The organism is Streptomyces sp. SID13031 (assembly GCF_010548305.1).
GTDB lineage: Bacteria > Actinomycetota > Actinomycetes > Propionibacteriales > Kribbellaceae > Kribbella.
This window is the reverse complement of record NZ_JAAGLV010000015.1, coordinates 172,132-223,992: the sequence shown is the minus strand read 5'-3', so window position 1 is coordinate 223,992 and position 51,861 is coordinate 172,132. Positions and strand designations below refer to the sequence as shown.

Below are 51,861 nucleotides of genomic sequence, written 5' to 3'. Positions count from 1 at the left end.
AGCGGAGCCTCTTCTGGTAGCTGGTTGTCTCGCGAGGACAAACCTGTCTACCTAAGGAGCTCCGCTGCTCCACGTTCAACACGCCCTTGACACCACACCAACTCCCCTAACTAACCGGCCTTGGGGTTAACCCCTCAGAGTGTGGGTTGCACCGCCGGATTCTCGGGGGGCAACCCACCGACTCAGGGGTCCACCCCTCACGCGGCACGCCGGGCGAAGGCACGCCGGATGCGGGCGGCGACTTCGGCCGGCCGGTTGAGATCAGCCCAGACGATCCGGACGACCTCGAGCCCGAGTGCCCGGAGACGGTCCTCGCGACGCTTCTCGCGGACGAGGATCTCCGCAGATCCCCCCGCGTACTTCACCAGACCGTCGAATTCGACGATGGTGCCCTGCTCCGGGAAAAAGAAGTCAACACGGCCGATGAAACCCTCGGCGTCATCGAATTCCACCTGAAGCAGGGGCGCCGGAAGCCCTTGATTGTGCAGCAGAACCCGCAATCTCGACTCCCCGACGGACTCTGACGACTTGTCGGCGAACGCGAGAGCCGCCTTGGCCGTGGTGCTTCCCGGCCAGAACTCGATCCTGGCCGGCGTCAGCAGTGCCTCAGGCTCGATCGGATGATCCCGTAGGACGGCATCCGCGCTCACCACGGCGGCCTCGAATGACGTCGTACAGGCTGTTTCGACGAGCGCCCGCGACACTGTTGTCACTGTCAGACCGTCGACCTGCGTCAGGTCCGTGATCTCGTACCGGCCCCGGTGATGACGCACCCCAGCGACTGGCCCACCACGACGTCCGTCCAGGCGACTGACCTGTACTTCGGCCAAATCGACTCCCCACAGCGGTACCCGGTGAAGGACGAGAGCTGTTTGGTGGCTGAGGGCTATTGCTCCCGGAGCGTTCGAGTTCGCTACTGCGAAGGCCAGCCGGCGATGCAGCCACGTCTCCCGATCCCAGGGGGCCAGGTGACTCAGTTCAGCCCGTTCGGCGTACTGCCCGTAGCGGACCTTCTCCCAACGGCCGGCGGCAAGACGTTCGCGCAACTGCTGATGGGTATAGCCGCAACTGAAAGCCTGACTGCGACTGAACACGCCGCCCTGCTTGACCGCAACCAACTTCAGCAAGGGATTCACCACTCCAGGATCGCCGCTCCCCACCCCCGCCGCAGCCCGTCCTCCGCGCCCTGTGGATAACCTTCCGAGGGGTTAACCCCGCAGAGTGTGGGTTGCCCCCCGAGATTCTCGACAGGCAACCCACACTCTGAGGGGTTAACCCCCGAGAGGACGCGAGACAGGCGGGGTGGGCTAGGTGTTGAGGTAGGCGAGTTGGGCTTGGACTGAGCGTTTGGCGGCTGGCCAGAGGGTGGGGTTTACGTCGGCGTAGACGTGTTCGACGATTGCCTGGGGAGTGGTGTGGCCGTCGGCTAGCGCGGTACGGACCTGGTCTAGGCGGTCCTTGCGGTGTTTGAGGTAGTAGGTGAGTGCGGCGCCGGGGTTGTCGATGACTGGGCCGTGGCCGGGTAGGAGGCGCTGGACGCCGGCTGGGGAGTTGGCGAAGGCTCGGAGGCTTTCGAGTGAGTCCAGGTAGGGGCCGAGGGCGCCGTCGGGGTGGGCGACTACCGAGGTGCCGCGGCCGAGGACGGTGTCGCCGGTCAGGAGTGAGCCGTCCTGTGGGAGCCAGAAGCAGACCGAGTCCATCGTGTGGCCGGGGGTCGGCAGTACTTCGATCCGCAGCTCGCCCGAGGTGATCACGTCCCCCTCGGAGAGCCCGTGGGCGTGGTCGGTCGGGATCCGGAAGGCCGGGTCGACCGAACGCACCGGGCAGTTGGCCTGCGAGGCGAACCACGCAGCACCCTCCGAGTGGTCGAAGTGCCCGTGTGTCAGCAGCACTGTCGAGACACGGCACCCGTACTCCGCGACTGCGTCGAGCACTGCGCGCAGGTGTGGCTCCAGCATCGGTCCTGGGTCGACCACGACGGCAGTGTCGGCGTCAGGCGCGCGGAGGATCCACGTATTGGTGCCCTCGAGCGTCATCGGGCCGGGGTTCGCCGCGAGCACCCGCGACGCGTAGTCGGTGACCTGCTCGGCTGTCATGTCATCTCCAGGTAGGCCTGGTCGTTCTCCACCCGCACGGTCGGCTGGATCGGGCGGATCTCGCGGTCGGCCGCCGCGGCCAGTGCGTCGGCGACAGTGTCGTACGGGATCATGTCCCGGCAGCACAGGTAAGTGGGCGGCAGCATGAGGGTGTCGCCGGCCTCCACCGCGCGGACCGCATCGGCAGGGGACATCCACGCGACCTGGTCGGATTCGCTGGTCACATCGCGGGTGACCTGGCCGACCGGGAGCGCTGCCACGAAGAAGCGGGTGTCGTAGCGACGGGGCTCGAACTCGGGGGTGATCCAGTGCGCCCACGCGCCGAGCAGGTCAGCGCGTAGTACCAGGCCTCGGCCGTGCAGAAACGAAGCGAACCCGAGCTCCCGCGACTCCAGCGCGACCCGGTCGGCCTCCCAGTCGTCACCGCTGGTGTCGCTGACCACCGACTCGGCATCAGGCCCAGCCAGCAGAACCCCGGACTCCTCGAAGGTCTCCCGTACTGCGGCCGCCACGTACGCCGCAGCCGTCTCGGCCGAGCACCCGAGCCGCTCTCCGAACCACTCCGGCGACGGCCCGGACCACGAGTCGGCAATGGACGAGTCGGTCGCATCAACTCGTCCACCGGGGAAGACAGTCATCCCAGCCGCGAACGCCATCGACTGCTGCCGCCGGAGCAGGTAGACCTCGGGCCCGGCCGCGGTGTCGCGCAGCAGGATCACGGTCGACGCTGGGCGCGACTCGACCGGCGTACGGCGCTCTCGTAGGAACGAGAGCGCCTCAGCCGCCATCCGGCCGGACATGAGCTGCGACTTCAGATCCCGGACCATCGGAGACCGACCGTCAGCCGACCTCGACGATGAGCTCTACCTCTACCGGGGCGTCCAGCGGGAGAACCGGTACGCCGACGGCGGAGCGGGCGTGCTGGCCGATCTCGCCGAAGACCTGGCCGAAGAGCTCGGAGGCCCCGTTGGCGACCTGCGGTTGGCCGGTGAAGTCGGGGGTGGAGGCGATGAACGCGACGGCCTTGACGATCCGCTTGATGTTCGCCAGGTCGCCGATCTCCGCCTTGACCGCGGCCAGCGCGTTCAGCGCGCACTGCTGGGCGCACTCGGCGGCCACCTCGGCGCTGACGTCGCCGCCAACCTTGCCGGTGGCGATCAGGGCGCCCTCGCGCAGCGGCAGCTGGCCGGACGTGTAGACGAGGTTGCCGGTCCGCACGGCCGGTACGTAGGCAGCGACCGGCTTGGCGACCTCGGGCAGCTTCAGACCGAGCTCGGCCAGCTTCTCCTCCGGGTGGCTCATGACTGGGTGATCTCCCGCTTCAGGTAGGCGACCAGGTTCTCCGGGTTCAGGCCCGGGACGACCTGGACCAGCTCCCAGCCGTCCTGGCCCCAGCTGTCGAGGATCTCCTTTGTCGCGTGGACAAGGAGCGGCACGGTGGAGTACTCGAACTTCTTCATGAGGTGGACTCTAACGGGCCTGCTCCCCGGAGTGCTGTGGCCCACGACCTAGTCTGGGGATCATGGCGAGGCTGCATGTGGTCACCGGCAAGGGCGGGACCGGTAAGACGACGGTGGCTGCCGCCATGGCGCTCGCGCTCGCCGAGCAGGGCAAGCGGATCCTGCTCGTCGAGGTCGAGGGCCGCCAGGGGCTCGCCCAGCTCTTCGACGTACCGCCGCTCCCGTACGTCGAACGCCGGATCGCCGTCGGACCGGCCGGGGGCGAGGTCTACGCGCTCGCGGTGGACGCCGAGGCGGCCCTGCTGGAGTACCTCGACATGTACTACCACCTCGGCCGCGCCGGGAAGGCGCTGGACAAGATCGGCGCCGTCGACTTCGTCACCACGATCGCGCCGGGCCTGCGGGACGTCCTGCTCACCGGCAAGGTCTACGAGGCGACCAGGCGCAAGGCCCACGGGCGACTCGCGTACGACGCCGTAGTACTGGATGCGCCGCCGACCGGACGGGTCGGCCGGTTCCTCAACGTGAACCACGAGGTCGCCGGGCTCGCCAAGGTCGGCCCGATCCGCAACCAGGCGGACGCGATCATGGGCATGCTGCGCTCGGACGTCACCCGGATCCACCTCGTCACGCTGCTGGAGGAGATGCCCGTCCAGGAGACGCTGGACGCGGTCGAGCAGCTCGAGGCGCTCGACCTCAAGATCGGTTCGATCGTGGTGAACATGGTCCGGCACAGCCCCCTCGACGACGACGCGCTGGCCCTTGCGGTGAAGGAGAAACTCCCCGCCGCCGAGCTGACTCGCGGGCTCAAGGCGGCCGGTATCACCGCCACCAAGGAATTGACCGCCGCCCTCGCGCACGAGGCGCACGACCACGCCGTTCGAGTCGGGCTCGAGCGGGAGAACCGCGACCGAATCGATGCCCTGGGCAAGAAAGTGACGGAGCTGGCGTTGCTGCCCGACGGGATCGATCAAGGAGCCCTGTTCGACCTGGCCGAGGAGTTGCGGGCATGACGGCACTCGACCTCGATGCCCTGATCGATGATCCGGGCACCCGGATCATCGTGACGTGCGGATCCGGTGGCGTCGGCAAGACGACGACGGCGGCCGCGTTGGGCCTCAGGGCCGCCGAGCGCGGGCGGCAGGTCGTCGTTCTGACGATCGATCCGGCGCGCAGGCTGGCCCAGGCACTCGGCCTGACCGAGCTGGACAACACGCCGCGGGCGGTGGCGGAGGTCGACGACGCGAACGGCGGCCGGCTGGACGCGATGATGCTGGACATGAAGCGCACCTTCGACGAGGTGGTGCTCTCGCACGCCACCCCCGAGAAGGCCGAGCAGATCCTCGCGAACCCCTTCTACGTAGCGCTTTCCTCGTCCTTCGCCGGGACGCAGGAGTACATGGCGATGGAGAAGCTCGGCCAGCTGTACAAGCAGTCCGAGCGGACCGGCGAGTGGGATCTGATCATCGTGGACACGCCTCCTTCGCGCTCGGCGCTGGACTTCCTGGATGCCCCCGAGCGGCTGGCCTCGCTCCTCGAAGGGCGGTTCCTGCGACTCCTGCTGGCGCCCGCGCGCGGTCCGCTCCGGCTCATGTCGGCCGGGGTGAACCTGGCCATGTCGGTGATGAACAAGGTTCTCGGCGCGCAGGTGCTGACCGACGTACAGACCTTCGCGGCCGCCTTCGACACGCTCTTCGGTGGGTTCCGCGAGCGGGCCGAGAAGACGGTGGCGCTGCTGCGCGAGCCGCACACGGCGTTCCTGGTGGTGGCCGCTCCGCAGAACGACGCACTGCGCGAGGCGTCGTACTTCACCGAGCGACTGCGCGAGGAGAACATGCCGCTCGCCGGCGTCGTCCTCAACCGGGTGACGACCACCCACGTGCCCGAGGTGTCCGCCGGGCAGGCGCTGGCAGCAGCCGAGCGGCTGGAGTCCGACGAGAAATCACCGCTGACAGCCGCGGTACTACGCCTGCACGCCGACCGGATGCAGCAGGTGGTCAGCGACCGTAAACGTGCCGAGCGATTCCGCCGCGGCCACCGCTCGATCGCCACCGTCGACGTGCCCGCGCTGCCCGACGACGTCCACGACCTGGCCGGCCTGCGCACGATCGGCGATCTGCTGACCGCCTGAAGTCACCTTTTTCACCCTCAGCGAACGCCGCGAGGCCCCGGGAATGAGCAGGTGGGGGCGATGGTTGAGCCTGTCAGACTCAATCTTCAACAGAGGGTGTGACAGCGTGACTGAGACGTTGAATCTTCCTGTACTGCCGCTCGACGACGTCGTGGTCCTGCCGGGAATGGTCGTGCCGGTCCGGCTGGCCGACGCCGAGGCGCGCGCCGCCATCGATGCCGCACAGGCCTCCGGCGAGGACCAGGTACTCCTGGTGCCGCGCCTGGACGGAAAATATGCCAAGGCCGGGACGCTCGGCGAGATCGAGCAGATCGGCAGGTTGCCGGGCGGAGCCCAGGCAGCCGTCATCCGGGGTGTCGCCCGGGTCCAGATCGGCGCGGGGACCACTGGTCCCGGTGCGGCCCTTTGGGTCGGCGCGACGGTGCTGGACGAAACCACCGACGACAAGTCGGGCGAGCTCGCCCGCGACTACAAGGCCCTGGTCACCACCGTTCTGCAGCGTCGCGGAGCGTGGCAGGTGATCGACTCCGTCAAGCAGGTCGACGAGCCGGGCGAACTGTCCGACCTGGCCGGCTACGCGTCGTACCTGACCAACGAGCAGAAGAGCTGGCTGCTGGAGACGGCTGACGTCTCCGAGCGGCTGACGAAGCTGATCGGCTGGGTGAAGGACCACCTCGCCGAGCTCGAGGTCTCCGAGACGATCCAGAAGGACGTCCAGGAGGGGATGGAGAAGCAGCAGCGGGAGTTCCTGCTGCGCCAGCAGTTGGCCGCGGTCCGCAAGGAACTGGCCGAGCTGGACGGCAAGGCCGAGTCCGAGGAAGAGGACTACCGCGCCCGCGTTGAGGCCGCTGACCTGCCCGAGCACGTCCGCAAGGCCGCGCTCGCCGAAGTCGACAAGCTGGAACGTACGGCGGAGCAGTCCCCCGAGGTCGGCTGGATCCGGACCTGGCTGGACACGGTTCTCGAGCTTCCGTGGAACGAGCGGACCGAGGACGGCTACGACCTCCGCGAGGCCAGGGCGATCCTGGACGCGGACCACGCGGGCCTGGACGACGTCAAGGAGCGCATCACCGAGTACCTGGCCGTACGCCGCCGCAGGGCGGACCGCGGACTGGGTGTGGTCGGAGGACGCCGCAGCGGCGCAGTGCTGGCTCTAGTGGGTCCTCCTGGCGTGGGTAAGACCTCGCTGGGCGAGTCCGTGGCGCGTGCGATGGGCCGCAAGTTCGTCCGGGTAGCCCTAGGCGGCGTGCGGGACGAGGCCGAGATCCGCGGTCACCGCCGGACGTACGTCGGGGCACTGCCCGGGCGGATCGTCAGGGCGATCACCGAGGCGGGTTCGATGAACCCCGTCGTACTGCTGGACGAGATCGACAAGGTGGGTGCGGACTACCGGGGCGACCCGACAGCTGCCCTGCTGGAGGTCCTCGACCCGGCGCAGAACCACACCTTCCGGGACCACTACCTGGAGGTCGAGCTGGACCTGTCCGACGTGGTCTTCCTGGCCACGGCGAACGTGCTCGACTCGATCCCGGCACCGCTGCTCGACCGGATGGAGCTCGTCCAGCTGGACGGCTACACCGAGGACGAGAAGGTCACCATCGCCCGCGACCACCTGCTCCCGCGTCAGCTGGACCGGGCCGGTCTGTCGGTCGAAGAGGTCGCCATCGACGACTCAGCGCTGCGGTTGCTGGCCGGCGAGTACACCCGGGAGGCCGGCGTACGGCAGCTCGAGCGTTCTATCGCGCGGGTACTGCGGAAGGTGACGGCCAAGCTCGCCTTGGGCGAGGAGCTGGGGTCGCTGGCAATCGGCGCCGGGGAGCTGAAGGGCTACCTGGGGTCGCCGAAGTTCACGCCGGACTCGGCGGAGCGCACTGCGCTGCCGGGTGTGGCCACTGGACTGGCTGTCACGGGTGCCGGTGGTGACGTGCTCTTCATCGAGGCGTCGCTGGCGGACAAGGAGACCGGCCCGACCGGTCTCACGTTGACGGGGCAACTCGGCGACGTGATGAAGGAGTCGGCGCAGATCGCGTTGTCCTACCTGCGGTCGCACGGTGCGGAACTGGGGCTGCCGGTCGGCGATCTCGCGGAGCGGAACACCCACATCCACGTACCGGCGGGTGCGGTCCCGAAGGATGGACCGTCCGCAGGCGTCACGATGACGACGGCGCTCGCGTCGCTGCTGTCGGGACGGCCGGTACGGTCCGAGGTCGCGATGACCGGTGAGGTGTCGCTGACCGGGCGGGTACTGCCCATCGGTGGCGTGAAGCAGAAGCTGCTCGCCGCCCACCGGGCCGGACTGACCACGATCCTGATCCCGAAGCGCAACGAGCCGGATCTGGAAGATGTACCCGAATCGGTGCTGTCGGAGCTGACGGTTCACCCCGTGAGCGACGTCCGTGAGGTGCTGGAACTGGCACTGGAACCGGCTCAGGTGGACGCGCGGCAGTTCGCAGCCTGAGAACAGAACAGCCGGCGGGACCCGCCTTCACGGGGTCTCGCCGGCTGTTGCACGTCCAGCTATAGACGCCCTGAATCACGCTCAGGTTGACGTGACATAAAACACATTCGAGGAATTGGCGTGGCGCTGTGATCCCGTAGGCTCTAGTCCATGCGCGTAAGGGATAAGGACGATCGGGGCGTCGTCCAGTCAGTGGTTCTGTTCCTGGGAGTGAGCGTCCTCTCAGGCGCTTTGGCGGCCGGTCTGGCGATCCCGTTCGCGGGTCTGGCGGGCTTCGGCACCGAGAAAACAGCCGAAACCCTGCAAGACCTGCCACAGGAGCTGACAACCGTCCCGGAGACCCGGATCAGCCGGATCGTCGCCGCGGACGGCAAGACGGAGATCGCGAAGCTCTTCGAGCAGAACCGCACCCCGGTCAAGCTCGCCCAGATCGCCCCGATCATGCAGAAGGCGATCGTCTCGATCGAGGACGACCGCTTCTTCGAGCACGGCGCCCTGGACGCGAAGGGCACGCTCCGTGCGCTGATCCGCAACCAGAGCAGCGGTGGTGTGCAGCAGGGTGGTTCGAGCATCACCCAGCAGTTCGTGAAGCTGACCCTGGTCGAGAAGGCGAACGCGAGCGGCGACGAGCAGGCGATCAAGGACGCGACCGCCGACACCTACGAGCGCAAGATCGCCGAGCTGCGCTACGCGATCGCGATCGAGAAGCAGTTCTCCAAGAACGAGATCCTGGAGAAGTACCTGAACCTGGCCAACTTCGGCGACGGCTCCTACGGTGTCGAGGCCGCGGCCATGCACTACTTCCAGGTGCACGCCTCGAAGCTGAACGTGCAGCAGGCGGCGATGCTGGCCGGTCTGGTGAAGAACCCCACCGGCTACGACCCGACGAACAACGCCAAGGCCGCCAAGGACCGTCGCGACGTCGTGCTGAACCGGATGGCCGAGCTGAACGTCATCTCCGCCAAGCAGGCCAGGAACGCGGTCAAGACCCCGGTGCTCAGCGTCAAGCCCGTCAAGCCGCCGAACGGCTGCGCCAACTCGGCGTACCCGTTCTACTGCGAGTACGTGGTCTCGAAGCTGCTCGAGAACCCGGCCTTCGGCAAGACCGAGAAGGACCGCGAGCACTACATCAAGACGGCCGGGCTCACGATCCAGACCTCGCTGGACCCGAAGACCCAGGCGGCCGCGCAGAAGTCGGTCGACGAGCACTCGAAGCCGACCGACGACGCGATCGGCGCGATCACGATGGTCGAGCCGGGCACCGGCGCGGTGAAGGCGATGGTGCAGAGCCGGAAGTACGGCGGCGACCCGAAGAAGCATGAGACGTCGTACAACTACAACGTCGAGAAGTCCTACGACGGTGGTTACGGCGGCTTCCAGAACGGCTCGACGATGAAGGCCTTCACCATCGCCGCCGCGATCCAGAAGGGCGTCCCGCTCAACTGGAAGATCGAGTCCCCGCCTGTGCTCGACCTGAGTGGCGCCAAGTTCTCCACCTGCAGCGGCACCACCACAGCCGGGAAGGACTACCACCCGAAGAACTCGACGCCGGCCGGCGGCAACCTGACGATGGTCCAGGCCGCTCGCGCCTCTACCAACACCTACTTCCTGCAGCTGTCGGGACAGGTCGGCCTGTGCCCGATCGCCAAGGTCGCCGCCAGCGTGGGCCTGTACGACGCGCAGGACGGCAGCCCGCTCGACCAGGTGGTGTCGATGACGCTGGGCGTCGGGTATGTGACCCCGTTGATGATGGCCAACGCCTACGCGACCTTCGCTGCCCGCGGCAAGTACTGCACCCCGCTGCTGATCACCTCGGTGGTGAGCTACAACGGGAAGTCGCTCAGCACTCCCGGTCCGAGCTGCAAGCAGGTGCTGACGCCGGAGGTCGCGGACGGCGTCAACTACGTGCTGCACCAGGTGATGGAACCAGGCGGCACCGGTGGCACGCTGAAATTCGGCTCCACCGATCTGGCCGGCAAGACGGGAACCATCAACGAGGCAAAGGCTGTCTGGTTCGCGGGCTACTCGAACAAGATGGCCGCCGCCGCCGTGGTCGCCGACGCCGACCCGAAGTACGAAGGCCTGATCGGTCAGACCTTCGACGGAAGGACGATGGGCGACGCCTCGGGATCCGGCACCGCCGGACCGCTGTGGAAGACGGCGATGCAGGGCGCGTTGAAGGGTCTTCCGACCACCCGCTTCACCGCACCGACCAAGGAGACCCAGCGGGGCAACGTCGAGGACCTGCCGTACGTGAACGGCATGAACCCCGACGAGGCAGCCAACAAGCTGCGCTCGATGGGTTTCCAGGCCGAAATCGCCCCTGGCCAGGTCAACTCCGAAGAGACCCAGGGCACCGTCGCCTACCTCAACCCGCGTACCGAGGACGGCGCCCCCGAGGGGGCCAAGGTGACGATCTACGTCTCCAACGGCAGCAAGAACCAGCCCCCGAGCACCCCAGTGACTCCGGGCATCCCGACTCCCCCGGTCCCGCCGAACACCGGCAAACCGCGCGGGGGCGGCGGCATACCTTGCCCACCGTGGAACCCGAAGTACCCGAACTGCGGTACTCGTTAGCTCGACCCGAGGGGGCGCACCGAAAGGTGCGCCCCTAGGCGCCGAGTTGGCGTTTGACCTCGGCGGAGACGGTGCCGCCGTCGGCCTTGCCCTTGACCTTGGGCTGGAGGGCGCCCATCACCTTGCCGATACCGCGCGGGCCGAGGTCGGCGGCGCCGGTGGTGGCGATCGCCTCGGTGACCAGGGCGGTGATCTCCTCGAGGGTGAGCTGCTCGGGCAGGTACTCGGCCAGGATGTCCGCCTCGGCCTGCTCCTTGACCGCCAGCTCCTCGCGACCGGCGTCCCGGTACGCCGTGACCGACTCGCGGCGCTTCTTCGCCTCGGCGGTGAGCACCTCGAGGACCTCCGGGTCGGACAGCTCGCGGGCCTCCTTGCCGGCCACCTCCTGCTTGGTCACGGCCGTGAGCGCCATCCGCAGTACCGACTTGCGGAGCTCGTCGCGCGCTTTGAGGGCGGCGGTCATGTCGTCATGCAGGCGCTGCTTCATCTCGGAGTTGGACATGCTGACGATTGTGGCAGGCTGGACTAATGAGTTTCCGGGGGCTTGCCACAACGACGCTGAAGTCTGCTGCTGTCGTCACCGGCGTGGGTGCTGCCTGCGTTGCGTACGCGGCGGCTATCGAGGTGCGCTGGTTCACGCTGCGCAGGGTGACCGTGCCGGTGCTGCCGGTGGGCGCGGCGCCGATCAAGGTGCTGCACCTGTCCGACCTGCATCTGATGCCGGCCCAGGAGAAGAAGATCCGCTGGGTCAACGACCTGGCCCGGCTCGGACCGGACCTGATCGTGAACACCGGCGACAACATCTCCCACCCCGAGTCGGTACTACCGCTGCTGCGCGCGTACGGCGCGCTGCTCGACGTACCGGGCGTCTTCGTCTTCGGCTCGAACGACTACTGGAAGCCGCACTTCAAGAACCCGGCGAAGTACTTGCTGCCGGCCAACAAACAGCGCCACAAGCCGCACGGCCCGGACCTGCCCTACGAGGAGATGCGGTCGTCCTTCACCGCGGCCGGCTGGGCCGACCTCAACAACGCGCGCACCAGCCTCAAGGTGAACGGCCTGCGCCTCGACTTCGCCGGTACCGACGACCCGCACATCAGACGCGACCGGTACGCCGAGGTCGCGGGCGAGGTGGATCCGGCGGCCGACCTGTCGATCGGCGTGACGCACGCGCCGTACCAGCGGGTGCTGAACGGGTTCGTGGGCGACGGGTATCCGCTGGTGCTGGCCGGGCACACGCACGGCGGTCAGCTGGCGGTGCCCTTCTACGGCGCCCTGGTGACCAACTGCGACCTCGACGCGTCCCGGGTGAAGGGTTTGACCACCTGGGGCTACGAAGGCCGTCAGGCGGCGCTGCACGTCTCGGCCGGGTTAGGCACCTCGCCATACGCTCCAGTGCGCTTCGCCTGCCGCCCGGAAGCGACCTTGATCACGCTCGTCCCGAAGGCTCTTCAGAGTGCTCCCGCGGCTGCCGGATAACCCGATTTCGTCTTGGCCGTAGGCGCATGTAAGCTAACGCCGACTTCGGGCTGTGGCGCAGCTTGGTAGCGCGCGTCGTTCGGGACGACGAGGTCGCAGGTTCAAATCCTGTCAGCCCGACAGAAGAAGGCGGTGGCTCCCCGGAGCCACCGCCTTCAGTCATTTCAAACCACCTGCGGTCGCTGCCGCGCTGGATGGCGGTTGAGCGGATAGCCTGCGGCAATGAGTGACGACGAGCCGGAGGCCGGCGGGGGGCGGTTCGATGCGCCGCCGTTGCCGGCGGTGCTGATTCTTGCTGTGATCGGGTTGCTGGCCGGGTTCGTCACTGTCGCGCTGGTGTGGTTGAGCGAGCAGGGCTGTGATCGCGTGCGGGACTCACCCAACTGCGGCGCGGCCGGGTTCCCGTTGCTGGTGCTCGCCGTGGTGATCACGACCGTGCTCGGCGCGCTGGCGCTGAGCCGGCTCGCGATGCCACATCCGAAGCTGGTCGCGTTCCTCGGGGTCGGCTTCATGCTGCTGATCGTGCTCGCGTTCTTGTCGAGCGACCTGTTCTCCACCTGGACGCTGGTGATCGTCCCGGTACTCACCGCCATCACCTTCCTCATCGCAAACCTGATCGCCGGACGGTTGGAGCGAGCCGATGCCTGAACTCCCCCGCTACCCCTGCCACCGCACCACCCCACTCCCCCTCGACGGCACGCTGACCCACCCCGCCTGGGAGCAGGCGCCGTGGACCGGCGACTTCGTCGACATCAGCGGCCCCGGCGCCACCACACCGAGGCTCCGGACCAGGGCCAAGCTGCTGTACGACGACCAGTACCTGTACGTCGGCGGCCAGCTGGAAGAGCCGCACGTCTGGTCGACCATGACCGAGCCGAACACCTGGCTGTACGAGGAGAACAACTTCGAGATCTTCCTCGACCCGGACGGCGACGGCGAGAACTACTACGAGTTCGAGATCAACCCGCTCGGCACCATCTGGGAGCTCTCCCTCCCCAAGCCGTACTCCGAGGGCGGCGTCCCCGTCGACCCGGACAACCTGCCCGGCCTGCGCACCGCTCTGCACATCGACGGCACGCTGAACGACCCGGCCGACACCGACACCGGGTGGACGGTCGAGATCGCCTTGCCCTGGGCGGATCTGGCGAAGTACAACACCAACCAGACCCCGCCCGCCCCCGGCGACGAGTGGCGGATGAACCTGATGCGGGTCGAGTGGGACCACGAGGTGGCCGGCGGCGAGTACCGCACGGGCAAGGAGCAGGACTTCTGGGTCTGGTCACCGCAGTACGAGGTGGACATGCACAAGCCCAGCCAGTGGGGCGTACTTCGGTTCGAATGAACTCTGGTCGCGGCGCCGGGCCGGTGCCAAACTGCCAGTGACGGCTGTTGCCGGCTGGGGGCGGATTGGTGACGGCCCACGCTGCGACAACAGGGGGAGTCATGAGTGTTACCGATCCAGTGGACACGTCCGAGCTGACGGAGGTGCTGGACGAGTCGACGCTGCCGCCGTTGGCCGATTCGCCCGGCTTGCAGGCCGACAATCCGGACCTGGACGATCCGGCCAGCGCGGCGCCGTTCCCGGACCCGATCGAGGACAACGAACCGCTCGGGCCCGACGAAGAGCCCGGAACGGTGGGTGAGTGAGATGGCCGTCCGGATGGGCAAGGCCGCGGTGGACTTCGCCGCCGCACAGGCCGCCCACGCGACCAGGGACTGGACCGGGATCTGCTTGATCTTCGTCCGGACGTGTTTCAACGTCGGGCCGGCCGCCCTGACCGCGGCCCTCGGGTACAAGGCGGCGCAGTTCAAGCACGGCACGGCCGGTACGCCGCCGCTCGGGGTGCCGTTGTGGTGGACCGGCGGGGACGCCGGGCACGTCGCGATCAGCACCGGCGACGGGAGTTGCTTCAGCAGCGACATCCTGCGGCCGGGCAAGGTCGACAAGGTGCCGATCTCGAAGATCGCCCGGCAGTGGGGCAAGGTCTACAAGGGCTGGAGCGAGGACGTCAACGGGGTCCGGATCTGGCGTCCGGGCGCTGTTGCCACGCTGCCCGCGGTCGACCTGAGCAACATCCGCGAAGCGGCCGTCCAGGACCAGTTCCGGCCGGCCGGTTCGGGGCTGCACGAGCACGACATCATCATCGTCGAACGCGCGCTGCTCAAGCAGGGCCTGAAGGATCCGATGAACGTCGACGGCTTCGCCGGAAAGGACTTCCGCAAGGCCTACGCGCTGTGGCAGAAGGCGACCGTACCGCCGCCATTCGACGGGATCCCCGGGATGAAGAGCCTGCAACTACTCGGCAAGCGGCGCGGCTTCCGGGTGATCAACTGATCACCCAAGACTGGTAGGCCGACCCCGCCCCGGGTATGTGCCCGGGGCGAGGTGACAATGAGTCATATGGAGTTGCCGTGCGACGACGAGCGGCATGGCAGGCTGCGGAAGGTGATCGCCTGGAGCTGGAACCAGCTGCCGCCGGTCGAGCGCGTCATCGCCGCCCGGCTCGCCGGTTTCTCCGGCGGCGCGACCGCGGAGTCGGTGGCAGCCGTCCTCGACCTGCCGCGTCCGATCGCGGCCCGGCTGCTCGACGCGCTGACCGAGCGCTCCCTCCTCACGTTGAGCAGCGGCCGGTACCGGATGCCTGAGACGATTCGCGCGTACGCCGGTGAGCAACTCACCTCGGCGGAGGCGGACGACTTGCGCGCCCGGCACGCGGCGTACCTGCTGAAGCTGGTGCAGCAGGCCGACCAGCATCTGCGCGGGCCCGATCAGTTGCACTGGGCAACATTGCTGCGCAGGGAGAGCGACAACCTCCACGCAGCGATCAGCTGGGCGACAGACCACGACCAACGACTCGCCCTCAACCTGGTCGCCGGCCTCTCGACGTACTGGTGGATGCACGGCCTCCGGGGCGAGGCGGCGAGTGCGGCACGCGGCCTGCTCGCAGTGCTCGGGCCAGTGGTGCCCGACGGGCTCGCCGAGGAGTACCTGCTCGCTGTACTTCACACGGCCAGCTCTGGTCGAGCAGAGGGCATCGCGGAGGCCCGTGTCATCGTCGAGGAGCTGGACGAGACGTTCCGCCACCCCGTGACGGTGCTGCTCTGGTCGGTCGTCCTCGGGCCGTTCGTGCCACCGGAGCTCGTCTCCGAAGTACTGGACCGCAATGAGCTCAGTACTGACCCTTGGACGCTGGCTGCGCTCCAGCTCTGTGCTACCTACCCCGGCTTGACGGAGGCCCAGGCCGCCGGCTCCGACGCGAACCTTCAGTCCGCACTCGCGCAGTTCCAGCTGGTCGGCGACCGCTGGGGCAGCTCGCTGGCGCTGAATGCGCTGGCCGAGGCGGCCGCCTCGTCGGGCCGGCTCGAGCGCTCCGCCGAGCTGATCGGTCAAGCCTTGTCCATCGCCGACGAGCTGGGCTCCGACGAGGAGGCAGCACTGCTGCTGTGCCGCCGCGGCGACCTCCGCCTGAGACTGCGTAAGGTCCACCCGGCCAGCGAGGACTACCGCCAAGCACTGGTCCGCGCGAAACGCGCCGGCGTCCCCTACGCCTCCGCAGCCGCCCGGATCGGTCTGGCCAAGTCCGCGCGGTACGGCGGAGACCTGGCGAAGGCACAGGAGCTGGCACTGCTGGCGCTGGCGCACTGCCCAGAGGACTGGGACGAGGCTGAGCTGGCGATGACGGAGGCGCTGGCCGAGCTGGCTGCGATCGCAGCCGCCGCGGGACGGCCGGACGAAGCACACGCCTGGCGCCTCAAAGCCGGCCTGGCGCCCGAGCAGTACCGCCCAGCAGGCCGGTAGCCGGTCGCCCATGTGGCTCTAGCCACAGGGTGTGAGCCTCGCCGGATGGCTGGCTGCTGGTTAGAGTCGAGCGACACCGACCTGCAATGGAGCAGCCTGATGGACAAGACGTACGACTCGCCGCAGGCCGCGGTCGACGACATCGGCGACGGCGCGAGCCTCGCGGTCGGCGGCTTCGGACTGTGCGGCAATCCGATGCAGCTGATCAGCGCGATCCACGCGAGCGGCGTGAGCGGGCTCAGCGTCGTCTCGAACAACTGTGGCGTCGACGACTGGGGGCTGGGAATCCTGCTCGCCGACAAGCGGATCGCCAAGATGACCTCGTCGTACGTCGGGGAGAACAAGGAGTTCGCCCGGCAGTTCCTGTCCGGCGAGCTGGAGGTCGAGCTGACCCCGCAGGGCACGCTGGCCGAGAAGCTCCGGGCCGGTGGTTGCGGGATCGCCGCGTTCTTCACCCTGGCCGGCGTCGGGACTCAGGTGGCCGACGGCGGGCTTCCGCAGAAATACAACACCGACGGTTCGGTGGCGAAGGCTTCGGAGCCGAAGGAGACGCGCGAGATCGGCGGTACGACGTACGTGCTGGAGGAGTCGATCACGACGGACTTCGGGCTCGTGCACGCGCTGAAGGGCGACACCCACGGCAACCTGGTCTTCGACCGGAGCGCGCGCAACTTCAACCCGCTCGCCGCGATGGCCGGGAAGATCACCATCGCGACGGTCGAGGAACTGGTCCAGCCTGGTGAGCTGGACCCCGACGAGATCCACCTGCCCGGCGTCTACGTCCAGCGAGTGGTTGCTGTCGGCAAGGACATCGAGAAGCGCATCGAAAAGCGGACCGTACAGCCCAAGGAGGCCTGAGCATGGCACTCACCCGTGAGCAGATGGCCGCCCGCGCCGCGTCGGAGCTGGAGGACGGCTCATACGTGAACCTCGGCATCGGGCTGCCGACGCTGGTACCGAACTACATCCCCGAGGGCGTCACCGTCGTCCTGCAGAGCGAGAACGGCATCCTCGGCGTCGGCCCGTACCCGGTCGAGGGCGACGAGGACCCGGACCTGATCAACGCCGGCAAGGAGACCGTCACGACGTTGCCGGGGGCATCCTTCTTCGACTCGTCGCTGTCCTTCGGGATGATCCGCGGCGGCGCGATCGACGCGGCCATCCTCGGCGCGATGCAGGTCTCGGCCACCGGCGACCTGGCCAACTGGATGATCCCGGGCAAGATGGTCAAGGGCATGGGCGGCGCGATGGACCTCGTGCACGGCGCGAAGAAGGTGATCGTGCTGATGGAGCACGTCGCCAAGGACGGTTCGCACAAGATCCTCCAGGAGTGCGACCTGCCGTACACCGGCCGGGGCGTGGTCAACCGGATCATCACCGACCTCGCGGTCCTCGATATCACCGACGACGGGTTGCAACTGGTCGAGCTGGCCGAGGACGTCACCTTCGACGAGCTCCAGGACAAGACCGGCGCGCCCATCAAGCAGTGAGTCCCCGGCCACGGAATGGATTCCCCCGTACGGCGGTTGGTGCTGGTTAACCGCAGTACGGGGCCATTTTCTGGAGGAACGACTTGAGCAACGCCGACACAGTCATCGCCGCGCTACGTACCAGCTATGACGGGCTCGCGGACCTGGTGAAGAAGTTCGACGACGATGCTCTGGCGGGGCCGTCGGCCGCGACCGAGTGGGACATCGCGCAGGTGCTGAGCCACCTGGGCAGCGGCGCCGAGATCATGTATGCCACCGTTCAGGCGGCGCTCGACGGCAAGCCAGGCCCCGACGGCGACTTCAACCAGTCCGTCTGGGGCCGCTGGAACGCGGCCTCCCGGCGGGAGCAGGCCGACGGCTTCCTCGAGCAGAACGAGAAGCTCACCGCGCTCTTCGAGTCATTGGACGCCGGCCAGCGCGAGAACCTCCGCCTCGACCTGAGCTACGTCCCCGAACCGGTCGACGTGGCGACTATCAGCCGGGGCCGCCTCAGCGAGTTCAGCCTGCACTCGTGGGACGTGCGGAGCGCCATCGACCCTCAGGCCACTCTCGACCCCCAAGCTGTCCCTGAGCTGCTCCAGAGCTCCGGCGACCTGCTGGCCTGGATCACGAAGCCGGCTGCCCTGAACGGCCAGTCCACCGATCTGGCGGTCACCACGACGGAGCCGGCCACCGAGCTCACCCTGCACCTGACTGAGCCGGTCAGCATCGACCTCGCCCCCGCCGACAAGCCCGACGGCACGCTGAGCCTCCCCAGCGAAACCTGGCTCCGCCTGGTCTCTGGCCGTCTCGACCCGGCCGGCGACAGCGCGGTCGAACTGACCGGTCCGGTCACTCTGGAGACCCTGCGCCAGGTCTTCCCCGGCTACTGATCCGGGACCGTGGGCCGCACGGGGCGGCGGCGAAGAGTGGTCGTTCGATGACCATGCGTCGACCGCCCCGCCTGAGCACTGTCGCCGACAGTCCCAGATGGCTACCCTTCACGCCTGCCGCTTGAGCGGCTCGGTGAGGATGGAACGTATGGACTTGGACGTGTTCGTGATCGGCGGCGTGGGGATCGACACCATCGTGCGCGTACCCGCGCTGCCGCTACCCGGCCAGGAGACCATTCCCGTCCAGCCCATCGAGCAGTACGTCGGCCACACCGGTCACGGAGTGGTGATCGGCTGTCACCGGTTGGGGCTGCATCCCGGCCTCGCGGATGTGATCGGCGACGACCCCGAGGGCCGGCGGATCCGCGCGACATACAAGGAGCTCGGCCTGCCGCTCGCAGTCGCTCTCCACCCCAGCGGCACGCGTCGCAGCGTCAATCTCGTATCACCGGACGGCACCCGCGTCTCCCTGTACGACGGGCGCCACCCGCCCGGTATGCGCGTCGATCCCAACCTCTGGCGCGGGCGGGTCGAGCGCGCCAGGCACGTGCACATGTCGATCATGGATTTCGCCCGTCGTGCGCTTCCCGACGTACTGGCCGCTGACTGCACGTTGTCGACGGACCTGCACGACTGGGACGGCGAGAACGAGTACCACCGGGACTTCGCGCAGTGCGCAGACGTCGTGTTCGTGTCGACCACTGCGCTGGGCGAGAAGGCCGTCGACTGGATCTTCGCGAGCGGCCGGGCGCGGGTCGTGATCGCGATGGCCGGCGCCGACGGGAGCTACCTGCACGTCCGTGGCGAGAAGCCTGTGCACCTCCCGGCCGCCAAGATCCCGGACCGCCCGGTGGTCGACACGAACGGAGCCGGCGACGCCTACGTGGCCGCCTTCCTGACCACGTGGCTGGACGGCCGCTCGTACTACGAAGCCGCCGAAGCGGGCACCATCGCGGGAGCCTGGGCGTGCGGCTCGCCTGGCACGCATACCGACCTGATCACCGCTGAACAGTTGATGCTGCTCAGCCGGTAGCTCTTGGTCAGCCGCGGGTCAGTGGCGGGTGAAGCGTCGCCGCCGGGCCGCGGTGGAAGAGTTGGGCCGGGCGGCCGCCGTCGCGGGTGGTGGTGGCGCCGAGCGGGATGACGAAACCGTCGGTCTTGGTGGCCTTGCGGTGGAAGTTGCGAGGATCGAGCTGGACACCCCAGACGGCCTCGTAGATCCCGCGCAGCTCCGAGATCGTGAACTCGTCCGGGCAGAACGCAGCGGCGAGCGGTGAGTACTCCAGCTTCGCCCGGGCGCGCTCGACCGCGTCCGCGAGGATCCGGTGGTGGTCGAACGCGAGCCGGTCCTCATCGTCGAGCACCTCGGTGACCCCGACCCATGACGCCGAAGCCGCGTCCGTACCGGCGACCGGGGTCGGGAGGTCAGGTACGAGGGCTAGGTAGGCGACGCTGATCACTCGGCCCCGAGGGTCGCGGCCGGGCTCGCCGTAGGTCGCGATCTGCTCGAGGTGGATCCGGTCGGACACCAGCCCGGTCTCCTCGGTCAGCTCGCGGCGCGCGGTCTCCTCCAGGTCTTCCCTGGGTCGTACGAAACCGCCCGGCAACGCCCAGCGACCCTGGTACGGCGCTATGCCGCGGCGGATCAGCAGCACCTGCAGGGACCCGTCCCGGACGGTCAGGATGACCAGGTCGGCGGCTACCCCCAGCGGCTCGTAGTCCATGGCGGATCACTCTAATCGTCATCTTGACGAAAAGCCATCTCGGGTCTTATCGTCAGAGTGACGACAAGAACTCGGGCCCAGCCGGGCTACGACAGGAGAACGACTCATGGCAGACATCACCCGGTTCCGGTTCATCAGCCACCTGCGGGCGAACCCGACCACCCACGTCCGGCACCTGCGCAACGGCAAGGTCGCGCACGACGGCGCCGGGCAGGCGTTCTGGTTCCGGGCCCTCAACTCCTCGCTCAGCGAGGTACCGATCGACGACCGCGAGCAGCCGCTGCTGTTCCACGGCCGCACGCTCGACTTCCAGGACGTCGTCGTCCAGGCGACCGTCACCTACCGGGTGACCGACCCGGCGCTCGCGTCCACCCGGCTCGACTTCGGTATCGACCCCGGCACGGGCGCGTGGCGGGCGACTCCGCTGGAGCAGCTCGGCGGGTTGCTGACCGAGCTCGCTCAGCAGACGGCGCTCGATCTGCTGGCCCGGCTGAACCTGACGCAGGCGTTGTCCGAGGGGATGGCTTCACTGCGGCTCGCGATGAGCAGTGGGTTGCGGGACGACCAGCGGCTCACGGGGTTGGGGATCGGCGTCGAGGATGTCCGCGTGGTCGCGGTACGGGCTGAGAGTGATGTCGAGCGTGCGTTGCAGACGCCTACGCGGGAGATGGTGCAGCAGGCGGCCGACAAGGCGACGTACGAGCGGCGGGCGATGGCCGTCGAGCGGGAGCGGTCGATCGCGGAGAACGAGCTGCAGAACCAGATCGAGCTGGCTCGGCGCGAAGAGCAACTGGTCACGCAGAAGGGTCAGAACGAGCGCCAGCGCGCGACCGAGGCGGCCGCGGCCGGCCGGATCGAAGGTGAGGCTTTGGCTGGGCGCCGGCGGTTGCTGGCGGCGGCTGACGCTGACGCCAAGCGAGTGCTGGGCGAGGCGGAGGCGGCTGCCGAGAAGGCCATGCTCGATGCCTATGCCGAACTGGACCAGGGCACGATCCTGGCGATGGCGGTCAAGCAGGGCGCACTGCCGGAGATCGGCACGCTGAACCTGACGCCGGACCTGCTCACTCCACTGCTGTCGAAGTTGACCTCCTCCGGAGTTTCCGAATGAGCCTGCCGCCCCGGGCGGTGGTGGTCCACCGGGCGACGGAGCTCACCGAGCTCGTCGCCCGGCACGGCACCCGCCAGCAAGCCGGCTTCTTCCTGACCAGCCGCGGGCGCTCGCTGGAGTCCCTCGAAGCGCGGCACAAGACTCAGCAGAAGGCTTTGGCCACGGTGTCCGCCGCGATCCCCTTGGACTGGCGGCGAGCTGTTGCTGAGCGCAACGATCTCGACCGGTTCGTGTTCGGCCCTGAGGATGTGGTGATCGCCGTCGGGCAGGACGGGTTGGTGGCCAACGTGGCGAAGTACCTGGACGGCCAGCCGGTGATCGGGGTCAACCCGGAGCCCGGCTGGAACCCGGGCGTACTGGTGCCACACGAGCCGGCGGCCGTACCGGACCTCTTGGTACGACCTACCGTCGAGGAACGCACGATGGTTGCCGCCAGCACCGATGATGGCCAGAAACTCGTTGCTCTGAACGAGATCTATGTCGGCAACCGAACGCATCAGTCGGCGCGCTACCGCCTGGCTTCACCTGAGGGTTTGGAAGAACGACAGTCCTCATCAGGCTTGCTGATCGGCACCGGAACAGGATCCACGGGGTGGTGCCGCTCAGCCTGGCAAGAACGCGGAAGCTTGCTCCGCCTGCCAGCTCCTTCCGAACCCGCCCTGTGCTGGTTCGTCCGAGAAGCCTGGCCGTCACCGGCCACCGGCACCAGTTGCACGGAGGGGTTGCTCACTGCTGCCGACCACCTGACGATCACCGCGGAAGCAGACCTGGTCATCTTCGGCGACGGCATCGAATCAGACACCCTCACCATCAGCTGGGGCCAACGCCTGGAGGTCCGCGTAGCCGACATCCACCTACATCTCGTCCGCTAGCCCGCCTTCCGCAACTGGCGGACGGCTGCGTCGACGATGTCGGCCAGGGTGCGATTGAATGCGATCGCCGCAGTCGGTGCGTGCTGCCGCGCCAAGTTGATGATCAGCTCGAAGAGTTCGAGTTGCTCTTCGTCCTTCCGGATTCCGCCGCCGATCAAGATGCACTCCCACGGACGCTCACCCAGCGCCGCGGTGACGACCGCCTCGATATCGTCCGACCCGTCGAGCCCGATCAGACAGTTCCGCGCGTCAATGCCGGCCTCCGCGAACCGCGTCACCGACTCCTCGATCGCAGCAGCCACCGGCGTCGGATCCCACGGACCAGGAACCCGGTAGGGATCGAGCCCGATCACAAGCACAGCCGGCGACGTCACCTTCCGACCATACTGGCCCCGACCACCCCAGGCGACGGACGCCGTACCTGGTTGGTGGGGTCTGCCTGAAGGTGAAGTATTTCCCGTGCTTTCGACGGAAAGTGACCGGGTGGGTGAGATGTGTGGAGACAACGGTGTCAGGTTCTGCTTAAGGTGCGTTCACCACAACGGCCCTGTCGAGGGAGGGCTGGGGTGCCGTTGCCCACCGCCCACAGGGGAGAGACACGCATGCGCCCATCTCGAAACCGCTCGAGAACCGCATTCCGGACGGGGGTCGGCCTGCTGGCCGCCACCGTGCTGGTGCCGATGGCTTCGCTGACCGCGAACGCCCGGCCCGACGCCACGCCCGACGCCGCCACAGCCGCCACCGCCGCTGCGCCCGGTACTGCCGCCAAGCCGGCACCGGCCAAACCGTTCGTTCAGGGGACCCAGACCGTCGCCGCGTACGACTACGACAACGCGATCCACGAGCGGGTCCAGGTCGACGTGCCGGGGGTCGACACCGACGCGAACGGGATCACCGACCAGATCACCGTCGACATCGTCCGGCCGGGCGAGGCGGCCCAGGCCGGGATCGACGTACCGGTCATCATCCAGGCCTCGCCGTACTACGCGAGCGACCCGAAGACCTACTTCGACGCCAACGGCACCCGGCAGATCTTCCAGAGCTGGCTGGACAACTACTTCGTCCCGCGCGGCTACGCGTTCGCCTACGTCGACATGCCGGGCACGTTCCGCTCGACCGGCTGCAGCGACGTCGGCGCCGACTTCGAGGTCCGCGGTACGAAGGCCGTCATCGACTGGCTGAACAACCGGGTCCCCGCCCACACCCCGGCCGGTGCGCCGGTGAAGGCCGATTGGTCGACCGGCAAGGCCGGCATGATCGGTACTTCGTGGAACGGCACAATCGCCAACTCGGTCGCCAGTACCGGCGTGAAGGGGCTCGAGACGATCGTACCGATCGCCGCGATCTCGAGCTGGTACGACTACACCCGGAGCAACGGGGTGCCGTACTACGACGAGTACATGGGCTTCCTGCACGACTACGTCAGCAACGACCTGAGCCCCCGCTGTGTCGCCCTGACCGGTGAGATCGAGCAGGACTCCGACACCCGCACCGGCAGCTACAGCCGTTGGTGGGACCCGCGGAACTACCGCCTGGATGCCAAGAAGGTGAAGGCGTCGGTCTTCGTCGTGCACGGCCTCGACGACGAGAACGTGAAGACGCGGCAGTTCGGCGAGTGGTGGGACGAGCTGGAGAAGCGTGGCGTCCCGCGGAAGATCTTCCTGCACCAGGGCGTGCACCTGGACGGGTTCAGCTTCCGTGACGCGTACGTCGACCAGCTGCACCCGTGGTTCGACCACTGGCTGCAGGGCCTGCAGAACAACGTGATGAAGGCCCCGCAGGCGACGATCCAGCGCGAGGACGGCAGCTTCACCACCGAGGCCCGGTGGCCCGCCGAGGGAGCGAAGAACACCAAGCTCGCGCTCAGCAAGCCGGCTGGCGGCGGCACTGGTGGCCTGTCGATCGCCGCGCCGACCAGCGACCCGATCAGCTTCACCGGTACGGACAAGGAGTCGGTCGACAGCGTCGTACTCGACCCGACTGCTCCGCGGACCGATCGCGCGGTGTTCGTCAGCAACGACCTCGCACAGCCGGTCCGGTTGTCCGGTACCGGCAAGGTGGAGGTCCGGGTCAAGGTCAACAAGGTTGCCGCAGGCATCAAGGCTCGCCTGGTCGACTACGGTACGGCGACCCGCTACACGAGCGTGTCGAACATCGCGAACACCAGCAAGTGCTGGGGTGACGGCAACGCGCTCGACACCGGCTGCTTCCCCGAGACCAAGATCAACACGGCGGTCTCGAACACAGCGGTCGTGGTCCGCACGCTTGCCGACATCGGCCACTACAAGTCGCCGGACGAGAAGGTCTCGCTGCAGTCCGGCAAGTGGTACGACCTGACCTTCGAGCTCAACGCGGACGACGTCGTGTTCGCCGCCGGCCACCGGCTCGGTCTCGTGCTGACCGTCGAGCCCGACAACCCGTCGGTCCCGTTCACCGGCGCCACCATCACCCTCGACCCGGTCAAGTCCTCGCTGACCCTGCCCCTCACCGGCGCAACGGCCAGCCTGGCCTCACCGGAATCCCCGCAAGCCCGCATCCCAGCCACCCAGCTGTCCCAGCCCGAGCCGGAGAAGGACCCCATCAAACTGATGGAACAGTTCGTCGAAGCCTCCCGCTGACCAAGTAAAGAAGGGCCCCGGCAGTTTCAAGCTGCCGGGGCCCTTCTTACTTGGCTGCGTTCGCTGGTTTGGCCAAGGTCGAGTAGGCCGAGACCAGAAGTTCCGAGTCGTGTTCCCAGTTGAGTTCGTCTCCGGCGGCTCGTACGCCGTCGACGTAGCTGGGGTAGTCCGCGATCAAGGCGCGCACGGCTGCGGCAAGTGATGCGCCGTTTCCTGGCTCGTACAAGGTGCCGAGGTGGTACTTCGTGATGACCGCACGGAGTTCGGGGAGGTCTGCGGCGACAACCGGGACACCCGCGCGTACCGCGTGGAACAGTTTGTTCGGCATGGCCAGCCGGTGGTTTTCGCAGGTGTTTGTCAACGTGACAAGGGAAATCCCGGACTGTTGGAGGACTCGGTCGACCTCGTCGATCGAGGTTTCCGGGACCTTCTGCACAAGCCCCAGATCGAGGCGGTAGTTCGGATCGACCGAGCCCATCAGCAGTGTCGGGAACGGCGCGAGCAGACGAGCTGCCTCGACGACAGCGGGTAGGTCTCGGCCGGCGCCTACTCGGCCGGCGTACAGCAGACCGGCCGGCGTTGAGGGTAGTACTGCGGGAACTTCAGCGCGTGGGAACGTGTTGCGGATGAGGCGCACGTCCGGCAGGCCGCGGTCACGCAACCGCTGGGCGATCCCCTCGCTGACCGTGAAGACGACGGCGGCTTGGCGGGCCAGGCCGAGTTCGAAGCGGCGGCCACGGATACGCCACAGCGGCGTCGGCCGGCCCGGCAGAGCCCGGTCGAACCAGAGTTCGTGGCTGTCGTAGACCAACTTGGCCGACCACTGAGAAGCGAACGAGGCTGCCAGCTCCAAAGTGTTGAAGTCGTGTGCATGCACCACCTCGAAGGGATCCAGCGAGGCCAGCCGCGCAGCGGCCGCAGTACGCCACTGCTTCTCTGTACGCAGCCGGTGCTCCGGCAGCAGCAGCCACCGGCCGAACCGCTGGACAACCACCTTCAAACCGCTCTGCCCATGGCCGACCGCAGGACCGCTCCCGCCGCGCAGACCCGCGGACCGGGAGACCGACTCGACCGTCGCGCCACCTTCGAGCGTGAAGCCTTCCGGTACGTCCCGGCCGACGATGTGCACCACGTGCCCGGCGCCTGTCAGCGCCGCCGCTTCGCGCAGGATCCGCGAGTCCCCGGCGATCGGGGACTGCGCGACCATCAATACCCGCATGTCAGCGTCCTCCGAGGAAGGGCAACAGGACCTCTACGGACTTGCGGCCATCGTGCAGTTCTCGCACGTACCGCGGTCCGGCGTCGGCGATCTTGCGGGCTTCCTCGCGCTCGGCGACCAGTCGTTCGATCACTTCGGCCAGGTCGTCCGGCGTCGCCTCCACGATCGGCAGCTCGGTCGGCAGGAGGTCGCGGACGTGGTCGGCGACGTGCCCGACGGTGGTTCGGCCGGCCGCCATCGCCTCACACGCGAAGACGCCGTACGAGCCGAGTACCAGCTGGTCGACGACGATGTCCGCGTCCTTGACCATCGCCATCAGCTCCGAGTGCGGAACGCCCTGCACGCGCTGGTACTTGATCACGCCGCGAGCATCGAGCGCGGTCAGCACCGGGTCGACGAAGGCCGAGCCCTTCAGCGCGCTCGCCGACGGCGCGTGCAGCACCACCGGTACCTCGCGATCCATCACCGGCACCGTGGAGGCCAGCTCGCCGGCGTTCACCACGACGGGCAGCCACTGCGACTCCTCGACGTACTCGAGCAGGTCGGGCGTGGTGACGAAACGGGGACCCTCGTACCCGACCAGGTGCTCGCGGAGCAGGTCGTTCGCCGCCTGCAACCGCGTCGTGAGCTCGTCGGACCGGTCCGCGAACGGCGAGAACTGGTACTTCGCGCGGTGCCGGGCCGGGTCGCGCACCTCGGAACCGTGGAACACCAGACCGTGCCGGATCCCGGCCGCGTCGAGCATCGGAACGTCCTGGTCCCACAGCTGCCCGGGCAACTGACCGAACATCGGCCGGCCCGCCTCGAAGAGCACATGGGTGACGTTCTGCAGCGTCCATGCGGTGAGCTGCAACTGCCAGCGCAGGTCCTCGCGGTACTGCTCGTCCGACCCGGAGCGGTGCACCCCGAACTGGTACTTGCAGTCGCCGACCGTCAGTGACTCGGCCCCGATCGACGGGATCTCACGAGTCAGCGCTTCGGCCCACTGCCAGGCCTGGCCCGCACTGTTGACCGGACCGATCAGCAACCGGCGGCCGACGGTCTCGGGGTGCCCGTCGTTCGGCGCCGGCGCGATCGGCCGGCCGAGCATGTCGGTGTAGAGCTCACGCAGCTTGCTGGCCTGCCCGCTCCAAGACATCTCCTGCTGGTACGCCGGGTCGGCCAACCGCTCGCGGTAGGTGTCTGTGCGGCTCAGCAGCAGCTTCGCCTTCTCCGCCAGGTCGACCGGGTTCGCGGTCTCGAAGACCTCGCCGATCCCGGTCTCGGCGACGAACTCCTTCATGCTGGGCATGTCGCTGACCAGCACCGGCAGACCACCCAGGCTGTACTCGAACAGCTTGTTCGGCAGCGCCATCTCGTGACTCGGGTAGCGCAGGATCGGGATCAGCCCGAGGTCAGCCGACTTCAGGAACGGGACGACCGTCTCGTAGCCGACCGGCTCTACGTAGTGCACCCGGTCGTCGACCTTCAGCTTCAGCGCGAGGTCCTGCAACGCTTTGACCGAAGGGATCCTGGTCGACGGCACGCAGACCACGGCCAGATGGGCACCCGGCAGGTGTGTAAGTGCCTCGACCGCGGTCTCGACGCCACGGGCCTTCGTCACGCCGCCGCTGTAAACCAGCAACGGGACATCCGCGGCCAACTCGAGCTGGCTGCGCAGGTCGACGACGTCGGCCGTCACCTCCGACAGGCTCGGAGAGTTGATGATGACAGTGGGTTCACGGTCCAGCTTGTACCGACTCGTCAGCGTGCGGGCGATCGCGGGACTGACCGTGATCACGCGATCGGCCTGGCCGATGTACTCGCGCTCGTGGTTGGCCCACGACGCGATGAACCGGCGCGTCCGGGCGCCGTACCGCGACAGCCCGGCGACGTACTCGTGCGCGTCGTAGACGACCTTGAGTTCCTTGCCGCGCAGCTTGGCCCGGCCGGCCGCACGCGTCGCGACGCCGATCACGTGCATGTCGTGCGCGTGCACCACATCAGGCTCGAGCCGGTCGATCAGATCACCGAAGGCAAGCTCGAGATCGATCGCCTCCGGGTGCTCCCGGCGCCACGGCGCGGGCCAGGTGATCCGGTGGATCACACCGTCGTACGCGCGCCAGCCGGCCTTGAATCCCTTGTCCACCGCAAGACCGACGCCCTGGCGCACCCGGACCCCGCGCCGGACGAGTTGCCAGCCGGCCCCTCGGGTCAACCTGGTCAGCACGCCGGCCTTGAACACCAGCGAACCGACCGCGCCCGGCCGCTTGGCCGCCACCGCCTGCCCGGAATCCGCCTTGATCTCGGTCAAGGCGGCCCGAACCCGCAGACTGCGCGCGACGAACGTCTCTCGCGACGGATAGCCGAGCAGCGGCAACCGCCGGCTCCGCCGCTTGGCCCGGCGGAGCTTCCGCTCGTCCCGCAAGGCGAACGGGACGACGACGCGCACGATCATCGCGCCGCCGAGCATCTCCCGGGACTGCTCACCTGTTGACGAAACCCCGAGCACAGTGACCTGTACTCCGTCCTCGGCCAGCGCGGTGGCCTCTTTCCGGACCCGGCTGTCGTTGGTGACTTCGTTCGCTACCAGCATCACCACGCGCAGCTCAGCCGAGGGCTTGGTCACGGGCGGTCAGACCTTCCGATCACGATCCGCCGGACGCCGGCCCAGCGAGCCGGGTCGGTGCTGTCACGACCGTCGACGAGCACCTGAACACCTGGCAGCTCGGCCGGGGTCAGTTGCTTGTACTCCGGGTGGTCCGCCTGCAGCACCGCCGCGTCGACCGGCTCACCCAGGTGGTACGCCGTGAAGCCCAGGCCCTGCAGCTCCTCGTCGGTGTACATCGGGTCGTGCACGAAGACCTCGGCACCCTGCGACTTCAACGCCTCGACTGCCGGGAAGACACCGGAGAAGGCCGTCTCCTTGACCGAGCCACGGTAGGACGCACCGAGCACGACCACGCGGGCGCCGGTCAGGTCGCCGTACGCGCCTTCGAGCAGACCGATGGTGTACTCCGGCATGCCCAGGTTCGCCTCGCGGGCGGCGCGGACGACGGTTGCCTCCGGGTCGGTCCACAGGTACAGCCGTGGGTAGACCGGGATGCAGTGACCGCCGACGGCGATGCCGGGACGGTGGATGTGGCTGTAGGGCTGCGAGTTCGACGCCTCGATCACCTGGTGCACGTCGATACCGTTGGCGCCGGCGAACCGGGCGAACTGGTTCGCCAGGCCGATGTTGACGTCGCGGTAGGTGGTCTCCGCCAGCTTCGCGAGCTCGGAGGCCTCGGCCGAGCCGAGGTCCCAGACGCCGTTGCCGCGCGGCAGGTCCGGGCGCTCGTCGAAGTCGAGGACGGCCTCGTAGAACGAGATGGCGCGCTTGGCGCCTTCCTCGGACAGGCCGCCGACCAGCTTCGGGTACTTGCGCAGGTCCGCGAAGACGCGACCGGTCAGCACCCGCTCCGGGGAGAAGACCAGGTGGAAGTCAGTGCCCTCGACGAGGCCGGAGACCTCCTCGATCAGCGGCTTCCAGCGGCTGCGGGTGGTCCCGACCGGCAAGGTGGTCTCGTAGCTGACCAGGGTGCCCGGGGACAGGTGCTCGGCCAGCGAACGGGTCGCGCTCTCCATCCAGCCGAACTCCGGCTCGCCGGTCTTCTCGTCCACGAACAACGGAACGACGATGACGACGGCGTCACTGCCCGGGATCGCGTCGGCGTAGTCGGTGGTAGCCCGCAGGCTGCCGTTACCGACGGTCTCGGCCAGCAGTTCGGCCAGGTGCGCCTCACCCGGGAACGGTGCCTGCCCGGCGTTCACCTGGTCGACCGTCGACTGGTTGATGTCAAGGCCGACGACCTGATGGCCCTTGGTCGCGAACTGGACCGCCAACGGCAGCCCGATCTTGCCTAAGGCAACAACACTGACACGCACAGGAACTCCACTGGGTAGTGATTCTTCATCGGGGGCCGCGCAGTCTGCGCTCCATGGGGTGCTCGACGAACTTGTACAGCAACCACGAGGCGAAGATCGAGAGGGCACAAACACCGGCGTACCAGGTCAGGTTCGACCAGCCGACCGGGCCGGCCATGCCGTGCTGCTCCCTGATCGCGTACAGGATGGTGGCGTGCACCAGGTAGAACGAGTACGACCACTTGCCGAGGGCAACCAGCGGGCGGCTGCGCAGCAGTGACCGGCCGCCCCGGAGGTCGCGGGAGGCGACGGCAAAGACCAGGAAGCCGTACAGGAAGGTGAGGATTTCCTTCTGGGTCAGGCTCATGGTGACTGCCAACGGGAAGTTGGCCGGGTGCTCACCGGAGTACCACAGCGTGATCAGGCCGCCGATGGTGACCAGGAAGGCGAACCAGACCGGGATCCGCGGCTTCCACCCGGACCGCAGCATGATCGCCAGGCCGATCCCGAACAGGAACGCGACCGAGTGCAGGATCGGCTGCGGCAGGATCGGCACGACGTCCTTGAAGTGGAACAACGCCAATCGGTAGAGCCCGCCGATCACGAGCACCGACACGCAGAGCACCAGGCCGCCGACCGCCTTCAGCCTGACCGTGAGCCGCTGCACGAACGGGAAGTACGCGTAGAAGAACGCCTCCACCGACAGCGTCCAGGACGCCGGGTTGCCGCCGTACAGGATCGCCGAGTCGTTCGACCAGCCGTGCAGCAGGAACACCGACAAGACCAGGACGGTCACCGAGACCGGCTTGATCCACCACATGTTGGTGGGCGGATCGAACCGGTAGAAGACGAAGATCGCCGGGATCAGCGCGACGATGTGGGCCGGCCAGATCCGGGCGAACCGGCGGCGGTAGAACGTGTGGATCTTGGTGCCCGGCTGGGCCGACCAGGTCAGCACGAAACCGGACAGCACGAAGAAGAACGTCACCCCGGAGGTGCCGTACTTCAGGAAGTCGAAGATCGGCAGCGGCGCCAGGTTGGTCATGTGGTGCGCGAAAACGAAGAACGCCGCCCACCAGCGCAAACCGGTGAGCGACTCCACCCGCGGCAGTCGCTTGTGGGAGTCGGCCGTATCGGTGGACGTAGTGGCCGAAGCTGCCAGTCCCGGAGAGCCCGGGGCGGGCGGCTGGCTCTGTTCTTCGGCAGCTTTGGTCACGTGGCTACTCCGTGAGAGCGGTGACGACACGCCCTGCGGCGTGTCCATCTCCATAGGGCATGGGGCGGTCAGCTGCCGGCACCGGCCGGGCGGCCAGCTGGGGCAGTTTGCTCATATCGGACAGGAGGACGTTCCAGCCGTCCTCCAGCGTCTCGACCCATTCGGTCTCGGTGCGCAGCGTGGTGCAGACCCGGCCGAGCAGGAAGGCCTCCTTCTGGAGGCCGCCGGAGTCGGTGACCACACCGGACGAGCCGAGCACGGCCGCGACCATCTCCGGGTACGCCAGCGGCTCCCGGACATGCAGCGAACCGTCCGGACGCTCCAGCTTGATGCCGTGCTCCGCGCATTTCGCCACCAGCCGAGGGTGCGCCAGCAGCAGCACCGGGTAGCCGGCGTCGGCGAGCCCGTCGACGATCGCGGCCAGTCGGGCCGGGTCGTCGGTGTTCTCGGCCCGGTGGACCGTCGCCACGACGTACTCACCGCTCTTCAGGCCCTCGGGCAACGCGAACGAGTCGTTCGATACCGCGTCGCGGACCCGGAAGCACACGTCCGTCATCACGTCGCCGACGAGCAGCGCCCGGTCCTTCAGTCCCTCGTTGGTCAGGTGACCCATCGCGACCTTGGTCGGCACCAGCAGCAGGTCCGCCGCGTGGTCGGTGAGGACCCGGTTGTGCTCCTCGGGCATCGACCGGTTGAAGGAGCGCAGGCCGGCCTCGAGGTGCGCGACCGGCAGGTGCATCTTCACGGCCGACAAGGTGCCGGCCAGGGTCGAGTTGGTGTCGCCGTAGACGAGCACCCAGTCCGGCCGGTGCTCGTCCAGCACAGCGTCCAGCGACGACAGCATCGCGCCGGTCTGGACACCGTGGCTGCCCGACCCGACGCCCAGGTGGACGTCGGGAGCCGGGATCTTCAGGTCAGCGAAGAACACGTCGGACATGTTCTTGTCGTAGTGCTGACCGGTGTGCACGATCACGTGCTGATGCTCGGTGGCGGCGAACGCCTCAGCGATCGGGGCGAGCTTGACGAACTGCGGGCGAGCCCCGACGACGCTGAGGACCTTCATGACTGGATGGACTCACCGTTCAGCCGGACGGACTTGCCATCGTCGGCTGCCGAGGCGATAACGGCCTCGGCGACGACGACGGTGGCCAGACCCTGCTGCAGGGTGACGATATCGGTCTCCTTGCCCAGGATCGCGTCGCGGAACGCCTCGTGCTCGGCCTTCAGCGGCTCGGGCTTGGCGATCGCGTAGCGGATCATGTCGCCCTCGCTGACACCGCGGAAGTGCGCGACGTCGTCCCAGGCGGTCTGCACGGTGCCGTTGGCGTGGAAGGACAGGTCGGCCGTCAGGGTGTCGGCGATGAACGCGCCGCGCTCACCGGTGACGACGGTCAGCCGCTCCTTCATCGGGGACAGCCAGTTGACCAGGTGGCTGGTCACGGTGCCGTCCTGCAGCTTGCCGGTGACGGCGATCAGGTCCTCGTACTGCCGGCCGCTCTTGTGCGCGCTCTGCGCGGACACCGAGGCGAACGGCGACTGGGTCACCCACGCGGTCAGGTCGATGTCGTGGGTGGCCAGGTCGAGCACCACGCCGACGTCGGCGATCCGGGCCGGGAACGGGCCCTGCCGACGGGTGGTGATCTGGTAGATGTCACCCAGTTCGCCGGCCTCGAGGCGAACCCGCAGCGCCTGCAACGCCGGGTTGTACCGCTCGATGTGCCCGACGGCGCCGATCACGCCGGCGGCCTCGAAGGCCTTGGCGATCTCCGCGGCCTCGGCCGAGGAGCCGGCCAGCGGCTTCTCGATCATCGCGTGCACGCCGGCCTCGGCCAGCGATTTGGCGATCTCGGTGTGGTACTGCGTCGGCACCGCGACCATGCAGTAGTCGATGCCGGCGGAAATCAGCTGCTCGATGTTCTCGTGCACCGGCAGGCCGTTGGCCACGCCGTGCTTGTCACCACCCGGGTCGGCGACGGCGACCAGGTCGACGCCCTCGAGGGAGCCCAGCACGCGGGCGTGGTGACGGCCCATCATGCCCAGGCCGATCAGTCCGGCGCGAAGGTTCGCCATCTCAGGCACCTGCCTTCGCGACGGTCGCGACCGCGGTCACGATGCGGTGCAGGTCTTCCTCGGACAGCGAGGGGTGGACCGGCAGCGACAGCACCTGCGCGGCGGCCTTCTCGGTCTCCGGCAGGTCCAGCTCGCGCTTGAACGACGGCAGGCGGTGGTTCGGGATCGGGTAGTAGACGCCGCAACCGACACCGTGTTCGTTGCGCAGCGCGTCGGCGAAGCCGTCGCGGTCGTCGGTGACCCGGATCGTGTACTGGTGGTAGACGTGCGTCGCCTCGGGGGCCACGGTCGGAGTCGCCACGCCCTGCAGGTTCGCGTCCAGGAAGGTCGCGTTCTCCTGCCGCTGCTTGGTCCAGCCGCCGACCTTGGTGAGCTGGACGCGGCCGATGGCGGCGTGCAGGTCGGTCATCCGGTTGTTCAGGCCGACGACCTCGTTCTCGTACTGCTTGAGCATGCCCTGGTTGCGGTACAGCCGCATCCGGCGCTCGAGGTCGGCGTTCGCGACCGAGTTCATGCCGCCCTCACCGGACGTCATGTTCTTGGTCGGGTACAGGCTGAACATGGCGAACTCGCCGAAGGTGCCGACCGGCGCACCGTTCCAGGTCGCGCCGTGGGCCTGCGCGGCGTCCTCGTACAGCTCGATGCCGTGCTTGGCCGCGATGGCGCCCAGCTCGGTCAGGTTCGCCGGGTGCCCGAACAGGTGCACCGGCATGACGGCCTTGGTCTTGTCGGTGATCGCGGCCTCGACGGCGGCCGGGCTCAGCCCGTAGTACGTCGGCTCGATGTCGACGAAGACCGGGGTGGCGCCGGTGAGCGCAACGCTGTTCGCGGTCGCGGCGAAGGTGAAGGAGGGCACGATGACCTCGTCGCCCGGACCGACGCCCGCGGCCAGCAGACCGAGGTGCAGACCCGAGGTGCCCGAGTTCGTCGCGACGCAGGCTCGACCGGAGACCAGCGCAGCGCCGAACTCCTGCTCGAAGGCAGCGACCTCAGGACCCTGGGCGAGCATTCCGCTGCGCATCACACGGTCGACTGCCTCCCGCTCCTCCTGCCCGATGATCGGCTTCGCGGCCGGAATCGGCTGCACCATCAGTTCTCCTCCTGGTTTTCGACTGCCATGTTTTCGCCGGCCAGCCGCAGCTGTCCGTCGGTTTCGATGTACATCTCGCCCGTACTCGGGCATTTCCACTCGCCGTTGCCGACCTCCAGCAACGGGACACCTGCTTTGCCGACCCACTTGATCCGGCGGGCGGGGACCCCCGCGACCAGCGCGAAGTCTGGCACGTCCTTTGTCACCACTGCGCCCGCTGCGACGGTGGCCCAGCGACCGATGGTGACCGGTGCCACGCAGACCGAACGGGCGCCTACTGCACTGCCAGTGCGCAGTGTCACACCGACGGCCTCCCAGTCCGACGCGCTCTTCAGCGTGCCGTCCGGGTTGATCGCGCGCGGGAACTGATCATTGGTCAGGACGACCGCGGGTCCGATGAAGACGCCGTCCTCGAGCACGGCCGGCTCGTAGACGAGAGCGTCGTTCTGGATCTTGCAGTTGTTCCCCATCCGCACCCCGGTGCCGATGTACGCGCCGCGGCCGACGATGCAGTTCTCACCCAGGACCGCGTTCTCGCGGATCTGGGACAGGTTCCAGACGGACGATCCGGCGCCGATCTGCGCGGTCTCGTGGACCTCGGCCGACGCTGCGATCCGGGACGTCACAAGCTCTCCTTCGGGTCAAGCCAATCGGTGAGTGCACGGGCGGAACGTCGCCCGTCGTGCAGCTCCGCCACGAAGGCGGGGCCCGCGGTGGCCCGCTCGGCGGCCGCCGTACGGTCGGAGAGCAGGTCGGTGACGACACTGCCGAGCGAATCGGGATCCGCCTCGACGATGGGCACCTCGCGCCCAGTCAGACTACGCACCCGATCGCGAACCGCCGAACCGACGTAAGAAACGCACAAACGCCCGGCGGCCAGCGCCTCGGCCGCGGCCACGCCGTACAGACCGATCCGGAGCTGGTCGACGACGATGTCCGCGTCACCGATCACGGCCGGCATCTCACTGTGCGTGACGCCGCTGATCCGGCGGTACTCCACCAGGCCCTTGTCGGCCAGACCGGTCAGTACCTCGTCGATCCGGTCGCTGCCCTTGAGCTGCGCGTTGGACGGGACGTGCACGACGACCGGGCGGCCGGTCGAGAAGAGCGGACGCGCGGCCTGTGCCCAAGGCGCCGGATCGATCGCGACCGGCAGCCAGTGCGCCCCCGGTACGTCTTCCAGCAGGTCGACCGTGGAGACGAAGACGGGCACGTCGGCCGCCTCGACGATCTCGGCGAACCTGCTCGCCTGGACCTCCAGCCGGTCGGTCAGCGGGTCACCCGGAGTGAACGGGGACCAGCGCTCGCGCTGGGCGTGCCGGCTCGGCAGGCGGATGTCCGAGCCGTGGAAGAGCAAGGCCGGCTTGATCCCGGCCTCCTTGAGCCGCACCAGCTCCGAGGAGCCGTCCTTCAGGCCGCGGGCGCCGAACAGCGGGCGCAGCGACTCCATCAGGACATGCGTGTAGCTCAGGACGTACTGCTCCTGGGCTCGCTGCCAGCGCGGCTGCCCGAACCAGGTCAGCGGTACGCCGTAGTCGTCGGCGTACTGGAACTGGCCCTTGCGATGCAGCGAGAAGGAGGTCGCGGAGACACCCTCGATGGTGTCCGCGGCACGCGCCCAGGCGTAGCCCTGGCCGGCGCTGTTGGTCGGGCCGACGAACAGCCGGACCGGAGTGTCCGCCACCGGCGGGAAGGTGGGCAGCTGCGCGTAGCTGTAGCGCAGCCCCTTCAACCGTCGCCGGACCGCACCCGCGGTCCTGGCGATCGGCGGCGGCAGGTGGTCGCGAAGATTTCGCGCAGTACTCACCTGCACGTCCGCCCTGGCCCGGTCCGGCATGTCGTCACTCCTGCTCCGCTCCTACCAGCCGGTCGAGCTCACGACGGGCAGCCGGTACGCCGAGAACCACCGGCGTCTGCGGCTTGCGCTGACCGACCTGCCAGCCGGCCCAGACGGATCCGTTGTCTAGCGCGATCACCACGTCGGCCTGCTCGATCATGCTCATCACGTCCGCGCGACCGAGCACCTTGGCCCAGTACGCCTTGGCGAGGTGGCCGGCCTTGCGGTTCTGGGCCAGCTTCTTCACGATCCGCTTGGCCCCGTTGGGCCGCGGCTTGGCAGCGGGCTTCGGCGTACTGATCGCCTCAGCCGCCACCGGCTCGGCCGGGGGGACGACCTCGACCGGCATCGTGCCGGGGCCGATCAGGGTGAAGCTGGTGACGAGGCCGTCCACGGGGGCGGCCGGCGGAAGCCAGGCGACTACGTCGAGGGCCACGTCGTCACGGCCGCCGAGATCGGCCCGGACGGTTTCGAAGTACGACGGGGGCTGCCGCCGGGTGCTCAGGAGTACGACCTTCATGTCAGACCACTGCCCCAACCCGCTCGCCCAGTGCCTTGATCCGCGGGTCCAGCTGCAGGTCGCGCCGGTAGCTCGCGCCGAACTCGCGGGCCTTCGCCCGGATGCCCGCATCCGCTGTCCGGGCCGCGCGGGCCGCCTCGACGAGTGCCTCGGCGATCGTCTCGGGGTCCTCCACGTCCTGCACCGGGAACCAGAGCGGATGCCCACGTAGTACGTCGGACGCCGCGTTCATCGGGTCGTGCACCGAGACGATCGGCAACCCGGTGGCGAGGTACTCGAAGACCTTGCCGCTGGTCACATAGCGTCCCTTGCCCAGCATCAGCAACTGGACGTCGAACTCGTCGTAGGCCTTGGCGATCTCCGCCTTGCCGACCGGGCCCTCGTAGCTGACCCCGTCGCCGGCGGCCTCGGTCAGGAGGCCGAGCATGTCGGCGCGCGGCTGAGCGTAGTACCCGAGGTAGCCGTGGATCTTCACCTTGGCGTCGCGCAGGTCTTCGGACCGTTCCTTGGCCAGCTGCCAGCCCTTGACGAACTCGGCCAGCGGGACCTTCGGCGAGACCGTACCGACGTACCCGAAGACCAGCGGCCGGTCGGTGACCGCGCCCCGGTCCTGCGTCGACGGCACCAGATCGGGGTCGAACCCATTCGCGACCGTGTGCATCTTGCCCGCGTGCTCCGGGTAGAGCTCCTTGTGCCAGTCGAGGATCGGGTCGTTGACGAACCAGACCTCCTGCGCGGCGCTGACCAGCTTGCGCTCCCAGCGGGCGGCGCGGCTGTTCGGCTCGTGCAGGCGGTCGCCGCTGAAGACGTCCAGCAGCCAGGCGTCGCGGTAGTCCATCACGTACGGCACGTCGAACTTCTTGAACAGGTGGTACGCCGCGGCGAACGTGACGTGCGGGTTCGCCGTGGCGACCGTCAGGTCCACCTTGTCCGCCTGGTGGATCTGCTCGGCGGCCTTCTCGATCGTGCTGCGCCACGGTCCGTATCCCGTTTCAGGGAAGGGGATCTGGTCCCGCTTGCTGCGCCACTTGGCCCACAACTTCGGGTTGGCCGCCCGGGTCTTCGACCAGTTGCGCAGGTCGGCTTCAAGGATCGGCCACTCGAACGGCACCCGGACCACCTCGATCGACGGGTCGACCCGTTCCTCCAGGGTCGGGTCGGCACCGGTGAACCGCTCGAAGGTCTCCCGTTCGGCCGTCAGCACGGTCACCTTCCAGCCGAGCGCGGCGAACCGGTTCGCCGTGGCCAGGGCCCGGTAGACACCGCCACTTCGGCAGGGCGGGAAGCCCCAGACGATGTACAGCAGATGGGGGCGGCTGCCGGTCATACCCGTCCTTTGAGCAGCGCGAGAATCGCTTCGGCCAGTTCGTCGTACGGCGTGGTCGCGGGCAGATGGACAGCCGCCCACTGCAGCGCGTGATCGCGCAGTTTCTCCAGCTCACCGGGATCCGCGGACCAGCGCCGCAAGGTCTCGGCTGCCTCCGGCACCGAGTCCACCAGGACTCCGCCACCGGACTCCTCGATCACCTTGGTCTGCCGGGGCAGCCGGGTGGACAGGACGGGAAGCCCGCTGGCGAGGTACTCGTAGACCTTGGACGGCATCGCTTCCAGGAACGCCGGCGTCGGGTGCAACATGGCCAAGCTGGCCCAGGCCCCCTGGGCGATGCGCCAGGCGTCGGCCGGTGGCTGACGCCCGTGCAGCCGGACGCGGCCGGCCAGGTCGGATTGCTCGATCCGGGCTTCGAGCCGATCCCGGTCCGAGGATGCGACCGGGCCGACCAGGTCCAGCGACCAGCCCGGCGCGGCGGCGATGGTCTCGACCATGTCGAACAGCCCACGGCTCGCCCGCAGGTCGCCGACGTAGACCACCCGTGGCTCACCCGCCGGCGGTGACGGGGCCAGAAAAGCCGCGACCGGCTGGTTGGTGACAACCATCCGGTGCTTGGCCTGGTGTGGCGAGAGGTGGGAATCAGCGACGACCGTCAGGTCGGCCCCGGCTGCCAGCCGGGTGCTCAAGGCCACCATCAGCCGGGCGGGCAGCCCCACCGGGCCTCTAGCCCAGGCCCGGTCGCGGAGCAGCCGGCCGTAGTCCTCGTGCACGTCGGCCACCATCTTGCGGCGGCGCAGCGCGGTCACCAGCCGGGTGATCGGGATCATGTCCGGATCGACGGTGACGACCACCTTGGCGCTGGTGCGCCAAGGCAGTACTGCGGTCCGGGCCAGCCGCCGGACCAGGCTGCCCCGGTTGCGAGCGTGGACGGAGGCCCCGGCGGGACCTCCGGCGGGGTCGCCCAGACCCCACAACTCAACGTTCAGACCCCGCTTCTGCAGAGCTGCGGTGATCTTGTGCAGCCGTGCGTCGGCGACGTCGTGACCGGACGTGATGATGCCCACGTCCGGCCCGGGGGTGGATCGCATCGTCAGAAGTCCTCGAGGGTGGCAGCACTCTTCGCGCTGACCTGCAGGTACTTCGTGTAGGCGGCGATCACCTCGGTGGGGGTACCGCGCTCCATCAGCTTGCCCTTGTTCAGCCAGATGCAGTCGTCACACAGGTCGATGACGCTGCTCATCGCGTGGCTGACCAGGAACATCGTCCGGCTGTTGGTGACGAGCTCCTTCATCTTGTTCGACGCCTTCAGCTTGAAGGACGCGTCACCGGCGGACAGCGCCTCGTCGATCAGCAGGATGTCGGGATCCATGTGCACGGCGACCGAGAACGCCAGCCGGCTGAACATGCCGGACGAGTACGTCCGCATCGGCATCTCCATGAAGTCGCCCAACTCGGCGAACTCGGCGATCTCCTCGTACCGCTGCTCGATCGCCTTGCGGCTCAGACCGGCCGCCAGACCACCGAGAACGACGTTCTCCTTGCCGGACAGCATGGCGTTGAAGCCGACGCCCAGCGACAGCAGCGTGCTGACCCGGCCGTGCACCTCGATCCGCCCGCTGGTCGGCGGCAGAATGCCGGCCAGGGCCCGCATCAGCGTCGACTTGCCGGCGCCGTTCGCGCCGATGATGCCGATCGTGGTGCCGTGATCGACGTCGAAGGAGACGTTCTGGACGGCCTTGACCTCGCGGACCGCACGCTCGCCGCGGCCGAACCGGACCAGGGCGCTCTTGAAGGTCGGCACCCGCTCGAACGTGGTCCGGTAGGTGATCGAGACGTCCTGGACCTTGACGGCCGGTGTGGCTGATTTGTTTGACATCGACTTCTTCTCGGCCTCAGAGACGGACAACGAACTCACGCTCCCTCGACATGAAGAACAGCGCGCCGATCAACGCCGCGGCCACTGCCCAGAATCCGGCGCTGAGCCACATCGACAGGGGCGGGACGTGACCACGGACCAGCAGGTCGGTCCAGCCGCCGATCAGCGAGTACAGCGGGTTGAACTGGATGAAGCTCTTGAACTTGCCCGGAGCGTCCTCGGCGAACCAGAGCACGGGGGACATGTACAGCCAGATCCGGACGAAGTACGGCAGGAAGCTGGTGGTGTCGCGGAAGTACACCTGCAGGGCCGCGAAGATCATTCCCATCCCGGCCGCGAACAGCGTCAGCAGGATCAGGAAGACCGGCGCCAGCAGCATCGCCCAGTGCAGCGGCTGGCGAACCACCAGGTGGATGACGAGATAGACGCCCATGGTCGGCAGGAACCGGAAGAACGAGGTCCGCAGCGCGGCCAACGGCAACAGCATCCGCGGGAACGACATGTTCATCAGCAGCTTGCCGCCGCCGACGACGCTGGCCGCACCGGCGGTCATCGCACCGGAGAAGTAGTAGAAGGCGAAAAGCCCACCGCACATATGAGCGAAGCGTGCACCGCCGCCGCTCCTGGAGCCGCCGCCCGCGATGATGTTCACCAGCAGGTAGTACACGCCCGCCAGCAGCAGCGGGTTGAGGACCAGCCAGACCTGACCGAAGAAGGTGTTGGTGTTGGCCGCCCGGATGCCGGTCCGGGACATCTCAGCCGCGAATTCCCGTCGCCCCCACAACGCCTTGAAGTACGGGCGAAGTGGCGGCAGGCCCACCTTGTGCGGTTCGTACACATGCACCGACGGGTTGAACTCCTCGTCGACGCTAGTCGCGTTCATTCAGGCGACGCCTCTCTTTGCGCGGTATCCGGCTGGGGCTCGGCGGCTGCCGCCCCGCTACGACGGCGGGCCGCGCAGACCCGGGGAGCAGAGTAGCGGATCGGCGTCAATACCGACGACACAGTGGTCCTCCACAGTGAGCAACGACGTACGGACGGCTACCAAAACGTCGCGCCCGCCTGGACAACCGACTGAAGGGTCGTCTCTCGCCGATCGCTGTCTGGAATATACATTTGACAGCCATCGACGGCCAAACGCCTGCCAGGGCACAAAACTAAAGGTGAGGACGGGCCTGTTCAGCCGGGAACGGGCCTATTAGCCGGGGATGCCGTCCGGGCGCCGGGTCAGGACGTGCATGCCCTTGTCCGCGCGCAACTGCTGGCGGACGAACTCGGGGTGCTCCTGCATCCAGCGATCGCTGACTTCGACCTCGTCGGCCCGGATGGTGTCGTCGAGGACGAACGCCACCTCGTCGGCGCAGTGCGAGAGCAGCACCGGCAGCGCGGGATAGCGGGCCATCGGACCTGTCCTGGCAGGCGGCCCGTCGACGAATACCAGGCCGATGCCGTCGAGGTCCTTCACAGCACTCAGGTCGTACCAGTTCCGCTCGCGCTCGTCCGGGCCCGTCCAGGGTGTCAGCGGCGCGTGCCGTACTTCGACGACGTCCTGCAACCCGTGGTCGGACACCCGTTGGGCGGTGATCTTGGCGTAGTCGGCGTCGTGCTCGAGCGCGACCACACGGCCGTAGCCGGCCTTCTGCACCGCGTAACCAAGGACCAGGCTGGACGCCCCGCTACCGCACTCGACGACCAACTTCGGACGGCGGGACAGGACGGACTCGGCCAGCCAGCGCAGTACGTCGGGCGAGGCGGCCCAATCGCGCAGCGGCGGCATCAGCGCGCGGGGTTGGAGCACGGCGCGCAGGTCGAGCAGTGCCTCGATCTGCTTGTACGTCTGTGCGGTGTCGGACCGGCCGGCCGCGACCTCCGCGCCGACCTCGTCGAGCCGCTTCCCGGTAGCGGCGATCGACGACTCGAGCCGACTGGTGGCCTTCTCGGCCGCGGCCTGGATCACGGCTTCCAGCGCCGCGCCATGGGCGTGGATGGTCTTGGAGTTCGCCGTGATCCCGATGCCCAGTGTCTGTTGCACCGCCGACAGTTCGCGGGTGTGCCGCGCGGCCACCGCAGACATGCTGCGCTTCAGCTGGAGCACCATGGCACCGAGGACGAGGACGGCGACGGCCAGCCCAAAGGCGATGACGAGAAGTAGGCCCTGCGCCACGGCGATCTTGCCGGTCAGCACGATACCCAGAGTGACCAGCGTCACCGCGGCCGCCGAGACACCGCCCACCAGCGCCACCTTACGAACAGGCACCGCTGCCATACACACCATCCACGAAATCAGCCGCCCAGCGGGCGGGAAGAGCACAGCGTAGCGCCGGAACCCCGTAGAGCCACGTGGCACTCGCGGGACGTCGGCGGTTACCTTTGGGCGTCTCCTTACAGTCGACCCTAACGAAGAGGTACCCCCTGTGTTGAAGATCATGACGGTCTACGGGACCCGTCCCGAGGCGATCAAGGTCGCACCGGTCCTGGCGGCACTCGCGGCCGATACCGACCTCGAGTCGGTGCCCGTGGTCACCGGTCAGCACCGCGAGATGCTCGACCAGGTCAACGAGCTGTTCGGGATCGTCCCGCGGCACGACCTCGACATCCTGAAGCCGGGGCAGACCCTGGCGGGCATCACCGCGCGCATCATGGACGGCTTCGACCCGATCCTCGCCGACGAGGCGCCCGACGCCGTGATCGTTCAGGGCGACACCACGACCTCCACGGCGGCCGCCCTGGCGGCGTTCTACCGCGGCATCCCGGTCGTCCACGTCGAGGCCGGGCTGCGCAGCGGCGACCTCAGCTCACCGTTCCCCGAGGAGGCGAACCGCCGGCTGACCTCGCAGATCACCGCCCTGCACCTGGCGCCGACGGCAGGCAGCCGGGCCAACCTGCTGCGCGAGGGCATCGACCCCAGCACCATCGTCGTCACCGGCAACACCGTCATCGACGCGCTGCTCGCGAGGGCTGCTCAGCCCGCACCGCTGGTCGACCCACAACTGGCCGCGCTGGTCGAGTCGGGCAAGCCGATCCTGCTCGTCACCAGCCACCGCCGAGAGAGCTGGGGCTCCGCGATGGAGGGCGTCGGCCGTGCCCTGGCCCGCATCGCCACGGCGCACCCGGAGCTCACGATCGTCCTGCCGCTGCACCGCAACCCGGTGGTCCGCGAGGCTCTGGCGCCGGGCATCGCCGGGCGTCCGAACGTCGTGATCACCGAGCCGCTGTCCTACGCCGAGTTCACCACCATCCTCGCGGCGGCCCACATCGTGCTCACCGACTCCGGCGGCATCCAGGAAGAGGCGCCCAGCCTGGGCAAGCCGGTCCTGGTCATGCGTGACAACACAGAGCGCCCCGAGGCTGTCGACGCCGGCACCGTCCGTCTCATCGGCACCGACGAGGACCGCGTCGTCAAGGAGGTCGAGCGCCTGTACCTCGACCCGGCGGCCTACAAGGCCATGGCGCAGGCGGTCAACCCCTACGGCGACGGGCACGCCACCGAGCGTTCCGTCGCCGCTATCCGCGCGCTGTTCAATCTCGGAAACCGGCTCCCCGACTTCACCGGCTGAGGCACGGTGCCGGCTGAGGCACAGCGTCGGCTGAACGGAGGGGAGGCGCCGGGATCACTCCCGGGACCGTCAGCCGGCCAGCACGGCCTCCCACGTCGGGCGGACGACGGCGAGGTCATGGCTGCCGCCCTGGAGCCGCGACCCGGCGCTGAGCTTGGCGAACTCCGCGGAATCGCCGGCCGCGGCGACGATCGTCCGGACCAGCGCGTCGATCGAGCCGTACTGCGTGTCCGGTCCGTACAGCTCGGCAGCGATCTCCTCGGCCGGGGTCAGCACCACGACGCCGGCGGCCTGGGCCTCGACTACACGCTGGTCGAGGCGGCCGTGGCGGCGCGGGACCAGCAACCACCCGATCTTGCGGTACCAGGCGGGGAGGTCGGCATCGGGGCGCTCGAACGCGACCCGCGCGGCGACCTCAGGCGTGGCCGCGAGATCGGCGGCCAGGGTCTGGTAGTAGACGCGTTCGATCGGGTCGATCTGCTCGTCGGCCTCCCACGGCAACTGGTCGCGGATGTGCAGGCTGAACTGCTCGTCGGCGGCAAGCAGGCCGCGCAGCGCCGTGATGGCGACGTCAGGCCGGGCAGCGGACGGGCTCAGGTCGAGGACGCCGACCCGGTACTGCCGGCCGGGCAGCCCTGGGCGGTCGACGTAGGCGGTGTCGACCGGCAGCGGCGCGTGGTGCAGTCGCTCGGCCGGGACGTCGAACGCGGCAGCGAACGCCGCGAGGTCGGACTCGGCCTGGAACACGAAGGCGTCGACCTCGTCGAGCTTCGCCTCGCGCAGGACGGGCTCGTCGGTGCGCAGGTCGCGGACGTGCGCGATCAGCCGCTGGCCGGCGACCTTGCGGCGGGTGGCCCAGACCAGGTACGGGTTCGCGTCCTCGACGACGACGGTGCCGGCGGCGGACAGCTCTCCGAGCCGGGGCTCCTCCTGGCCGGTCAGCGTCGGGTCCCACTGGGCAACGCGGACGTCGCCGGCGCACTGCCGCAGCACGGTGTGCGTGCCGCGCGACGTCGTCAGGTCACTGCCGACGAGCAGCAGCGGCCGCCCGCCCGCGAGCTTGACGCTCGGCCGCACCTCGGTCGCCCGGAGCTCGGCGTGGATGCGCTCGACGGTGTTGGCCATCCGGTACCGGTCGATGGCGTCCATTGCCTTCTTCCGCGCATCCTCGAGCAGGTCGGGGTCGCGGGCCACCCGTTCGATGGCGTCGAGCACCGACTCGAGGGAGGCGTCGACGAACAGCGGGTAGTCCTCACCCAGCAGCTCGACGTGCGCGGCGATGCGGTTGACCACCGGCGCCACGCCCATGGCGCAGTACTCGAGCACCTTGGTGGACAGCTCATGGGTGGAGTCGAGCTCCTGACCCCGCCAGCTGAACCCGATGTCGGCTGTCTTGGAGTACGCCGTGGCGTCGTCGCGGGACAGCCCGCCGGCCCACTCCACGCCCGGGCTGGACGTGACGGCGGTCTTCATCCGGCTGCGCCAGCTGGGCGTACGGTTCGAGTGCATGATCTTGTCACCGATGATCGACAGTGACATCTGGACGCCTCGCTCGGCCAGCAGCCGGGGCACGTCGCACAGTTCGAGTGTCTTCCAGCCCTCGGCGAGCTTGCCGGCGTAGACGCCCTGCAGCCGGCCGGTCTGCGGTGTCGACCGGCGGCGCAGCGGGCCGAGGTCGTCGGGGATCATCGGGTTGATGACGACGCACTTCCCGACCGACGCGGGCACCCTGTACTCCATGTAGGAGCGGGAGTCTCCGGTCTGCACCAGCATCCGCTCGGACGCCAGCGAGATCTCCTCGAGGTCGCGCAGCCGCTCCGGGGTGGGATCCGCACCCGGCTCGGGGAGGTCGATGACATAGGGCCAGAACCGGCCGTCGAACTCGCGCGTGCGGGCCAGCTCATGGCAGATGCCGAAGCCGCGCGCGATGATCTTGTCGAACCGGTGGGCGCGGTCGAGCTCGACGACGCGCTCCGCGACCTCCTCCACCGACAGCAGCCGCGACGGCGGGACGAGATCGCCGAGGCCCTCGAACGGGTCGACGACGGTGACGTTGTCGAGGCCGTTCAGCGGCTCCAGCATCTTCCGCGAGATGATCCGGGCCTTCAGCAGCAGCGTGACGTGGGAGTTCGTCCGCGCAAGCACCTGGGCCATGGACACCAGCCAGATGGTCGAACCGTCGATGAGGTTGATGTTCCCATCACCGTAGAGCAGGACGCGGCGCTCTACGGGGGCGGAATGGGTGGTCATCGATCTCCCTCGACGGCGGCACGGGCAACGGTGTCGAGCAGGCTTACGACCGGAGACATGGGCACCGGGCCCAGGACGGGGTCGGCCTGCTGGGCGCGCGGGAGCACCACGTCGGAGGCGCCGCGCAGCAGGTTGGTGCCGACGTTCGGCGCGTCAGCGGAGTCGAGCATGATGACCGGCGCACCGCAGTCGCGGGCCTCCGTGGTCCACTCCAGGACCTCACGCAGCAGGGCCGTGCCGGACGAGGTCTCGGCGGTGCTCCAGGGGCCGGACTGCAGGGCGGCCCGCTCGACCACCAGCACGTCGCCGGACTCGACCCTCGTACCGAGCGCCCGTGATCCCGGCGCCACGACGGTGACGGCCAGGACGTCGCCCAGCCGCCGCGCTGTCGCGCCGGTCAGCACGCCGACGACCCGAGTGGCCGACGCCAGCTCATGGCGGGCATCGGGCCGGCCGGCGTCGACGGCCGGTGCTTCCTCGGTCTCGGCCTCGGGCTCGACGTCCGGCTCGGCCACCAGGTGCTCGGGGTAGTGCGGGGACAGGATCCGCTCGACCGCGCGCGACGGTGAGTCGAGGACTTCATGTACCCGACGGCGGCCGCGGACGATGCGCCGGGCCTTGCGGACCGCGCGCACGGGGAGCGAAGCGGGCATCAGCGCCACAGACCCTTGGTGTCGATGACGCGCTTGCCCTCGAGGGCAGACCGGTCGACACCGCGGAACTCGTCGTGGTCGACCAGCAGCAGGATGACGTCGGCGGCGGCGATCGCACTGACCACGTCGGTCAGCTCGACGTTCGACAACCCGGCGAGGTCGGCCGGCAGCTTCTCGACGTGCGGCTCGACGGCGAGCACCCGGCAGTCCGGCAGCTTGCCGGCCAGGTCGCGGACGATCTGGCGGGCCGGCGACTCGCGCAGGTCGTCGATGTTGGCCTTGAACGCCAGCCCCAGCGCGGCGACCACTGGCGTCTTCGCGGCGCTGACCGCCTCGATCGCCTGGTTGACGACGTAGTCGGACTTGCCGTCGTTGACCTGCCGCGCGGTGCGGATCAGGGTGGCCTGCTCGGGCGCCGCGGACACGATGAACCACGGGTCGACGGCGATGCAGTGCCCACCCACGCCCGGGCCGGGCTGCAGGACGTTCACGCGCGGGTGGTGGTTGGACAGCTCGATGAGCCGCCACACGTCGACACCCAGCTTGTCGCAGATCAGCGACAGCTCGTTGGCGAAGGCGATGTTGACGTCGCGGAAGGCGTTCTCGGTGAGCTTGGCCATCTCGGCGGTGACAGCGTCGGTGAGCAGCAGCTCGCCGCGGCAGAAGCGCTCGTAGAGCACCTTGGCCCGGCGCGCGGCCTCTTCGGTGAGGCCACCGATGATGCGGTCGTTCTCGACCAGCTCGGTCATGATCCGGCCGGGCAGCACCCGCTCCGGGCAGTGCGCCACGTGGATGACCGGCTTGCCGTCGCTGCCGTCGAGGCTCAGCGCGGGGTTGGTGGCCAGGATCTCCTCGGCCATCCGCTGCGTGGTGCCGGGCGGGGAGGTGGACTCGAGCAGGACGAGCTCGCCGCCGGTCAGCTTCGGCGCAATGGCGCGGGCGGCGGACAGTACGTAGCTGAGGTCGGCCGTCTTGTCTTCCAGGAACGGCGTGGGGACGGCGACGATGTACGTGTCACCGGCCGGGGTCTCGGTGGTGGCATCGAGAGCGCCCGCTGCCACGACCTCGCGCAGCACGTGGTCGAGATCGGGCTCGACGAACGGCAGCGCACCGTTGTTGACGGCCTCGACCTTGCGCTGGTCGAGGTCGACGCCGGTGACCCGGCAGCCCGCACGGGCCAGCACGACGGCGGTCGGAAGGCCGATATAACCGAGGCCGATCACCACGATGCGCGAATGCGCACTCATCTTGTTTTCTCCCACCAGGTAGCTGAGACGCGCCCACTGGAGCGCGCTGTCGCAAAGTAGTCTAAGCCGGTACCGGGGTAATCTAAGCACCGAGCGGGCGGACTGAGGCCACTCGCCCGCGTTGCCAAACCTTTAAGGAAAGCCACCCCGATGTCGCAGCTCAAGACCCTGGTTCGCGCGCCACACCGCCTGGTGCTCCGCGTGCTCCGCGGCCCCGTCCGAGCACTGCTTCGCCCGTTCCGTCCGCAGATCAAGGCGCTGCGGCGGCGGCTGCCGACTCGGGTCGACCTCTATATTCGCCGCCTCGGCGGCGCCCCGGCGCTGGTGATCCGGCCCACCATCGTGGTGCCGCCGGAGCTCGTCGCGCAGGCCCGCGCGAGCCGCCCGCCCGTGCCGGAGACCCCCACGCGGCTCTACGTGGCGCCGGCCAACTTCGCCGGCCAGGGCTGGCTCTGGGCGCGAGCGGCGGAGCGGCAGCTGCCCGGCGTCGGCGCTGTCAACATGGTCGGCATTCCCAGCGGCTTCCGGTTCTACTCCGACCACCAGGTGCCCGAGCAGGTCTACCTGCACTCGTCCGAGTGGCAGCGCGAGCAATTCGAGTATGTCCGGCGGGGTTTCACGCACGTGCTCATCGAGGCGCAGCGGCCGATGTTCGGTTCGCTGCTGAGTTCCAACGCGTTCACCGAGGCGCGGGCCCTGACGGGGTACGGCCTGCAGGTCGCCACCATCGGCCACGGCCGCGATGTGCGGCTCCCGAGCCTGCACCGCGAGAACTACCCCTGGTCGCCTTACGTGCGGGAGGAGTGGGCCGAGGTCGACGTGCTGGAGCGGCAGGTCCGCCGCAACCTCGCCGGGCTGGCCTCACTCGACCTACCCGCCTTCGTGTCCACGCCCGACCTCCTCGACGACCTCCCCGACGCCACCTGGTGCCCGGTGGTCATCGACCTCGCCCTGTGGGAGTCCGCGGAACTGCCGATGGAGCGGCCGCGCCCCGTGGCGGTGCACATGCCCACCAGCTCGAAGTTCAAGGGCTCCGAGCAGGTCGACGAGGCGATGCTGGACCTGCACGAGCGCGGCCTGGTCGAGTACCGCCGCATCGAGGGCGTCTCGCCCGAGGAGGTACGCCGCATCATCGGCTCGGCCGACCTCGTGCTCGACCAGTTCCGGCTGGGCAGCTACGGCGTCACGGCCTGCGAGGCCATGGCGGCCGGACGGGTCGTGCTGGGCCACATCACCGAGCACAACCGCCGGCGGGTCCACGAGGCGGCCGGCGAGGAGCTCCCCATCGTCGAGACGACGGTCGAGAACATCAGTGAGGTCGTGCTCGAGCTGCTCGACGACCGCGGCCACGCACAGAAGATCGCGGCACAGGGCCCGGACTTCGTCCGCCGGTTGCACGACGGCAGCTACTCGGCCACCGTGCTCTCGTCGTTCCTCGCCGCAAGCTGAGACGGTTCGTCGCAGCAGAACCACCGTCGCTCTGAGGGCCCGGCCGGGCCCTCAGAAGAGGTGGCTGGCCGACCGGTAGGACGGAACGCCCGCCCGCAAGGACATCCGGGGGGTACTACCGGATTGAGGGGCGTTGCCGGTGGAACCCACCCAGGGCTCGGCGGTCAGCGATCGCTGAGAGGTACCGGTCTCGGCACCACTTCCCGTGGACAGCCTCACCATCCACGGAAGCTCGCCTGGCACTGCATGGATCCCACCGGCAACCCGGGGGCCCGAACCACCTTGGGCGGAGGTTGCCCGGGCACGCGCCGAGTGCACCGGCACGATGACCAGGGCGGCGGTCATCGCACCACGACCGAAGGCCCGGCGATGATGCCTGGGCAGAACCTGACGCAGTTGCTGCGACATCGGGTCTCCTCCTCATCGGCCTCACGATGGAGTTGCACAGTTTGTACACCCTCCGGCACAGCCGGTGATGGCACGGGAGTGCGAGGGCACCGATACGCCGGGATCGAGACCCAACCGAAACGGCGTTCGCTGACGGGAAAGCGAACTGGGGCCAGAATTGGAACAGCAGCCCGGCGGCGCTCAGGTGGTCCGTCGCCGGGCTGCTGGACCTCAATTCTCGCTCACAACTGCGCAGAAGTGGTGGCCAGATGGTGACACGGCACAAGAATGCTGACAGAACAACAAATATCGCTCGGTGCAGTCGCCGGGATACGGACAGTACTGAATCCAATTCATCGTTCGTTCTACGCTGGAGCGGCGGTAGCGCACGGTGAGCGCGCTCGGGAGGGAAAGGGGCGTCATGAGCTCGACCGACACGGAGCGTGCCGACTACTTGAGGGTGCTCGGCCTGAACGGCGACGAGGTCCGGGTCTACCAGCACCTGCTGCGGACCGGACCGTGCTCGGTCGCCGAGCTGGACGCGGCGGTGCCGGACCTCGCGAAGGGGATCGACGCGACGCTCGACGGCCTCGTCCAGGCGGGGCTGGCGCGGCGTTCGGGGTCGGACCACTCCAGGTTCCTGCCGGTGCCCCCTGACGCCGGTCTGGAGGCGCTCACGCTGCGCCGGGAGTCGGAGCTCAAGCAGGCCAGGATCGAGGTCCTGAACGCGTACGACGAGTTCCGCCGGACCGTGCACAACGAGTCGACGACGCACCTGATCGAGGTCGTCACCGGCAGCGCGATCGTCGAGCGGATCCACCAGATCAAGGGCAGCGCGCAACGCGAGATCCAGGCCATCGACACCCCGCCGTACTACCTGGGCGCAGGCCCGAACCAGGAGGAGATCGAGCAACTCCGGCGCGGCGTCTCGTACCGGATCGTCTACTCGCCGGAGTCCGTCGAGGTGCCGGGGTACCTGACCGAGAACATCCTGCCCTGCGTGGAGGCCGGCGAGCAGGCCCGGGTACTGCCCGACGTACCGGCGAAGCTGACCATCATCGACGGATCGATCGCGTTCGTGTCGATGTCGGTGCGCGACACCGATGTGAACCGGTCACTGCTGATCATCCGGCCGAGCAGCCTGCTGACGGCGCTGATCGGGATGTTCGAGCTGTGCTGGCGCAACGCCCTGCCGCTGCACGCCTCCGTCGGCGCGGAGGACGACCGGCTGGAGCCGATCGAGCGGCGTTTGCTGGCCCTGCTGGCGACAGGGGCAGCCGACGACACGATCGCCCGCACGCTGGGCATCAGCCGGCGGACCTTCTTCCGCTACCTCGAGCGGCTGATGAACCGTACCGGCGCCAGCACCCGCTTCCAGCTGGCTCTGCACGCCGCGCGCGAGAAGTGGCTGTAAACCACACAAGGGCCCTGTCGCCAGGGCCCTTGTGTGGTTGAAGAATCTACTTGGCCGGGGTGAACTCCTTGGCCACGACCTCGGCGATCTGGGCGGTGTTGAGGGCCGCGCCCTTGCGCAGGTTGTCGCCGCAGACGAAGAGCTCGAGGGCCTGCGGGTCGTCCAGGGACTTGCGGATCCGGCCGACCCAGGTCGGGTCGGTGCCGACCACGTCGGCCGGCGTCGGGAACTCCCCCTCGGCCGGGTTGTCGAAGACGAGCACGCCGGGCGCGTCCCGCAGTACATCGCGGGCCTCGTCGACGTCGACCACCTGGGCGAAGCGGGCGTGCACCGACAGCGAGTGCGTCGTGATCACCGGCACCCGGACGCAGGTCGCGGAGACCTTCAGGTCGGGCAGGTTGAGGATCTTGCGCGACTCGTTGCGGACCTTGAGCTCCTCCGAGGACCAGCCGTCCTCCTTGAGCGAGCCCGCCCACGGCACGACGTTCATCGCCAGCGGCGCCGCGAACGGGCCGAGCGCGTTGCCGATCACCCGGCGCACGTCGCCCGGGGTGGTCCCGAGCTCGCGGTTGCCGGCCACCTTCATCAGCTGGTCGTAAAGCGTGTCGATGCCTTCCTGACCAGCCCCGGAGGCCGCCTGGTACGACGCGACGACGAGCTGCTCCAGCTCGTACCGGTGGTGCAGCGCGCCCATCGCGACGATCATCGACAGCGTCGTGCAGTTGGGGTTGGAGATGATCCCCTTCGGCCGGTTGCGGGCCGCCTCGGCGTTCACCTCGGGCACCACCAGCGGGACGTCGGGGTCCATCCGGAAGGCGCCGGAGTTGTCCACCACGACGGCGCCCTTGGACGCGGCGATCGGCGCCCAGTGCGCGGACACCTCGTCCGGTACGTCGAACATCGCGACGTCGATCCCCTCGAAGGCCTCGGCGCTGATCGCGACGACCTCGACCTCCTCGCCGCGGACCTTCAGCCGTTTGCCTGCGGAGCGCTCGGATGCGATCAGGCGGATCTCGCCCCAGACGTTCTCCCGGGTCGAGAGCAGGGTCAGCATCACCGTGCCGACGGCGCCGGTCGCGCCGACCACCGCCAGCGTGGGGAGCCCCGTGCGGTCTTCGGTCTGATCGAGTGCGCTCACAGGTGTCACCGTCCAGTTCCTCCGTACACGACAGCTTGG

Annotated in this window: 49 protein-coding genes and 1 tRNA gene (1 of these 50 only partly in view); 21 read left to right on the top strand and 29 right to left on the bottom strand. The window is 68.5% G+C overall.

The features are described 5' to 3' along the window. Window positions 1-197: 197 nt before the first annotated feature. The 5 genes from G3I17_RS28225 to G3I17_RS40050 all read right to left on the bottom strand — a co-directional run bounded on the left by G3I17_RS28225 (window position 198) and on the right by G3I17_RS40050 (window position 3,556). Complete coding sequence (locus G3I17_RS28225) at window positions 198-1,136, bottom strand: type IV toxin-antitoxin system AbiEi family antitoxin domain-containing protein (protein ID WP_164600635.1); 939 nt, start codon at window positions 1,134-1,136, stop codon at window positions 198-200. A 171-nt stretch (window positions 1,137-1,307) separates the two neighbouring features. Beyond that, window positions 1,308-2,096, bottom strand: coding sequence for an MBL fold metallo-hydrolase (locus tag G3I17_RS28220; RefSeq protein WP_164600634.1), 789 nt, complete (start codon window positions 2,094-2,096; stop codon window positions 1,308-1,310). Then, entirely contained in the window at window positions 2,093-2,923 is an 831-nt protein-coding gene (locus G3I17_RS28215) for an NUDIX domain-containing protein (RefSeq protein ID WP_164600633.1), read from the bottom strand. Before G3I17_RS28215 ends, G3I17_RS28220 begins: the two co-directional genes overlap by 4 nt. A 13-nt stretch (window positions 2,924-2,936) precedes the next feature. Then, on the bottom strand, window positions 2,937-3,398 hold the full coding sequence (locus tag G3I17_RS28210; RefSeq protein ID WP_164600632.1) for a RidA family protein: 462 nt from the start codon (window positions 3,396-3,398) through the stop codon (window positions 2,937-2,939). Beyond that, window positions 3,395-3,556: a DUF4177 domain-containing protein gene (locus tag G3I17_RS40050; RefSeq protein ID WP_203590847.1), complete on the bottom strand. Its 162-nt coding sequence runs from the start codon at window positions 3,554-3,556 to the stop codon at window positions 3,395-3,397. The genes G3I17_RS28210 and G3I17_RS40050 overlap by 4 nt, the downstream gene beginning before the upstream one ends. 62 nt (window positions 3,557-3,618) lie before the next feature. On the opposite strand from G3I17_RS40050, the gene G3I17_RS28205 reads away from it, so the two are divergent. From G3I17_RS28205 to G3I17_RS28190, 4 genes are all read left to right on the top strand, one after another. Then, window positions 3,619-4,569, top strand: coding sequence for an ArsA-related P-loop ATPase (locus G3I17_RS28205; protein WP_164600631.1), 951 nt, complete (start codon window positions 3,619-3,621; stop codon window positions 4,567-4,569). Continuing rightward, window positions 4,566-5,687 carry an ArsA family ATPase gene (locus tag G3I17_RS28200; RefSeq protein ID WP_164600630.1) on the top strand — a complete coding sequence of 374 codons (1,122 nt, stop codon included), beginning with the start codon at window positions 4,566-4,568 and terminating at the stop codon, window positions 5,685-5,687. Before G3I17_RS28205 ends, G3I17_RS28200 begins: the two co-directional genes overlap by 4 nt. A 43-nt stretch (window positions 5,688-5,730) precedes the next feature. Then, window positions 5,731-8,145 carry an endopeptidase La gene (gene lon / locus G3I17_RS28195; RefSeq protein WP_203590846.1) on the top strand — a complete coding sequence of 805 codons (2,415 nt, stop codon included), beginning with the start codon at window positions 5,731-5,733 and terminating at the stop codon, window positions 8,143-8,145. A gap of 150 nt (window positions 8,146-8,295) precedes the next feature. Beyond that, window positions 8,296-10,722, top strand: a complete 2,427-nt coding sequence (locus G3I17_RS28190) for a transglycosylase domain-containing protein (RefSeq protein ID WP_164600628.1) — start codon at window positions 8,296-8,298, stop codon at window positions 10,720-10,722. Between the two features lie 34 nt (window positions 10,723-10,756). On the opposite strand, the gene G3I17_RS28185 is transcribed toward G3I17_RS28190, so the two are convergent. After that, on the bottom strand, window positions 10,757-11,224 hold the full coding sequence (locus G3I17_RS28185; protein ID WP_164600627.1) for a GatB/YqeY domain-containing protein: 468 nt from the start codon (window positions 11,222-11,224) through the stop codon (window positions 10,757-10,759). A 26-nt stretch (window positions 11,225-11,250) separates the two neighbouring features. On the opposite strand from G3I17_RS28185, the gene G3I17_RS28180 reads away from it, so the two are divergent. The 11 genes from G3I17_RS28180 (at window position 11,251) to G3I17_RS28130 (ending at window position 19,395) form a co-directional block, all read left to right on the top strand. Continuing rightward, window positions 11,251-12,201: a metallophosphoesterase gene (locus G3I17_RS28180; RefSeq protein ID WP_164600626.1), complete on the top strand. Its 951-nt coding sequence runs from the start codon at window positions 11,251-11,253 to the stop codon at window positions 12,199-12,201. 46 nt (window positions 12,202-12,247) lie between these two features. After that, a tRNA-Pro gene (locus G3I17_RS28175) sits at window positions 12,248-12,321 on the top strand. Window positions 12,322-12,423: 102 nt separating this feature from the next. After that, window positions 12,424-12,849, top strand: a complete 426-nt coding sequence (locus G3I17_RS28170) for a hypothetical protein (protein ID WP_203590845.1) — start codon at window positions 12,424-12,426, stop codon at window positions 12,847-12,849. Next, window positions 12,842-13,543 (top strand): carbohydrate-binding family 9-like protein, encoded by a 702-nt coding sequence (locus G3I17_RS28165; protein WP_164600625.1) that lies wholly within the window; start codon window positions 12,842-12,844, stop codon window positions 13,541-13,543. Before G3I17_RS28170 ends, G3I17_RS28165 begins: the two co-directional genes overlap by 8 nt. Window positions 13,544-13,644: 101 nt before the next feature. Beyond that, a complete protein-coding gene (locus G3I17_RS28160; protein ID WP_164600624.1) occupies window positions 13,645-13,848 on the top strand; it encodes a hypothetical protein in 204 nt (67 codons plus the stop codon). Beyond that, on the top strand, window positions 13,841-14,536 hold the full coding sequence (locus tag G3I17_RS28155; RefSeq protein ID WP_164600623.1) for a hypothetical protein: 696 nt from the start codon (window positions 13,841-13,843) through the stop codon (window positions 14,534-14,536). The genes G3I17_RS28160 and G3I17_RS28155 overlap by 8 nt, the downstream gene beginning before the upstream one ends. A gap of 66 nt (window positions 14,537-14,602) precedes the next feature. Next, window positions 14,603-16,000 (top strand): hypothetical protein, encoded by a 1,398-nt coding sequence (locus G3I17_RS28150; RefSeq protein ID WP_164600622.1) that lies wholly within the window; start codon window positions 14,603-14,605, stop codon window positions 15,998-16,000. A gap of 99 nt (window positions 16,001-16,099) precedes the next feature. After that, window positions 16,100-16,858, top strand: a complete 759-nt coding sequence (locus tag G3I17_RS28145) for a CoA transferase subunit A (protein WP_164600621.1) — start codon at window positions 16,100-16,102, stop codon at window positions 16,856-16,858. 2 nt (window positions 16,859-16,860) lie between these two features. Then, window positions 16,861-17,490, top strand: coding sequence for a CoA transferase subunit B (locus tag G3I17_RS28140; protein ID WP_164600620.1), 630 nt, complete (start codon window positions 16,861-16,863; stop codon window positions 17,488-17,490). Between the two features lie 83 nt (window positions 17,491-17,573). After that, window positions 17,574-18,362 carry a maleylpyruvate isomerase family mycothiol-dependent enzyme gene (locus tag G3I17_RS28135; RefSeq protein WP_164600619.1) on the top strand — a complete coding sequence of 263 codons (789 nt, stop codon included), beginning with the start codon at window positions 17,574-17,576 and terminating at the stop codon, window positions 18,360-18,362. A gap of 148 nt (window positions 18,363-18,510) precedes the next feature. After that, complete coding sequence (locus G3I17_RS28130; protein WP_164600618.1) at window positions 18,511-19,395, top strand: carbohydrate kinase family protein; 885 nt, start codon at window positions 18,511-18,513, stop codon at window positions 19,393-19,395. Between the two features lie 7 nt (window positions 19,396-19,402). Here G3I17_RS28130 and G3I17_RS28125 read toward each other — a convergent pair whose 3' ends face one another. After that, a complete protein-coding gene (locus G3I17_RS28125) occupies window positions 19,403-20,086 on the bottom strand; it encodes an NUDIX domain-containing protein (protein ID WP_164600617.1) in 684 nt (227 codons plus the stop codon). Window positions 20,087-20,192: 106 nt separating this feature from the next. Here G3I17_RS28125 and G3I17_RS28120 point away from each other — a divergent pair, with 106 nt between their 5' ends. Next, window positions 20,193-21,194, top strand: a complete 1,002-nt coding sequence (locus G3I17_RS28120; RefSeq protein WP_164600616.1) for an SPFH domain-containing protein — start codon at window positions 20,193-20,195, stop codon at window positions 21,192-21,194. Next, complete coding sequence (locus G3I17_RS28115; RefSeq protein ID WP_164600615.1) at window positions 21,191-22,066, top strand: NAD(+)/NADH kinase; 876 nt, start codon at window positions 21,191-21,193, stop codon at window positions 22,064-22,066. The genes G3I17_RS28120 and G3I17_RS28115 overlap by 4 nt, the downstream gene beginning before the upstream one ends. On the opposite strand, the gene G3I17_RS28110 is transcribed toward G3I17_RS28115, so the two are convergent. Continuing rightward, window positions 22,063-22,440 carry a hypothetical protein gene (locus tag G3I17_RS28110; RefSeq protein WP_164600614.1) on the bottom strand — a complete coding sequence of 126 codons (378 nt, stop codon included), beginning with the start codon at window positions 22,438-22,440 and terminating at the stop codon, window positions 22,063-22,065. The genes G3I17_RS28115 and G3I17_RS28110 overlap by 4 nt on opposite strands. Window positions 22,441-22,668: 228 nt before the next feature. Between G3I17_RS28110 and G3I17_RS28105 the strand changes: the two genes are divergently transcribed. Beyond that, on the top strand, window positions 22,669-24,684 hold the full coding sequence (locus tag G3I17_RS28105) for a CocE/NonD family hydrolase (RefSeq protein ID WP_164600613.1): 2,016 nt from the start codon (window positions 22,669-22,671) through the stop codon (window positions 24,682-24,684). A gap of 46 nt (window positions 24,685-24,730) precedes the next feature. Here the strand turns inward: G3I17_RS28105 and G3I17_RS28100 are convergent, their stop codons facing one another. From G3I17_RS28100 to G3I17_RS28030, 15 genes are all read right to left on the bottom strand, one after another. Beyond that, a complete protein-coding gene (locus tag G3I17_RS28100; protein ID WP_164600612.1) occupies window positions 24,731-25,903 on the bottom strand; it encodes a glycosyltransferase in 1,173 nt (390 codons plus the stop codon). A 1-nt stretch (window position 25,904) separates the two neighbouring features. Further along, window positions 25,905-28,511: a glycosyltransferase gene (locus tag G3I17_RS28095; protein WP_164600611.1), complete on the bottom strand. Its 2,607-nt coding sequence runs from the start codon at window positions 28,509-28,511 to the stop codon at window positions 25,905-25,907. Beyond that, window positions 28,508-29,809 carry a nucleotide sugar dehydrogenase gene (locus G3I17_RS28090; RefSeq protein WP_164600610.1) on the bottom strand — a complete coding sequence of 434 codons (1,302 nt, stop codon included), beginning with the start codon at window positions 29,807-29,809 and terminating at the stop codon, window positions 28,508-28,510. The genes G3I17_RS28095 and G3I17_RS28090 overlap by 4 nt, the downstream gene beginning before the upstream one ends. A gap of 25 nt (window positions 29,810-29,834) precedes the next feature. After that, window positions 29,835-31,004, bottom strand: a complete 1,170-nt coding sequence (locus tag G3I17_RS28085; protein ID WP_164600609.1) for an acyltransferase — start codon at window positions 31,002-31,004, stop codon at window positions 29,835-29,837. Window positions 31,005-31,008: 4 nt separating this feature from the next. Then, window positions 31,009-32,067 carry a UDP-N-acetylglucosamine 2-epimerase (non-hydrolyzing) gene (gene wecB / locus G3I17_RS28080; protein ID WP_164600608.1) on the bottom strand — a complete coding sequence of 353 codons (1,059 nt, stop codon included), beginning with the start codon at window positions 32,065-32,067 and terminating at the stop codon, window positions 31,009-31,011. Further along, window positions 32,064-33,074, bottom strand: coding sequence for a Gfo/Idh/MocA family oxidoreductase (locus G3I17_RS28075; RefSeq protein WP_164600607.1), 1,011 nt, complete (start codon window positions 33,072-33,074; stop codon window positions 32,064-32,066). Before G3I17_RS28075 ends, wecB (G3I17_RS28080) begins: the two co-directional genes overlap by 4 nt. Before the next feature lies 1 nt (window position 33,075). Continuing rightward, complete coding sequence (locus tag G3I17_RS28070; protein WP_203590844.1) at window positions 33,076-34,164, bottom strand: DegT/DnrJ/EryC1/StrS family aminotransferase; 1,089 nt, start codon at window positions 34,162-34,164, stop codon at window positions 33,076-33,078. Next, complete coding sequence (locus tag G3I17_RS28065; protein WP_164600606.1) at window positions 34,164-34,790, bottom strand: acyltransferase; 627 nt, start codon at window positions 34,788-34,790, stop codon at window positions 34,164-34,166. Before G3I17_RS28065 ends, G3I17_RS28070 begins: the two co-directional genes overlap by 1 nt. After that, window positions 34,787-36,001, bottom strand: a complete 1,215-nt coding sequence (locus G3I17_RS28060; protein ID WP_164600605.1) for a hypothetical protein — start codon at window positions 35,999-36,001, stop codon at window positions 34,787-34,789. The genes G3I17_RS28065 and G3I17_RS28060 overlap by 4 nt, the downstream gene beginning before the upstream one ends. Before the next feature lie 4 nt (window positions 36,002-36,005). Beyond that, window positions 36,006-36,521 carry a hypothetical protein gene (locus G3I17_RS28055; protein WP_164600604.1) on the bottom strand — a complete coding sequence of 172 codons (516 nt, stop codon included), beginning with the start codon at window positions 36,519-36,521 and terminating at the stop codon, window positions 36,006-36,008. A gap of 1 nt (window position 36,522) precedes the next feature. After that, window positions 36,523-37,848: a glycosyltransferase gene (locus tag G3I17_RS28050; RefSeq protein ID WP_203590843.1), complete on the bottom strand. Its 1,326-nt coding sequence runs from the start codon at window positions 37,846-37,848 to the stop codon at window positions 36,523-36,525. Further along, entirely contained in the window at window positions 37,845-38,939 is a 1,095-nt protein-coding gene (locus G3I17_RS28045; protein ID WP_164600603.1) for a glycosyltransferase, read from the bottom strand. Before G3I17_RS28045 ends, G3I17_RS28050 begins: the two co-directional genes overlap by 4 nt. Window positions 38,940-38,941: 2 nt before the next feature. Beyond that, window positions 38,942-39,727: an ABC transporter ATP-binding protein gene (locus G3I17_RS28040; RefSeq protein ID WP_164600602.1), complete on the bottom strand. Its 786-nt coding sequence runs from the start codon at window positions 39,725-39,727 to the stop codon at window positions 38,942-38,944. Between the two features lie 16 nt (window positions 39,728-39,743). Further along, window positions 39,744-40,610 (bottom strand): ABC transporter permease, encoded by an 867-nt coding sequence (locus G3I17_RS28035; protein WP_164600601.1) that lies wholly within the window; start codon window positions 40,608-40,610, stop codon window positions 39,744-39,746. A 315-nt stretch (window positions 40,611-40,925) separates the two neighbouring features. After that, a complete protein-coding gene (locus G3I17_RS28030) occupies window positions 40,926-41,993 on the bottom strand; it encodes a class I SAM-dependent methyltransferase (RefSeq protein ID WP_203590842.1) in 1,068 nt (355 codons plus the stop codon). 148 nt (window positions 41,994-42,141) lie between these two features. Between G3I17_RS28030 and wecB (G3I17_RS28025) the strand changes: the two genes are divergently transcribed. After that, window positions 42,142-43,284, top strand: coding sequence for a UDP-N-acetylglucosamine 2-epimerase (non-hydrolyzing) (wecB, locus tag G3I17_RS28025; protein ID WP_164600600.1), 1,143 nt, complete (start codon window positions 42,142-42,144; stop codon window positions 43,282-43,284). 69 nt (window positions 43,285-43,353) lie between these two features. On the opposite strand, the gene G3I17_RS28020 is transcribed toward wecB (G3I17_RS28025), so the two are convergent. The 3 genes from G3I17_RS28020 to wecC are packed head-to-tail and all read right to left on the bottom strand — an operon-like array spanning window position 43,354 to window position 47,434. Then, window positions 43,354-45,534, bottom strand: a complete 2,181-nt coding sequence (locus G3I17_RS28020) for a glycosyltransferase family 4 protein (protein ID WP_164600599.1) — start codon at window positions 45,532-45,534, stop codon at window positions 43,354-43,356. Next, complete coding sequence (locus G3I17_RS28015) at window positions 45,531-46,187, bottom strand: hypothetical protein (RefSeq protein WP_164600598.1); 657 nt, start codon at window positions 46,185-46,187, stop codon at window positions 45,531-45,533. Before G3I17_RS28015 ends, G3I17_RS28020 begins: the two co-directional genes overlap by 4 nt. Then, the gene (gene wecC, locus G3I17_RS28010; protein ID WP_164600597.1) at window positions 46,187-47,434 is read right to left on the bottom strand and encodes a UDP-N-acetyl-D-mannosamine dehydrogenase; all 1,248 of its coding nucleotides are present in this window, start codon (window positions 47,432-47,434) and stop codon (window positions 46,187-46,189) included. Before wecC ends, G3I17_RS28015 begins: the two co-directional genes overlap by 1 nt. Window positions 47,435-47,584: 150 nt before the next feature. Here wecC and G3I17_RS28005 point away from each other — a divergent pair, with 150 nt between their 5' ends. After that, window positions 47,585-48,883, top strand: a complete 1,299-nt coding sequence (locus tag G3I17_RS28005) for a glycosyltransferase family 4 protein (protein WP_164600596.1) — start codon at window positions 47,585-47,587, stop codon at window positions 48,881-48,883. A gap of 51 nt (window positions 48,884-48,934) precedes the next feature. On the opposite strand, the gene G3I17_RS28000 is transcribed toward G3I17_RS28005, so the two are convergent. After that, entirely contained in the window at window positions 48,935-49,291 is a 357-nt protein-coding gene (locus G3I17_RS28000; protein ID WP_164600595.1) for a hypothetical protein, read from the bottom strand. A gap of 400 nt (window positions 49,292-49,691) precedes the next feature. Here G3I17_RS28000 and G3I17_RS27995 point away from each other — a divergent pair, with 400 nt between their 5' ends. Then, window positions 49,692-50,684, top strand: coding sequence for a LuxR C-terminal-related transcriptional regulator (locus G3I17_RS27995; protein ID WP_164600594.1), 993 nt, complete (start codon window positions 49,692-49,694; stop codon window positions 50,682-50,684). A gap of 46 nt (window positions 50,685-50,730) precedes the next feature. Here the strand turns inward: G3I17_RS27995 and G3I17_RS27990 are convergent, their stop codons facing one another. Together G3I17_RS27990 and G3I17_RS27985 are read right to left on the bottom strand one after the other, a co-directional pair. After that, on the bottom strand, window positions 50,731-51,822 hold the full coding sequence (locus G3I17_RS27990) for an aspartate-semialdehyde dehydrogenase (protein ID WP_343238439.1): 1,092 nt from the start codon (window positions 51,820-51,822) through the stop codon (window positions 50,731-50,733). Window positions 51,823-51,827: 5 nt separating this feature from the next. Next, window positions 51,828-51,861: the end of an aspartate kinase gene (locus G3I17_RS27985; protein ID WP_164600592.1), read on the bottom strand. 1,235 nt of this gene lie beyond the right edge of the window; the window shows 34 of its 1,269 coding nt (coding positions 1,236-1,269); the start codon falls outside the window, past its right edge; the stop codon is at window positions 51,828-51,830.

Excerpts from the sequence above, each read along its gene's own strand:
- G3I17_RS28220 (WP_164600634.1), bottom strand. The coding sequence starts at position 2,096 with ATGACAGCCGAGCAGGTCACCGACTACGCGTCGCGGGTGCTCGCGGCG.
- G3I17_RS28215 (WP_164600633.1), bottom strand. The coding sequence starts at position 2,923 with ATGGTCCGGGATCTGAAGTCGCAGCTCATGTCCGGCCGGATGGCGGCT.
- G3I17_RS28210 (WP_164600632.1), bottom strand. The coding sequence starts at position 3,398 with ATGAGCCACCCGGAGGAGAAGCTGGCCGAGCTCGGTCTGAAGCTGCCC.
- G3I17_RS40050 (WP_203590847.1), bottom strand. The coding sequence starts at position 3,556 with ATGAAGAAGTTCGAGTACTCCACCGTGCCGCTCCTTGTCCACGCGACA.
- G3I17_RS28205 (WP_164600631.1), top strand. The coding sequence starts at position 3,619 with ATGGCGAGGCTGCATGTGGTCACCGGCAAGGGCGGGACCGGTAAGACG.
- G3I17_RS28200 (WP_164600630.1), top strand. The coding sequence starts at position 4,566 with ATGACGGCACTCGACCTCGATGCCCTGATCGATGATCCGGGCACCCGG.
- lon (WP_203590846.1), top strand. The coding sequence starts at position 5,731 with ATGAGCAGGTGGGGGCGATGGTTGAGCCTGTCAGACTCAATCTTCAAC.
- G3I17_RS28190 (WP_164600628.1), top strand. The coding sequence starts at position 8,296 with ATGCGCGTAAGGGATAAGGACGATCGGGGCGTCGTCCAGTCAGTGGTT.
- G3I17_RS28185 (WP_164600627.1), bottom strand. The coding sequence starts at position 11,224 with ATGTCCAACTCCGAGATGAAGCAGCGCCTGCATGACGACATGACCGCC.
- G3I17_RS28180 (WP_164600626.1), top strand. The coding sequence starts at position 11,251 with ATGAGTTTCCGGGGGCTTGCCACAACGACGCTGAAGTCTGCTGCTGTC.
- G3I17_RS28170 (WP_203590845.1), top strand. The coding sequence starts at position 12,424 with ATGAGTGACGACGAGCCGGAGGCCGGCGGGGGGCGGTTCGATGCGCCG.
- G3I17_RS28165 (WP_164600625.1), top strand. The coding sequence starts at position 12,842 with ATGCCTGAACTCCCCCGCTACCCCTGCCACCGCACCACCCCACTCCCC.
- G3I17_RS28160 (WP_164600624.1), top strand. The coding sequence starts at position 13,645 with ATGAGTGTTACCGATCCAGTGGACACGTCCGAGCTGACGGAGGTGCTG.
- G3I17_RS28150 (WP_164600622.1), top strand. The coding sequence starts at position 14,603 with ATGGAGTTGCCGTGCGACGACGAGCGGCATGGCAGGCTGCGGAAGGTG.
- G3I17_RS28145 (WP_164600621.1), top strand. The coding sequence starts at position 16,100 with ATGGACAAGACGTACGACTCGCCGCAGGCCGCGGTCGACGACATCGGC.
- G3I17_RS28140 (WP_164600620.1), top strand. The coding sequence starts at position 16,861 with ATGGCACTCACCCGTGAGCAGATGGCCGCCCGCGCCGCGTCGGAGCTG.
- G3I17_RS28130 (WP_164600618.1), top strand. The coding sequence starts at position 18,511 with ATGGACTTGGACGTGTTCGTGATCGGCGGCGTGGGGATCGACACCATC.
- G3I17_RS28125 (WP_164600617.1), bottom strand. The coding sequence starts at position 20,086 with ATGGACTACGAGCCGCTGGGGGTAGCCGCCGACCTGGTCATCCTGACC.
- G3I17_RS28120 (WP_164600616.1), top strand. The coding sequence starts at position 20,193 with ATGGCAGACATCACCCGGTTCCGGTTCATCAGCCACCTGCGGGCGAAC.
- G3I17_RS28115 (WP_164600615.1), top strand. The coding sequence starts at position 21,191 with ATGAGCCTGCCGCCCCGGGCGGTGGTGGTCCACCGGGCGACGGAGCTC.
- G3I17_RS28105 (WP_164600613.1), top strand. The coding sequence starts at position 22,669 with ATGCGCCCATCTCGAAACCGCTCGAGAACCGCATTCCGGACGGGGGTC.
- G3I17_RS28100 (WP_164600612.1), bottom strand. The coding sequence starts at position 25,903 with ATGCGGGTATTGATGGTCGCGCAGTCCCCGATCGCCGGGGACTCGCGG.
- wecB (WP_164600608.1), bottom strand. The coding sequence starts at position 32,067 with ATGAAGGTCCTCAGCGTCGTCGGGGCTCGCCCGCAGTTCGTCAAGCTC.
- G3I17_RS28075 (WP_164600607.1), bottom strand. The coding sequence starts at position 33,074 with ATGGCGAACCTTCGCGCCGGACTGATCGGCCTGGGCATGATGGGCCGT.
- G3I17_RS28070 (WP_203590844.1), bottom strand. The coding sequence starts at position 34,164 with ATGGTGCAGCCGATTCCGGCCGCGAAGCCGATCATCGGGCAGGAGGAG.
- G3I17_RS28060 (WP_164600605.1), bottom strand. The coding sequence starts at position 36,001 with ATGCCGGACCGGGCCAGGGCGGACGTGCAGGTGAGTACTGCGCGAAAT.
- G3I17_RS28055 (WP_164600604.1), bottom strand. The coding sequence starts at position 36,521 with ATGAAGGTCGTACTCCTGAGCACCCGGCGGCAGCCCCCGTCGTACTTC.
- G3I17_RS28050 (WP_203590843.1), bottom strand. The coding sequence starts at position 37,848 with ATGACCGGCAGCCGCCCCCATCTGCTGTACATCGTCTGGGGCTTCCCG.
- G3I17_RS28045 (WP_164600603.1), bottom strand. The coding sequence starts at position 38,939 with ATGCGATCCACCCCCGGGCCGGACGTGGGCATCATCACGTCCGGTCAC.
- G3I17_RS28040 (WP_164600602.1), bottom strand. The coding sequence starts at position 39,727 with ATGTCAAACAAATCAGCCACACCGGCCGTCAAGGTCCAGGACGTCTCG.
- G3I17_RS28035 (WP_164600601.1), bottom strand. The coding sequence starts at position 40,610 with ATGAACGCGACTAGCGTCGACGAGGAGTTCAACCCGTCGGTGCATGTG.
- G3I17_RS28030 (WP_203590842.1), bottom strand. The coding sequence starts at position 41,993 with ATGGCAGCGGTGCCTGTTCGTAAGGTGGCGCTGGTGGGCGGTGTCTCG.
- G3I17_RS28020 (WP_164600599.1), bottom strand. The coding sequence starts at position 45,534 with ATGACCACCCATTCCGCCCCCGTAGAGCGCCGCGTCCTGCTCTACGGT.
- G3I17_RS28015 (WP_164600598.1), bottom strand. The coding sequence starts at position 46,187 with ATGCCCGCTTCGCTCCCCGTGCGCGCGGTCCGCAAGGCCCGGCGCATC.
- wecC (WP_164600597.1), bottom strand. The coding sequence starts at position 47,434 with ATGAGTGCGCATTCGCGCATCGTGGTGATCGGCCTCGGTTATATCGGC.
- G3I17_RS28005 (WP_164600596.1), top strand. The coding sequence starts at position 47,585 with ATGTCGCAGCTCAAGACCCTGGTTCGCGCGCCACACCGCCTGGTGCTC.
- G3I17_RS28000 (WP_164600595.1), bottom strand. The coding sequence starts at position 49,291 with ATGTCGCAGCAACTGCGTCAGGTTCTGCCCAGGCATCATCGCCGGGCC.
- G3I17_RS27995 (WP_164600594.1), top strand. The coding sequence starts at position 49,692 with ATGAGCTCGACCGACACGGAGCGTGCCGACTACTTGAGGGTGCTCGGC.